The organism is Malonomonas rubra (assembly GCF_003247215.1).
Taxonomy (GTDB): Bacteria; Desulfobacterota; Desulfuromonadia; order Desulfuromonadales; family Geopsychrobacteraceae; genus Malonomonas; species Malonomonas rubra_A.
The window spans coordinates 1-57,671 of sequence record NZ_QKAP01000028.1 but is presented as its reverse complement, the minus strand read 5'-3'; the positions used below and the strand labels follow the sequence as shown (position 1 = coordinate 57,671).

Below are 57,671 nucleotides of genomic sequence, written 5' to 3'. Positions count from 1 at the left end.
CAGTTGTTTATAGGACTTGACTGTATTGCGGACTATATCGGTGACCACTTCTTCGTGGGTCGGCCCCATACAGAAATCGGTTTCCTTGCGATCCTTGAAACGGAGCAGCTCCTTGCCGTACTTTTCCCAACGTCCCGACTCCTGCCACAGCTCGGCGGGGTTGGCCATCGGCATCAAGCATTCGATCGCGCCCGCCTTGTTCATCTCTTCGCGAATGATCTGCTCCATCTTACGGATCGACCGTAGCCCGAACGGCATATAACTATATACGCCGGCGGCGACCTTGCGGATCATACCTGCGCGCATCATCAACTGATGACTGATCACTTCGGCATCGGCCGGGTTCTCTTTGAGAGTCGGCAAAAGGTACTGGGTGTAACGCATGAGAAAAGTCCTGTCCTCGTTTGAAGTTCAGTGGTTCTATATATTGATCATTTACTTTATTGAAAGAAAAGAAGGGAAAATTAACCCGTTTCGCACTGAAAAGCAAGCGACTAGGCAATTGCATCCAGATCAACTATACTTGTTTGAACATGTTGTTTGAACAATCATTTCAGCTACATTGCTCTTTTTTTCACAATGTTCATTCACAAGGAGGTCTCAAATGAAAAGTTATTCAGCAAAATTCTGGCAATTTTTAACCGTCACGCTGACGATTCTATTGCTTACCGCCTGTGGCGGTAGCGGTGGCAGTTCAAGTTCGACAAGCACAGGCACCCTCCAAACATCCCTGACCGACAACTCCACCGAGGACTACAAAGCCATTTATGTCACCATAGACCGCGTCGATGTCCACTCAGAGAGTGGTGGCTGGCAAACAGTGGCCAGCCCGGAGGGGACGTACAACCTGCTCTCACTCGTCAACGGCGTCCGAGAGGAGCTCGGGATCAAGACGCTGGATACTGGGCACTATACCCAGCTACGCTTGATCCTTGGCAAAACAGCGGAGCCCAACGCCGCCAACATCCTGGAGAAATTGCATCCTTACGCCAACTACCTGATCGATAAGAGCCTTATCCCTAACGAAATAGAGCTGACAGTTCCCAGTGGCTTCAATTCCGGGATTAAAGTGGTTTCCGGTTTTGACATCTCGGAGAACCAGACCACCGAACTGATTCTCGATTTCGACGCGATGAAATCGGTCGTCAAGGCCGGTTCCAGCGGGCAATACCTACTCAAACCAACGATCAAGGTGTTAGAAACTGTCGACTCCGCGGTGGTCAGCGGGCTGGTCAGTGACGATGCAAACGATTCAGTGCTGGGAGAAGCTCTGGTCAGCGCCCAAATCTACAATAGTGACACGGATGATGATAGCACCCAAGTCGAGATGGTACGCAGTACCATTACTACGGGAGATGCTCTCGAAGACAGTGGCGGTCTGTACAACTACTTATTAAACCTACCTGAGCAACTGGATAACGTCCATTACAACCTGGTCGCCTATCGTACTGGCTATCAGCCATCATGCACGGCCATCAAACCGAAAGTTGGCACCTTGACAACAGTCGATTTCCCCCTGACTGCCACCACAGAAACCGGAACAATCACTGCCACAGTGAATGGCATAGACACAACCACAAACCCGTATGCCACCATCGATTTTCGCCAGGCAGGACTCTGTGAAGTGTATCCAGAAGAGATAATTAACGTAAAAACACTTGAGATCGCCGCCAATGGGATCTACAACCTGGTTCTTCCGGTTGGTGACTACAAGGTCGTGGCGACAACTTACGATGAAGAGGACGACGGAACTATCAGCAATCAAAGCACCATAAGTACTACTTTCAGCGTCACCCCTGGTGACTCCAATCCACTCGCTATAGATTTCTAGCCGGAATATTGTTTGCCCTGAATTAGAGCAGCCCACACCAGACCAAGCGTGGGCTGCTCTGCCTTCATCGGGCTTGATAAGCAATCTTAAATATGCTCTGCAGTGGATCTTTACCGGCAAGCTAAAACGGTAAAAAGATCGTCGTATTTTTGTGCTTGTACACACCAGTCATATTGGCAGACCAAAGAAGAAAGGTTTTCCTCCCGCACCTCCACCTGCTGACACAGTTGCGATAATCGCTCAACCAAAACGTCGGAATTGTCGTAGAAATGATTGTCACGCAGTTCTTCCGGAATGTGCTCAGGATATGCCATCCGCTTCGGCAGTAGCGGATAGCAGCCGCAGTAGATCGCTTCAACCACACTGATGCCGAAAAAATCGTGTACCGAGGTAACCGGCAGGATATCGGCTCGCAATAGCCAACCGGCGTAGTCGGCGAAGGTCTCGGCGTAACCCCAATGAACGATCTGCATTTCGAGGCGTTTCCTGGCCTCGGCAAAAATTCCCGGCTGTTTCCGGTACGATTTGCCAAGTACTGCCAGTTCAAAATCGATTCCCCGCTCTTGCAAAGTGAATAAGGCGTGAAAGAACTCGTCCGGGTTTTTGTCGTACTCCCAACGATGGTTCCAGAGGATCAATGGCGACCGGCTTTGTTGCTCTTGCACAATTGAGCGATATCGATCGAACTTGTGTAGGTCAAGGCCAAGGTGCAGGGTCCGTGATTTTTCCGCGATCTTATCAACGCTATCGACTTCTTTGTAGTCAGGAAAGGTGTTGAGAAAACCGGGCAGTTCGGCAAGAAAATCTTTGCGATGATAATCAGAATTAAAAAGCACCGCATCCGCCGTCAATGCCGAGATATAATTGATAAAACAGTAGTGGGCATCACGCTGCAGGGCAGGATCGACATCGGTCGGCGACCAGGGGTAGCTGAGTTGGTTCTCGTGCATGTAGAGCGCAACCGGAATATTGGCCGTCACTTCCCGGGTGAGGGCGAGGAAAGATGTCAAGTCGAGCATATCGGTTGCCAGCAGCAGATCGGGGCGATAGCCACCGTCCAGAAACTGGTGCGCCAATGTCACCGCGCCGCCATGCATCCGCCACTTCCAGTGGTTCCCTGGCAAAGAAAGGATTTCCACCTGATGCCGGCTGTGCGCTGCAAAGTCTTTGGCCCAGGTAGCGTGCGACCCGACCATGAAGGGTTCGAGCAGGGCGATCTTCATCAGCGAACTCAGTCCTTCTCTTCAACCATCTTCCAGGCTTCGGACACCAGAGCGTCGGCCAGTTGATCCTGCGGCACCTTGCGCAGCACCTCTCCTTTACAGAACAGGAGACCCTGCCCTTTGCCTCCTGCAATACCGAGATCGGCTTCGCGGGCCTCACCAGGGCCGTTGACCACGCAGCCCATCACAGCGATGGTCAGAGCTTTCGGCAGGTCATGCAGGCGGCGTTCAACCTCCTCGGCGATCTCGATCAGATCGATCTGGCAGCGGCCACAGGTCGGGCAGCTGACAAACACCGGCCCGCGCTCGCGCAATTCCAGACTTTTAAGGATCTCGAAGCCAACCCGAACTTCCTCGACCGGATCACCGGTTAGAGAAACCCGCAGGGTATCACCGATCCCCTCGTAAAGCAGAGCCCCCAAACCAACGGCGCTTTTGATCGTACCGCTCCAAGTGGTGCCTGCCTCGGTGATGCCGATGTGCAGCGGATAGTCAACCTGGGTCGCTAGCCGCCAGTAGGCGCCGACAGTGCGGCGGATATCGGACGCCTTGAGGCTGACCTTGATCTCCTGGTAGTTCAGATCTTCCAGAATGCGGATGTGACTAAGGGCACTCTCGACCATAGCATCGGGAGTCGGGTGGCCGTATTTCTCCAGCAGTTCCTTCTCCAGCGAACCGCCATTGACCCCTATGCGGATCGGCACCTGCCGTTCGCGGCAGGCGGCAACCACCTCTACGACCTTCCAGCGCTCACCGATGTTGCCAGGATTCAGGCGCAGGCCATCCACCCCCTGCTCGACGGCAGTCAGCGCCAACCTGTAATCAAAGTGAATATCGGCGATCAGCGGAATCCTGCAGCCCTGCCTTATCGCCCCAAGGCAATCGGCGGCCTGCTGATCGGGAACCGCACATCGAACAATTTCGCAACCGGCCTGTTCCAACTGCGCGATCTGCGTTAGCGTTGCCTGTACATCGCGGGTATCAGTATTGCACATCGACTGCACACTGATCGGCGCGTCACCACCAATTCCCAGATCGCCCAGTTTGATTTGACGGGATCTACGTCGCATTTGTTTAATCCTGTTTATAGCAAAAGCTTTGAAAAAAAGGGGGTTCCCCCAAATGACATATTTCGTGTGTATCTTTCATGAAACGGCAGAAAGACAGGGAAGGCGGTTCCGCCCACCCGGATCCGACTCGACCTCGATCACACCGGCATGAGCAGAAGCAATATCCTGGCAAACCGCAAGGCCGAGCCCGCTTCCACCTTCGTCACTGCGGGTAGTGAAATACTTCTCAAAGATCTGCTCCCGTATTTCAGCTGACATGGCGATACCGTTATCCTCGACATTCAGACAAAGATGTCGCTGGCTGGGGTCCAGCTCTTCCGGCGGTGAGGACTTCGCTTCGGCAATCGTTAATTTTATACGCCCCTTGCCAGCGGCGGCATTGCTATTTCCCAGTGTCGCATGCTGGGCGTTGATCAGCATATTCAGCAATACCTGCTCGACATGCAATTTGTTGGCAACCACCAGTGCCGGTTGGCATAAAAACTGGATCTTGAATTTGATCCTGCGGCTCAAGGCCCCCGTGCAGACCTTTTTCAGTTCATAAACAACTTCCCGGGCACAATCAGCCTGCAGCTGTTGCAGGGCAATATCAACCGGCTCGATACCGATTGCCGCTTCATCCTCCTGTGGTTTCGCCAATGGGAGGAACTCTGCAGCGACCCGAAATAGTTTCTCCCGACTCACTGGTTTGCGAAGATAACCGTCGAAGCCGTACTGGTTCACTTTCTCCAGATCCTCGCCCATCACCGAGGCGGTAAAAGCGACCACCGGGATCCTCTGCAGCCTCTCATCCTGTTTCATGGCGGTGATCGTCTCGTATCCGTTGAGCACCGGCATACGCAGATCCATAAGTACCATATCTACCGAGATCTGTGACAGCAATTCGAACGCCTCCTTGCCGTTGCCCGCTTCATGGAAACTGACGGCGCTGTCTTTGAAATGCCCCATCACCAATCGTCGGTTACCCTTAACATCATCAGCGATCAACACGTTGGCCGACTGGAACTACCAAATACTAACCGCGTCCCCTCCCCCCGTCCTTCACAAGATCAGCACCAGAAAAGGGGACAGCGTTGAGAATATCGACCCTGCCAGCCAACCGCTGCAAATACTCTACAGCGATGCCTCAGTATAGAAAATGCCGGTGTGCAAATCGGCGACACCACTTTTCACCATATCCAGCGATTCGGCAAAGGTCTCAACCTCTACAAATTTAAGGTTCAGGCCGGTTTCTTCCGCCAGCAGCCGCCAGTACTCGTTCAACAAACCGGAGGCTTTGCCGGACTCCTCGGTAAATTTTATCGGCGCGATTCCCCGGTTGTAGACAACTTTCAGCAAAGCCTGCTCAGGTTCCTCCGCCCAGATATTGCCACAAATCAGGCAGCAGCTCAGCAAACCGATAATTGTTTTCTAAAACATAACTCATCCTGCCGAATGGAGTGGCGTCCCTCAAAAACAAAATGGGTTCGAAACGCTGGCACAATTGCAAAGGGTAATGACAACTCGGCTATAATCAAATAAGCCGAAATCCCCCAAGCCTGAAACAAATTATAAAATAGCCTGTTACATCCATGCACTGAGCTGTCGATTGACTTTGTTCACAAACCGGGAGTACCCTGCGAATCCCCAATGTGCAACTCAACCAAAAGAAAGAATTTGTGTGAAGAAGAAACAAGCGAAGAAAATCCAGCCGCGCCCTACCTTAAAACTGACCATCGAGAACCTCGACAATGAGGGAATCGGCCTGGCCCCGCACGAAGGGAAAATAGCTTTGGTGCAAGGAGCGCTGCCGGGTGAAACGGTGATCGCCGAGGTGGAACACGAAGGGCGGACTCACATCTACACTAGGCTGCGGAAAATCTTGCGCAACGCGCCGCAACGCACCACCAATAACCCCTGCAAAAAAGAGTTTACCTGTCTGGGGTGCCCGTTGATCGGTTTGAAGTACCAGGGGCAACTGGACTTTAAACAACAACGGGTGACCAACGCGCTGGCCGATCATGACCTGCTTCGCGAGGGGTTGGTCCACCCAACCCTTCCAGCTGAACAGACGCTCGAATACCGCGCCAGCGCCAAACTGGTTTTCGGTCGCAAACGGGAGCGGGTGCTGATCGGCCTCTACCAACGCGGCAGTCATGAGATCGTCGATACCGGCGATTGCCCGATACATCATCCACTTATCAACCGGATCATCAATGTGGTCAGGGAAGAGGTGCAACGCCAGTCGATTTCGGTCTACAGCAGCCGACATAAAAAAGGGCTGCTACGCTATCTTTTGATTCGGGTCAGCCCGGAGAACAACAAGGCCCTAGTCACCTTTGTCAGCAACTTCCGCGATCTGCAGCAGTTACCGAAGCTGGCCAAATGGCTGATGCGCAAAGTACCTGAAGTGATAGGCGTACACCAGAATATCAACAGCTCAACCGGCAACGTGATCCTCGGCCAGGAGACCATCAAACTGCATGGTCTGCCCGACCTGATCGAGCAGGTCGGCGGGATTCGCCTGCGGATTGCACCTGAAGCTTTTTTTCAGGTCAATACCCGTCAGGCGGTCCGGATTTACCAATTGGTCCGCCAATGGGCGAACCTGAGCAAAAAAGATAACGTCATCGACCTCTACTGCGGGATCGGTGGGATAGGTCTGCATCTGGCCAAAGATGCCAGACAGTTGGTCGGTATCGAATATGTTGAACAGGCGGTGCGAAATGCGGCCGACAACGCCAACCTTAACGAGCTGGACAATTGCCGTTTTGTTGCGGGGGATGCAGCAGAGCAGTTGGAGAAGTTGGCCGCACAGTTACACCCGGTGCGGCTGGTATCCTTGAACCCACCGCGCAAAGGCTGCTCGGAGGAACTGCTGCAGATCCTCTGCGGCATTACCCCTCAGCAGATCATCTATGTTTCGTGTGACCCCGAGAGCCTGACCCGCGACCTGAAGGTACTGGTCGAAAACGGCTACCGGATCGAACAGGTCCAGCCCGTTGATATGTTCCCGCAGACAGCGCATGTGGAAACAGTTGTTGAGCTGAAACGGATGGAATAAAGATGTTGAATAGCGCAAAGCTGGCAGCGATACTGCTGATCGTTGCCGGCATCATCCACAATTACAGCTTCATGTGTCATAAGCTAGGGGGATACAGGTTTTCTATCCGGCAACTCCGATCGGCGAATTATTGTTCGAGCTAGGTTGGATTGTGCTTGCGGCAGCAGGACTCTACCTGACCTTTACATTGTCACTAGTGCTTTGCGCCGTTGCTGCGGCGATATATTTTCTGTTGTTCCCGTTCCTGCTCAGCCGCCGCTGGCCCGACTGCTCAGTTTCAACAGCCTAATGGAATATGTCGACCATATCGACCCGCCCCAGAAGTCCAACCAATGGAAATGAAAATTAAATAGTTCAGCGCTATTTCAAGCATCGGCTAAGTGGTCTAGCCAAATGGTAACGGCATCTTAAATTCCTTGAATACGCAATTTACAAAGCTGCGGAGCAGTTTGTCTTCAATCCGATCTTTATCCAGAATTACGCTTCGGCACCGCTCATGAGGGAAGTCTTTTACCTCGTGCGCTACCATCTGACCGTTTTCAAGGTAACCTTTGACCATTTCTTTCGACATGAATGAAATCCCACCACCATTCAGTACGGTCTGACATGTGAGGTGCAGGTCATCCGAAGTCACGACGCCGTTGAAATCCTCCAGTTGCTTGCCCGCCTTCTCCAGACCAGCGCAAACCAGCCGCTTCGAACTGCACCCATCCTTTCGGGTCAAAATCCGCATCTCCAGCAAAGTCTGAAGCTCAATCTGGGGCGGCGGAAGTTTTAAGGACGGGGAACTGACGAAGACCAACTTATCATTCGGTAGCGGACAGATCATTAGGCCGCTCAAATCAGTCTCACAGCAATGCTCGATGACGGCCAGATCGAATTCATGGTTTCGTACCCCTTCGATAGCATCATCGGGACTGTTGAACAGAAACTTCAAATCAACAGTAGTGCTGTTTTCCAACATAAACGAGTTCAGAACAGAGGCCAGATAGACGGTCCCGAAGGTCGGGGTGCAACAGAGTGAAATTCGCTGTTTATTGTGCAACCGCTGCAGATCGCTAATCAGAGTGTCCTGAATCGCAAGCACCCGCTGCGCACTCTCCATTACCAGTTCACCGGCCGATGTTAATACCAGCTTGGAACCGGAGCGATCAAGCAGCTTGTGGCCGAAGCGCTCTTCAAGAAACTTAATCCGCTGCGAAACTGCTGACTGTGTAAGGTTCAGCTCTTCAGCGGCTTTGGAAAAGCTCCCGGCTTCAACTGCCTTAACAAGCGTTCTCAGATACCTAGTATCCATTCAATTTCCTAAATATTTAAATATGGATCTATTAACATTCCTAATATAGCCATTAAAATGTTTCGCTTCAACTCAATTTTAAAAAAATATAATCTCATCGAGATTTTCCATAGAAACGTACAGGTGTCATTTGATTTACACATATTGGCTACAACTAATGACTTTAACTTTCCCCAGTTTTTTTCTCAAACGTAAACCATCCCAGAACACACCCGTTCGGAAAAGGAGAAAATATTTGCCGTTTGGGTCGGCTGCAGCAGAGACAACTAGCTGCAACTTCATCAGAGATTTGGAATAACTAAAAGGAGGCAATATGTCACAAAAGTTTTCCGGCCCCCTATCCTGCAAACTGGCGAGCTTGTTTGCTTTGCTGCTACTAGCAGCCTGCGCAACAGGAACGATCCGTGAAAAGGTCCTTACCATGCCAGTGATAGAGGGTGCTAGCTATGTCGGACAGGAAACCTGTCTTGGCTGCCACGAAAACAAATCTGCAAGTTTTACCCATAATGTTCATGGCCGATTGGCTGATTTTGAACTGATGGGTGCCCAAAAAGGCTGTGAATCCTGCCATGGACCGGGCAGCTTACACGTCGATGGCGGTGGCGACACTGCGAAGATTCTGCGTCCGCTTGAACTGAAATCGGAAGAAACAGCAGCCATCTGCGCCAAATGTCATACCGACGGAGAGCTGATGGATTGGACCTTCAGCGAGCACGCTTTGGCCGATCTGAGTTGCACCGACTGTCACAGCATGCATGCCGAGAATTCCGGAAAAGCGTACTTGAAGCAGACGGGCACAGAGCTTTGCTACAGCTGTCATCAGGAACAACGCGCCAAGGCGAACCTGCCCTCGCACCATCCGGTTGCAGAGGGAAAAATGTCCTGCAACGACTGCCATAATCCTCATGGCGAACTTGCAACCGACGAACAGGCCCGCGACTTGTGCCTGAACTGCCATAGCCGCTACCAGGGTCCCTTTGTTTTCGAACATGCACCGGTTGAAGAAGATTGCTCGATTTGCCACGATCCTCACGGCACGGTTGCCAACAACCTGCTGCAGCAGAACGAACCGTTTCTCTGTCTGCAGTGCCATGAAAGCCATTTCCATGCCGCGCGTATCGGCGGCACAGTCGATGTTGGTGACACCTTTACCTTCGATGGCAACAAGCTGGATGAGCTTCGCTCAACCAATCTGGCTGCCTACGACTGGATCACCAACGATGCATCTAATGGCAACCCGGTTCCTGGGACAGCGTTGACGCCAGCCGCCTCGAACAGTTTCCTGACTGGTCTTGGCCTTGATCCGGTCACTGTTCCCTTCACCAATACGTTTGGAGCAGACGGCTGGCGCAAAGGGTTCCTGACCAAGTGCACCACCTGTCATTCTGTGGTTCATGGTTCAGATCTACCCTCACAGTCCGCTCCGGTTACAGACAGTAATGGCGATGCCGTAGGCAGTGGCCATGGGCTAACCCGCTAAGCAATCACAGCAAGGAGGATTTACATGCAAGCTATTTGCAAATGGCTCCTGGCGCTGTCCATCGTTGCGCTGTTGATACCTCTGCCACTGTTCGCTGCCGGTGATGACTTTTCCGGTTCAGTTGAGTTGGGTGGGACAGCAGTTGACTTTACCGATAGCAGCTCCAGAGTCAATGAATACATCTCATCAAAAAATGAAGATGGTGCGAATGCAACCGGCAAGTTCGACCTGAGCTTCCACCCGAAAAATGGGGTAGTAGCGGAAGCGACTGGCGACTTAAAAGGCGCACGAAACCAGCAAGTCGAGGGTCTGATCGATTTAAACCGTATTTTTAAAGGCTCTCTTAAATACAACGTCCTTGAACATCGTCTTGACCATGACCGGCTTGATTACATGGATGCCGCACTCGTCCGTGGCGGCATGAACAAAACCACGCATGAACCGGTTCCAATTGCTGCGGTAACTCCTGATCTGGTTCCCGCATTCGTGCTGGTTGACGGCGCAACCAATACTGTCCTCTATGGCTCGGATACAGGAGACTTTTCGACCGTCGCGGATGGGGTCGACGATTATGTTATTCAGACCGGCGGTGCTTCAATGTATGCGGAAGACTTGGTCCCTGAACAGGCATTCTCCATTACCCGCAAGGAATGGAAAGCCGATGCAGAGCTGACCGTTCCAGCCATGCCCAATGTGACCTTTGACGTCGGTTACCGTAACGAGAAACGCGAAGGGACCGATCAATCAATCAGCATGAGTAAATGCTCAAGCTGCCACGTTACTGGTGAGAGCAAAGAAATTAATGAAACCACCGAAGATTTTACCGCCGGGGTTACCGGAAAATTCGGGCTACTGACCGTGCGTTATGAGTTTCTAGACCGTAAGTTCGACACCGGGCCTGCCGACACCCGTATTTATGATTCAAGCATGAAACCGGGTCAACCGTTCGGCAACACGATTTTCGATGACCGCATCACTTACGATTACGATGATGGCTTATTGCCAGCAGACACAGTCCCGGAATCGGAAAAACAGAGCCACTTGGTCAAAGCCCGCGTCGATCTGGAAAAAGACACCACGCTGATCGGCAGCTATGTGACCAGCAAAGTCGAAAGTAACAAGACCGATGAACCGGGAATCTTTACCCTAAACAAGTCAAAAATTACGACTACTTATGATGGCTATGGGCTGAAAGCAACAACCCGTTTCGGTAAAAAACTGAAGGTGAGCGCCCGAATCAAAGCGGAGAAAATAGATACTGATGACATCAGCGCTACCTTCCAGACCATAACAGCCCCGACCAGTCCTTCAGCCGGCATCACCTACGATGCGACCAACACGGGGCTGTTCACCTCCGACTTGGAATCGCTCAGCAGCCGTGATGTTTTGACTGCCAGATTAAATGCGGTCTATCGCCTGGCGGCAAAAACAACCCTGCGCCTAAAGTATGAGTACGAGAACGAGGATCGTGACGACGGCGATTTTTCTGAAACCACTGCTCACACCTATAAAGCCAGCATCAACACCCGCTTAAACCGCAAGCTGTCACTGCGGGCTAGCTACACGTTCGAAGATATTGACAACCCCTTCCACAACCCTGAAGCGGCGCTGGTCCCTGTTGGCGATAATATTCTTCAGGCCAAATTTGGCGTACCCGGTTATATTGTTGGAGGCAACTCGGCTCTCTACGGGACAACCTTTTACGATGCCCGCGAAGCTGATTTAACCAATCAGCCGGAAAAAGTCCATCAACTGAAAGTCACCAGCACCTGGGCGCCAAAGGGGAATTTTGCTGCAACCCTCAATCTGCGGTACAAAGACGAAGAGAATGACCTGAATCACTCTCAATGGGAACAACAAACTTATAACACCGGCCTGACATTCTGGTATGCCCCAACGGCTGACCTGAATTTTACTATGGCTTATAATTACTTTGATCAGCGTGCAAAAACAGCCTTCTGCCAAGGCTTCTATGATGGCTGAGGTGGTGTCATCGTATCGTCCCAGTTCGGGACGACCTGTGAAAACGTCGAGTATCAAACCAAAGCCCACACTCTTTCTCTTAGCGCTGACTACAACGCAACCGAGAAACTTAACCTGTTCACCAACGCCATCTATAACCTTACTGAAGGCGGCATGAACAGCTTCGCCCTGCAGTGGCCGGATGGATTCGATCCGACAGCTACCGATCCGGTTCTGTTGGCACTTTATGACGTGACCACCATGACCGGAGTTGAAACCTACTCCGACCTGGAATACCAGCAGGTTAGTGTCAACATCGGAGGGAGCTACTCTTTCTCTCCTGCCCTGTATCTGACTGCTCAGGCAGGGTATGATCTATTTGTCGATGATCAGCCGTATGTCTATGGTGATCAGGACGGAGAGATGTACAGCGTATCTTTGGGAATTGGATATCGTTTCTAACCGTATCGCGTACAGTTACATCTTGAAAAAAAGCCCGGCTGGCTCCAGCCGGGCTTTTTTTTCAATTTTACCCCAGAGTAGACTTTTCATGAGCGATATCATAACCTCTTGTTTATTACTACTCACAATCGGAGAACCAAAATGATTCAGCTTGATTACAGCCAACTCCAGTGCCCACACCCGGTCGTAGAAACCCGCAAGCAGATTCTTGCCACACCAGATGAAATTCTTTCCGTTCTGGTCGGCGACCAGACAGCCAAAGAAAATGTTATCCGTTTGGCAGAAAAAATGGGCTACCTGACCAGTTGGGAGACTGAGGGACCGAACTACAGACTGACACTGACTCCCGACAGCCCCCAACAACAAAAAGCACCACAAACGATACTAGCAACGGTTAGAGGCAATGTTGTGATCTTCTGCGCCAGCGACCAGATGGGTAGTGGCGACCTAGAGTTCGGCCAAGTTCTGCTGAAAAACTTTTTTGTTACCCTGCTTGAGCTTGATTCCCTACCCGACCTGATTCTTTTCGTCAACAGCGGCGTCAAGTTGGTCTGCGCTGGTTCCGAAGCATTGGAAGCTCTGAATTCTCTGGCCTGCCGCGGGGTTGACATCGCCTCCTGTGGACTTTGTCTTGATTATTACAATTTGAAAGAAAAGCTCAAGGTGGGGCGTGTAACCAACATGCTCGAGATCGCTGAAGCGCAGATGCAGGCGCATCGAATAATCCGACTTTGATCCGGAAGAATGATCAATCCATTTGCTAATACTTGTTTATTTTTCGCCCATAAGCTAACATAAGAGAATATTAAGCTTTTGCTCATTTTAGCCTCAGGATACTATGCAAGGGGGAAGGATACCTTTTTGAAAAAGAAGATTCTTGTCGTTGACGACAGTCAACCAATCCTCGAACTTGCATCCACCATGCTGAAGCTGCTCGGTTACGAGCCACTGAAAGCCAGCACCGGTATTGAGGCACTCAGGGTGCTGTCGCAAGAGGCGCCGGATCTGGCTCTTCTTGATGTCGTCCTCCCTGATATGGATGGTTTTAAGATCTGCCAGCATATCCGCAACAATGCAACTTTGGCTGAAATGCCGGTGTTTATGGTTTCTGCCAAGAAAACCACCGAAGATATGGAACGTGGACAAAAGGTGGGGGCCAATGAGTATGTTACCAAACCGTTCAAGTCGGCCGAAATGGCACAGCTGATAAAATCTTATATAGGCACCTGACAAAAAAATAACCGTGATTTTGCCAAATGCTTTCCATGAATCATGGAAAGCTTTTTTTTTCTGTCTGCAAAGCTACCAACAACTGCTAAACTCCTTAATCACGAAGTAGACAGGAGTGAAAATGTTAACGACGAGGCAAAGCGGTATTCTACTGCATCCGAGTTCTCTTCCGGGCCCCCAGCCGATAGGCACTCTTGGCCAGGAGGCATATGACTTTGTTGATTGGCTGGTTGCCGCAGGACAATCGGTCTGGCAGGTTCTCCCCCTTGGTCCGACCGGCTACGGAAACTGTCCTTACAGCTGCTATTCGGCCTTTGCCGGCAACCCACTATTAATCAACCTGCAAAAACTGGTTGCGGCAGGAGACCTGCAGACCAACAAACTGCCTCCAGCGGCAGCAATTAGCAATAAAGTGGACTTTCCCGCCGCAGATAAACAATTGAGTCTGCTCCGGCTCGGCTGTATCCAGTTCGCTGAAGCGGCAACACCGGAACGGCGGCAAAAATATGAGCAATTCTGTCGCGAACAGTCCTATTGGCTGAACGACTACTGTTTTTTCGAAGCGATGCGCCAAATGCAGCAGAAAAGAGGCTGGCAACAATGGCCACAGGAAATTCGCCAACGACAGCAATCGGCTCTGCACAAATGGGGAATGGAGCTGCAGAATGAGATCGCCTGGCACAAATACCTTCAGTTTGTTTTTTTCGAGCAGTGGTTCGAACTGAAAAAATACGCCAATCAAAAGGGCGTGAAAATTTTCGGCGACCTACCGATCTTCATCGCAGAAAATTCGGCAGATGTTTGGGCCAACCGACACCTCTTCTACTTGGACGAGAACGATTTGCCGACCCTTGTAGCTGGCGTCCCCCCAGACTATTTCAGTGAAATCGGGCAACGATGGGGCAACCCGCTCTACCGCTGGGAACGGATGGCCGAGGACGATTATTCCTGGTGGCGCGCTCGTTTCCGCTGGAATCTTCAGTTGTTTGATCTGATCCGGGTGGACCATTTCCGTGGTTTCTCCGCCTGCTGGACAATCCCTGCGGAGGAAAAAACAGCGATCAATGGCAAATGGACCACTGTGCCTGGCGCAAAACTATTCCAACGCCTGCTCGACGAACTGCCTGAGTTGCCGATTATCGCCGAAGATCTGGGGGTGATCACAGCCGATGTCGAGCAATTGAGGGATCAGTTCAACCTACCCGGAATGAAAATACTGCAGTTCGCTTTCAATTCGGGACCTTCCAATCCGTATTTGCCACATAATCATCTGCAAAACTCGGTGGTCTACACGGGAACCCATGATAACAGCACTAGCTTGGCGTGGTGGCGCTCTCTCGATAGCAAAAGTCAACAGCGAGTAAAGGACTATCTAAAACGCCCTTGTGAAGAGATGCCCTGGACTTTGATCGAAACCGCTTTAGCCAGCGTTGCCCGGTTGACAATCCTGCCACTGCAGGATTTGCTCGGACTGGATGACAAATCGCGCATGAATCAACCGGGAATAAGCCTCGGAAACTGGCAATGGCGTGAATTGCCTCAGCAAAGGAATCGCGAAATAACAAAGCGATTACGGAACGTTTCTCATCTATACGGACGTGTCCTGTGCAATGCCACAGAAAAGCAGTAACAACCATCTAAGCGCTTGTACATATTTTCTCGTCTATGTTATCGTCTCCTGAAAATCGATAAACTAAGCCAAAGAGGCTATCATCTGGAGGATATTGTTGTGAAAAAATCGTTAGCACTGATCACTATTTCCATCGCTGCACTCACTCTTACTGCTTGCAGCCAAGACAAACCAACAAGCACTGTGGCTCAAGCCCCTCAAGAGCAGACCCCCGCAGCAATGACCGCACCGGCAGCAAATAAGTCTGGTGGGACATCGGGAACCGTCGTAGAAACCATGAACGCTGCCGGCTACACCTATGTACAGGTTGATAGCGGCACTGAAAAGATCTGGGCAGCTGCGCCAGCATTTACCGTAGCGGTTGGTGATTCGGTTGTGGTTCCGGACGGCATGCCGATGACTAACTATCACAGTAAGACTCTGGAGCGCGACTTCTCCGTTGTTTACTTTGTCGACTCGATTCTGAATGCAAGCTCGCCTGACTCGGCGATGGCAGAAGGAGGCATGCAGGAAGACCAATCGCAAAAAACAAAGGCGCCCGCTGCAGACGATGTTGACCTGACGAACATTGCCAAGCCTGAGGGAGGTTTAACGGTCGGGGAGATCTTCGGCGACAAAGCCAACCTGTCCGGCCAAGAGGTTACTTTGCGCGGCAAGGTCGTTAAATTCAGCCCGAAAATCATGGGCAAGAACTGGCTCCACATTCAAGACGGCAGTGGCGACTCTGAAGCAGGGACCCATGACCTGACCGTCACGACCGATATCACAGCGGAAGTCGGTGACACAGTATTGGTCAAAGGCCCCCTGACTCTCGACAAAGATTTCGGTTACGGTTACCAATACGATCTGATCATTGAAGATGCAGCGATAACTATCGAATAAATAATAAATTTATTAATAAATCTACAAAAGGCCTCTGAAGAAATTCAGGGGTCTTTTTTGTTTTTAAAACACCGGCAAAAAACTCGCCTCTGGGAATTCATGCTTCGAAATTCAGCCTCGCGACAGTCAGGACGAAATTCGTAGCGTCCTGAATTCACGGGAGGACTACCTTAACAGCACCATGAGCTCCATCCAGTCGGTGGGTCAGCAGATTCCCTCCGGCCGCAACTCAGGCGCTGTTTTCTCACAAGCCCTCTCGAGAGGAAAAACCGACTCCGCAGCTTAACTGGAAGAAAGTTCCAGTTCCTTGGACGAGATGTCCAGCAAAACCAAGCTAAATGCGAACAATGCCAGCCAAGTCAACCAACTCTACGGTGAAGCGAAAAACGCAGCGGAAAACGGTAACCTGCGAATGCGGCAAACGGTTTCCGCGATGGAGGAGATCAGTGAGCTGGTCAGAACATAGATCATCAGGGTGATTGACCAAATCGCCTTCCAGACGAAACTCCTTGCCCTCGATGCAGCCATCGAGGAGGCACAGGCTGGACAACACTGTAAAGGCTTTGCGGTGGGCTGCAGAAGAGGTCAGTTGGTGGCGTGCAGAGCTAAGGAGGGCCAGGAAACAGCTGACCTGATCGCCGACTCGGTGCAAAAAACCGAACGCAGAGGTGAAATAGCCAGCATACGGCAGAAGCTCCCGAATCGATCAATGAACGGATCAAAAGTTTCCGACTTGCCCGAAGATATTGCTTCAGCTTCCCATGAACAGGCTGAAGGCACCGCGCAACTCAACCAAGACTTAGGACTAATTGATCAGGTAATATAGCAAATACAGCGACCGCTGAAGAAAACGCTTCCGCCACCTAGCAACTCGGCGACCAGGCAAGCCGCCTGCTCGCAATGCTCAACCCTTTACGGGTATCCCACCAACCGCCAAACCAGCAGCAGGAATATCCTGCGACTGTGGACAGCAACTGCCATCGGAGCCAAAATTGAAACAGACGATAGCTTTATATGACGATGAGTTCGGCAAACACTAGTCGTGCTCTCGAATTTTCTGCGAAGGCCTTCTTATTCATGATAAACCTCGCCTGAACCTCCATATGAAACGCTATAAAGATCAACGAAGGCTCGCATAAATCTACTAACCAAGTAACCTCATCAATTGCGGGGGGTTTTTATTGTCGTGCATGAAACTTCTGGATAAGGTCTGGTCAACGAATTCTGGATGGGTGAGCTACCGCCACCACTTACCCCAACAGCTGTTGAGCCAAGACAAACTCAGCCACCTGTCAATATCGACTTGCCGACATTAATCTATTTATCTCAAATAGAAAAAGGGCTGCCCCATAAGGAACAGCCCCATTCGTTATCCATCAGCTACGATGTAGTTATTTGCCGCGTGCCCACTTGGCATTTTTCATCGGGTCACCTGAGTAGCCAAGGGTTTTCCAATCCATGCGCCCCTTATCACCGTGGCAATCGAGACAGCTGAGCGCAACGTTTGCTTCAGAAACCATGTGGTTGATCCGCCAGAACATACGAGTCTCAACGAAACCAACTTCACCACTGAACGGCAAGCCTGCCTGCTTCATACCGATCTCCGCTGACTTTTTCCAATCAAAGGTATGCCAGTAGCCATCATCATCTATCTGATGAACAACCAGCAAGTTCTTGTATTTTGGATCGTAAGCCTGCTTACCGCGCATAACCTTGAACGGATAAATCCGAGCCTTTTTGTCCTTAATGGTCGAAGTCGGTCCAGCAATCGTTAGTACCTTGCTCGGATCCTCTATTTTCTGTCCACGCACATAGTTGACAGCTTTGCCTGATTCGAACCAAGCATATTCAGGCGGTACGTTCTTGCCATACTTCATATCGCCCTTCTTTTTTACGTAAAGCGGCTTGCCATACTTGTCCTTGGTGACATTACGGTCATCATCACCGGAGGTCGACCAGTCCCACCAGAGCTTGGTCGGAATTTCTTTTGAGTAATAGGGAATGTGACAAGTCTGACAAGCAACATTTGCCACATGTTCATTCAGACGACTCTCTTCATGCGGGGCCGCGGTATGACAGTCCTCACAACTGAGCTGGCTTTCGGCACCCGGCGAAACACCGAGCGAGTTACCGGGGATAACGTGATTTTTTGTCACGTGACAAGCCTGGCAGGCGAAATCCTTGCCGTCTAGCCCCATGTGCACATCAACCTTTTTCTCCGGATAGGCCATAGAGGAGTCGAGATCACCATGCTTAACCGCATCGCCACCGCCACCATAGAAATGGCAGGCACCGCAGTTGTCGCGTACCGGCTGTCCGACATTCTGGGCAATCCGCAACAGGTTAAGCCCTTCAAAAACCCTTCCACCGCGCGCCTTGAGGTAGGTCCCGGTGGTATCGTGACAGACCAGACAGTCGACCTTAGTCTTGTCGGTGAAATCGAAGTTATCGTCTTCCCAGCCGTAACCGGCGTGACAGCGGTTACAGGAAGGCTCGTTGGACTTAATTTGGGTACAGTAGTTATTGAATGTGTTCTTCTTGCCTGCCTGTACCTTCTTGCCGTTGATTACCTGCTCTAGTGACCAGGTCCAGTGGCTGGTTTTCATAAACGCTTCAGCCTGTTCTTCATGGCACTCCAAGCAAACCTTTGTGACATCCGGGCCCGTTTTAAATTCGCCTTGAACATATTCCTTGTGCGGATTGGCAGCCATTACCGGAGCCACTAGCAAAGCGACTGCGAAGCAGGTCAAAATCAGCTTTTTAGTCTGTTGCATCGTCTTCCCTCCATTAGCAACATAGTTTACAAAGTTGTTTACTGGTCGCTGTTTCCAACCTCCCCCCAGGATATTACATTTTTGCGGGCAACAACGATTTAGAACTCTACCATTAATCGCGACAAATGATACCATAGCGCACAACAAAAAACATTAGTTTTCTACAATATTAAAAAGCCGTCTTCTGAAAGTCTCAGACTGTTGACAAATCCTCGCCCTTTTAGCGGGGATTTTGTGAACTGAATTTCTGTAAAATGTTTGCATGTTACGTGGACATGACAACAAACAAGTTGTGTTGGAATTCGTAAGCATTGAAGAACTCGTTGCCTAGGATCATCTGCTGCACAAAATGGATAGCGTGATTGATTTTGACTTTATCTGCGGAAAGGTCAAGGACCTTTAATGCGCCGACAATGGTCGTCCAGCGATTGATCCGGTAGTGTTGTTCAAGATGCTGTTTCTCGGTTATCGGCTCGGCATCCGTTCCGAGCGCCGACTGTGTTTGTGAGATTCAGGCCAATATTGTCTATTGCAGGGTCATCGGTTTCAGCCTGACCGACAAAGTTCCGGATGCTTCGACCTTCCGCCAGAACCTTCGACGTCGCTTTACCGATAGCACCATCTAGGAGATCATCGATGAGATCGTCCTGCAGGCGATGCGCAAACGACTGCTTAACCGGAAGGTTCTCTACACCGACTCTACCCATTTAAAAGCGAGTGCCAACAAGCATAAGTTCAAGAAGAAGCAGATCGTTCGTGCGACCTGCGAATACATGGATGATCTGGAAAAGGCGATCAGCAAGGATCGAAAAGACCACGGGAAAAACCGTTAAGGCCCAAAGAGCAGCCCCCTGAACCTAAAGAGATCAAGTCAAGCACCACCGACCCTGAGAGTGGTTACCTGATGCGTGAGGGCAAACCGAAGGGTTTCTTTTGTCTCGATTACCGCACCACCTGCGGCAAATACAACCTGATTACCTAAACCCATATCACACCCGCCAACGTTCATAATAGTCTCCCGTACCTAGAGCGGCTCGACCACCAGCGGCAGCGTTTCGGATTAAAAACTGAAGCCGTAGGTCTTGACGCCGGTTACAGGACCGCACCGATCCGATCTGCAAGGGACTTGAAGAGCGCGACATCTACGGGGTGATCGGCTACCGGCGTCCCACCCATATCAAAGGAGACCTCTATAGACGCGACTATTATTTAATGAACCGCAACACTATGGTTGCCACTGCCTGAGGGGCCAGCTACTGACCTATCGCACCACTAACCGACAAGGCTATCGTAAGTATCGTTCTGGTCCCGCTATCTGCCGGACCTGTTCATTTCTTGGACAATGTACCGAGAACGTACAACAGGTCAAAACCGCCACCCGCCATGTCTGGGAGGATTATCAGGAAAAAGTCGATTCACACCGTAAGACCAAAACCTGCAAAGCGATCTACAAACACGGCAAAGAAACCGTTGCGCGCAGTTTTGCCAATGGCAAGCAACTCCACGGTTACCGCTACATCCGGATGCGGGGGCTATTGTGTGCCCCAAGAGCAGTGTTTACTGTCCACCGCCTGTCATGAATATGAAAAAGATAGCTCTACTGCTGAGCAAACCTTAGAAAAAGAAGGGTAATGGCAAAGGTTCAGCTCTTCTAAGGTGGATCAGAGCATATATTAGCGCCACACCCCCGCGCTGCCGCTATCCTAGACATTACCTGCTTGAACAGAAAACTCCCTGGAAAACATACATAAGTAAACCCCGCATCCTAAAATGCGGGGTTTGCCAGTGAACTGAGGCCCTTTTCCGAAGGCTTTTTTATCAGTAATTTACCTAGAGAGAGTTGATTTTATTTTGATCGTGCCCATGCCAGATTGGACATCGGGTCACCCTTGTAACCGAGTGCGATCCAATTCATCCGACCTTTGTCACCGTGGCAATCAAGACAGCCGAGAGCTTTCTCTTTCGGAGCGATCATGTGGTTGAGGCGCCAGTACATATCGGTTTCGGCAAAACCGTACTTGCCGCTGTATGGCAGGCCACTTGCTTCACTACCAAGGCGAGCCGCCTTATCCCAATCGAAGTCTTTCCAGTAACCACCTTCATTGGCAATTTTTGCCGTAATCAAGTTCTTGTACTCTGTGTCGTAGATCTGCTTGCCACGCATCACCTTGAAAGGGTAGATCTTGGCTTCTTCGTCGCTGCGATCACCCAACGGATACGCCAGACTGCTCACCGTACTCGGATCGATCTTGTCGCCGCGATGGTAAGCACCAGCGGTGCCATTATACCAGCGATACTCCGGAGCCAGATTCTTTCCGTACTTCATCTCACCCTTCTTCTTGATGTAGGTATGATGACCATACTCATCCTTTTCGTCAAATTGGCGCTCTTCGCCGGCTTTTGACCAGTCCCACCAAATCTTGGTGGCCAATTCCTTGGCATAGGTCGGGATATGGCAGGTTTGACAGGCGACGGTATCGAGGTGAGCATTAATGCGGCTCTCACTGTGAATTTCCCCAGCATGACATTGATCGCACCCAAAATGGGTCTTACCGCCCGGGGAAACCCCAAGAGAGTTCCCGCTGATCACATGATTCTCAGTCTGATGACACTCAACGCATGCGAAATCGTTTCCTTCCATGTTCATATGAACGTCGATCTCTTCAGTCGGATACGACATGGAAGAGTCAAGGTCACCGTGCTTCACGGCATCACCACCACCACCGAAGAAGTGACAGGAACCACAGTTGTCGCGGCTAGGTTTGCCAACATTTTGGGCTATTTGTATCAGGTCGATATTCACACTCGGCATCCCGGCAGCGTTGCCGGCTTTTCCATAACGCCCTGTGGTGTCGTGACAGACCAGACAGTCGATATTCTCTGGGTTATCGAAATTGAAGGTAGCAATATCGGTCATCCCGTAACCGGCGTGACATTTTGAGCAGAACTGCTCGTTCCCGGCAACCGAGGTACAGTAATTGTTCAGCGCATTCTTCTTCCCCCGATCAACAGTACGCCCATCAACAGTCTGCTTGAGGCTCCAGTTCCAGTGCGAAGTCTTCATAAAATCCTTCGCAGCGCTACCGTGGCACTTAAGACATTGGCGAGTGACATCCTGAGGTTCGCTCACTGTTCCCTTGATCCGATTTTTGTGGCTGCCTGCCATTACCGGTGAGGCGAAGGTTCCGCAGACAAACAGCAACAGTCCCAGACGCACCAGATAAGAAATTGACTTCTGCATTCCGTTTTCTTCCTTTCGTTTAATTCGCACAACCATATATACGGTATTTTTGATATATTGTTTTATTGTTTTTCTCTTCCAGAGTCAACTGGAAATACCACTCACGAATAATTTTTAATTGAAATGGGAATTTTCTGCTCCCGGCTGAGCAGCCCACAAAACAATAAAAGGGTGGAATTAGCCCTGCTGGAAATGCTGATAGATTCGTTCGGCAAGGGTAGCAGGGAGACCAGGCATTTTACCCAATTCATCCAACGTAGCGGCACGGACCTGTTTCAGGCTGCCGAAATGCTTTAACAAGGCTTTGCGTCTGGCTGGCCCGACCCCAGGGATATCTTCCAGACCAGAACGCAAGTTCGCTTTACTGCGCAGCTGCCGATGAAAGGTGATAGCAAAGCGATGCGCTTCATCGCGCAACCGCTCCAGCAGAAAAAGAGTCGCCGAGCCACTACGGAAGCTGAGTGGATTTTTCCGCCCCGGCAGAAAGAACCGCTCTTCACTGCGCTCCACCGCCTTACCGCGGACATTGGCAACCACCCTGCTCTTGGCGATTCCAACCGCTCCGATTCTGCCCTTCAGGTCAAACTCCGCCAACACCTCGGAGAGGACACCGAGCTGTCCTTTTCCCCCGTCGATCAAGATCATCTGCGGTAGATTCTGCTCATCAATCCCCCGCTGTAACCGACGTCGCAGCACTTCCGCCAGCGAGGCGTAATCGTCGGCACCATCGACGGTTTTAATTTTGAAGCGACGATATTCCGCATTGGCGGGCTCTCCGTCAATCAGCACCACCATACTGCCCACCGAATGGGTTCCCTGCACATTTGAGATGTCGAAACATTCGATCCGCCAGGGGAACTGGGGCAGATGAAACTTAGCCTGCAACTCTTCCAGCAACCGTTTACGAGCATCCTTCCGGCTCCCACGTTGCTTGAAAGACTCTTCCGCATTGCGCAGGGCCAACTGACAAAGCCGCTTTTTCTCACCTCGCTGCGGGGCCTGCAAACAGACCTTGCGGCCACGTTTTTCACTCAGCCAGTCCGACAGCAGATCGACATCCTCCAGTGGAAACGGGAGCAAAACCTGATCTGGCAGAATCACCTCGCGCGCGTAATACTCCTGCAAAAAACCGGACACCAGTTCAGGCAGATCGAGAATCCACTGCAAAGGGTAACAACGCCGGCCGATCAGCTTCCCCTGGCGGATGAACAGCAGAGCGAGTTCCACCTCCCCACCTTCCCGGTGCAAGCCGATCACATCCTGATTGCCACCGCCATACTCGGCAACCTTCTGCTTTTCAATGCTTTTTTCGATCGCAGTTATTTGGTCCCGCAAGCGGGCCGCATCCTCGAAACGCATTTCGGCCGCAGCCTGCAGCATCTGCTGCTGAAGCCGGGCGACAACTTTCGATTCTCGCCCGTCCAGCAGATCGATAACCCCGTCGACCAAGGCGCGGTATGCGACGCGGCCGATTTTCCCGTGGCATGGAGCACTGCACTGGCCGATTTGGTGAAAAAGGCAGGGCCTCCCCCGCTTGCTGCAGCGCTCGATACTCGAATGCCGCAACGGAAAGATACGGTAAATCTCTTTCAATGTCTGCCGGATCGCCCCAGCTGAAGAGTACGGACCGAAGTAGCTGGCGCCATCATCCTTCACCTGCCGCACCACCTGCAGAGCGGGAAACTTCTCACGCAGATCAATCCGAACCGAGACATAGGTCTTGTCATCACGTAAATCGATATTGTAGCGCGGCCGACATTTTTTGATCAGCGTATTTTCCAGCAGCAACGCTTCTTTTTCCGTATCAGTGACAATCACCTCGACGCCCCGCACCTTCTCCATCAATAAAGGGATATGCGTGCGGCCATCACCACGAGAGGAAAAGTAGCTGCGCAGCCGATTGCGCAACTGTTTGGCTTTACCGACGTATAGCACCTCACCATCAGCGGAAAGCATTTGATAGACCCCCGGCGAGGTCGGATATTTACTCAAATCGATTTCTATCATGGCTCACAGCATAAACTAAACTCGGTAACGGGATAAAGAGGCAGCCAGAACAAAATCTTTTATCTGGTGCATAAATAACTTACTGGTATAATAAAGACTTTCCGCCTCTGAGGAAGAGGCGAATAGCCATTTCGATGAGATACAAAGAGGGTGCGCAGTGAATCCATTCTGGAGCAATATCTTTCGCAGTTCCGGCTACCAGGAAACCCTGGCCTATTTTCTAAGCACCGTTCCGATTTTCAGCAAATTGAAAAAACGGGAACTCAGCTTTCTGGAAAATATCGTGCATGTCCGTGATTATAAAGCGGACGAAATCATTTTCGAAGAGGGCGACATCGGCTCCGGCATGTATGCCATCCGTTCCGGCCAGGTACGCATTTACACGCGCGATGAAAACGGTCGGGAAATCGAGCAGGCATTACTGGAACCGGGCGACTTCTTCGGCGAAGTTGCCTTGACCGCCTCACGACCGCGGATTGCGTCCGCCCGCACCACCGAAGCGTCGGTACTGGTTGGGTTGTTCCGTTCCGACATGCAAGATGCGGTTCGCAAGTATCCCGCCATTTCAGCCAAGATCCTACTCGGCCTGACACGGGTGATCAGCGACCGGCTCCACCAGAGCCACCTATTGATCAACGAGTTGAAACGGGAGCGCGGACAGTCATGACTGATCAGAGCGGCTTCACCCGTGCCCAGGTAATCCTACTCTACGTTGTCCTGACTGCGGCCATTGCCTCAGGGATTGCCATCTTCTCTTCGGCCTCGACCATCACCAACATGCTGAAAACAGCGACAGAAGGGCTGTTTCTGCCGATCCTGATCTCGCTGATTGCCGCCTTTCTGCTCGACCCGGTGGTACAATTTTTCGAGCGAGAGAGGATCGGCCGAACCGGTAGCATTTTCATTGTCTATTTTCTGGTTTCGATCCTGATCCTCACACTGTTGATGCTGATCGGCCCACCCAACTGGAAGGGGATGCTACAGGCATTAAAAGCCGATTTTCCGCGCTACTTCGGGCGCGCGGTTGAATACATCAACGGCCTGCTGAGCACCTTGCAGAGGCACTTACCGTTCATAAAGAGTTACGATCTGGTCGACAAGCTCCGCGCATCGACTGAAGAGCTGTTCGGACTGGTTCTATCGCAAACACCGAAGTCGGCTATGCGGATCGGCAGCCTGTTTTTACTTGTGCCGCTGTTCTCGTTCTTTTTTTTGCGCGACAGTCGCCGCATCATGCGCGGTCTGATCTCGCTCACGCCGAATCGCTATTTTGAGATGATCCTCGATATTTACGATCACGTCAGCTGGCAACTTGCCCACTTTATCCGTGGACGGATTCTGGAAGCACTGATCATCGGCATCGTTGTCTGGATGGGTCTGTCGCTGACTGACATTCGCTACGCGCCAATTCTAGGTATTATTGCCGGGGTCACCAACTTGGTCCCCTACATCGGACCGATTGTCGGCATGATCCCCGGGCTGATTATCGCTCTGGTCGATCTGGGCATGGGCGGACAGTTCTGGTGGATTTTCTGTGTCTACCTGCTGATCGCGCAGATCATCCTCGACAATTTCATCTTGATCCCGATTCTGATTTCTCGGGTATCCAATCTACACCCATTGCTGGTGATCCTGGCGATTGTCATGGGTGGCAAGTTGTACGGCGTGTTGGGCATGATTATCGGGGTCCCGATTGCCAGCATCATCAATATCGCCATTTTGGAAATTCGTCAATACCAACGCACCTTCAGTCCCTACAGTCGCATCATCAGCACTCGGGATGAATACAATTGACATGATCGACCAGCAGCTGCTCGAAAATGTCATTAACCTTGCCCGGCAGACCGGCCGCTACCAGATGAGTCGGTTTCGTTCCCTGCCACCCGGTGGCGGCGAGGAAAAGGTAGCACGTGAGTTCGTTTCTGAAATCGACATAAACTCGGAACAGCTGTTAATAGAGGGGCTGAGTAAGCTGTTACCGGAAGCTGGCTTTTACGGTGAGGAAACAGGTACCACCGGCAATGAACTTTTACGCTGGGTGATCGATCCTCTTGACGGCACCACAAATTTCCTCAGCGGCCTGGACCAATTCAGTATCTCCGTTGCGCTGGAAATTGACGGCCTCTGCGAACTTGGCGTAGTGTTGCGACCAGCGTCGGAGGAACTTTTCAGCGCCCGACGAGGGCAAGGTCTGTGCCGTAACGGTCAGGCTTGTCCAACCGTCAGCAACGTTCCGCTCTCGCAAGCGCTGATCGGTACCGGCTTCCCCTACCGCTCCAAAGACTTGGCAACCTCCTTCTTCCCCTGTGCGGAGCAGGTTCTATACAGTAGCCGCGGAATCCGTCGTTTCGGCTCCGCAGCCCTCGACCTCAGCTATGTCGCGGCAGGTTTTTTACAGGGTTTCTGGGAAAGTGACCTGCAACCTTACGATGTCGCCGCCGCGTTACTGTTCATGGAGGAAACAGGTTGTCGGGTCAGTAATCATTTGGGATCCACTTACTCTCCCTACCGCGACCGGCTCTTGGTTTGTGGTCAACCAGATACCCATTTACAGCTGCAGCCGATAGTTGCCAAGCATTATCAAGACGCCAGCTAACCTTGAGTCTAGCAATTTCAATCCGCCCCCGGCTTTTTTCTTTCTATTTCCATCTCCCCCCAAACACCCAAGTGTCCTTTTATTCTTAGCCACTTAGCACAACAAAACCTTCAGCTATCCGCCGATCTTTACGATTTCATCTTATTTTATTTTAAAATTTTCTCATATTAGTTGTTGAAAAAAAATTAACTTTATTTATAATCACTCATTATTGTGCCCTTAGCAAGCTACAACTTTCAATACTTTAGTACGGGCATATTATCGTGCTTTTAAAAGCGTCTCATTGCCCTGAAAAAAAGGAGCGACAAATGGCTAAAATTCTCGTTGCCGAAGACAGTGAAACAGAATTGGCTTTGCTACAGGAAGTGCTGGGCTCGACGCCACACGAAATCACGACAACAACAGATGGTCTTGAAGCGGAAACGGCCGCGCGTGGCGGGGGGTTCAACCTGATTATCCTTGATGTCATTATGCCGGGGAAAAATGGCTTTCAGGTATGCCGTTCCCTAAAGACAGATCCGAATCTTAAAAACACGCCGATCATCCTGCTAACTTCCAAAGCGGAAGCCAGCGACAAGTTTTGGGGCAAAAAGCAAGGCGCTGATGCCTATATCACAAAACCATACGAACCGATGGAACTGTTGCTGGAGATCAAAAAACAACTGGGAGGTGCCTGATGACCCTCAAAGAAGCCTTTAGTGAGCATCTTGGCTCGGGGCAGCAGGGACAGTTGGTCATTAAATTTTCCAGAGATGTACATCTGTGCAAAATACTGGTTGAAAATGGCCAGGCAGTACATATCGCTCACGGTCGTATTTCACCAGAAGAAATTCTCGGTACCATCGCAAGCAAGCCTGTGGAATGGGTCAATTTCATTACCGGTTACCCGGTTCGAAAAAAACTCGACTTCCCTTTGCACGAAAATCTGCTAGCGGCAGTCGCGCAGCAAAATTCTCCAGCTCCCAAACCGGCCACAGATGCTCCCGCAGCAAACGTTGGACCACCGATCGATGCAGACGAGATCGCTGCAGTCATCGACGGGTTCATCGATCTGGTCGGACCATTGGGGACGATTCTTGCCGAGCAGGCTGCATCCACCATCAGCTACACCAGCGGCAACCCGATGCCGCAGGCAAATTATTCCTGTTTTCTTCAAAAACTGGCGGGGGAAGTTCCGGAAGAAGATCGGGATGCGTTTATTAACCAGTACAAGCTTTAGTTTATTTCAATGCACTCTGAACAGGAGCAGGAATAATGTTTAAAAATATGAATATCAGAAAGCGGGTCTTTGTCATTCTCGCGATTGTCTATATCTTCTCGATGATCGGGGTCGTCGGAGCGGGTTACTACCTGCTGACCGAGGACACCCGCCGAGAAGCGGCAGAAAAAACCGAACTTTTTCTGCGCTCGATGAACGCCAACCAAAAGTATATGTCACAATACGTGCGTCCAGAACTGAATGAGCTGATCGGCGACGAGTATTTCCCGGAGGCATCGGTCGGTGCTGTTATGCTGGCAAAGACGGCGAAAATCCTTAACACCGCATACCCGGAATACTTGCTCAAAATCAGCTCGCCAAACCCGCTGAATCCGGACAATCAATCGACACCATTCGAAGAAAAGATCATTGCAGGTTTTGATAAGGGTGAATATGAAGAATATAGCGGCTTTACAGAAATCAACGGTGAAAGCTTCTACGCTTCAGCGATCCCGATAGAGGCTCGCAAGGGCTGTATCTGGTGCCATGACACCCCTGAAGCAGCGCACCCGGACATGGTCGCAGAGTATGGCACGACCTCCGGTTACGGCTACAAAGAGGGTGACATCGTCGGTACCCGGATCGTCTATGTTTCGACCCAAAAAATAGTTGAACTGACTTGGAAGAAGCTGGCCTTTTTGAGCGCGGTTGTTTCAGTCCTATTCCTAGTCGCACTGATCATCATCGACCTGATTATTAACCGCAGTGTGGTCAAACCGATCGAAACCATCGTTGAAGTTGCTGGAGATATCAGTCGCGGCAAGATGGATCGTTCATTCGATGTCGATACAAATGACGAAATCAAGTCGCTTGCAGATGCCTTTAACCGAATGAAGGTCTCCCTGCAAAAAGCAATGGACATCCTGAGAAAGTAATAGTTTACAGCCTTCCAAAGGAGCACTTATGAAACGTATTATTTCCCTATTGTTGGTTCTTGCCATGGTTCTCGCTGTCTCCAGCATCTCCTATGCCGCGAGTGCCCGGCGCGGCAAAAGGGTCTTCGCCAAAGTCTGTGAAGCATGCCATGTCAAAGGCAGTGATGCTGGCAAACTAAAGCCATCCAGCAAAACCATGTCGCAATGGAAGCGTTTTGTTGAAAAAAACAGGCATGACGTTGACAAGAAGGTTTTGGATGAGATGTCTGACAAAGACCGCGACAACCTGCTGAAGTTTCTACAGGATTATTCGCTGGATGCGGCCACCGTAGAAACCTGCGGCTAGCAGAAAAAAACCAGATAAAAGGGGTTGCCTGGATAATGGCAACCCCTTTTTTGTTCCTGTTCCCCGAAGCAACCGCGAATGCTAGTTTGAAAAGAAAACAGGGAGAACAGATGACCGACCGTTGCCGACTTTACAAATTCAACAGTTTTGAAACCAGCCTGCCAGAACTCCTTAACAGGATCGGCGCGGCCGATGTACTAGAGCAACAGCAACGGATTCTGCTGAAACCGAACTTAGTCAACACCTCACCGCCACCGATCACCCTGCCGCTGGCGGCAATGGAAACTTTAATCCGTTATATCCGCAATTGCAGTGATGCAGAGTTGCTCATCGCCGAAGGGTCTGGTGAGCCGGATATCGATACCGCTGACGTTTTCCACGCGCTCGGTTACGACCGCCTCGCTCAGACTTACTGTATAGAACTGCTCGATTTGAACGAAGTGGAAAATATTTGCCTGAGCAACCCTCTATGCCAGGTGTTTCCGCAAATTTATTTGCCGAAAATCGCCTTCGAAAGCTTCATTATTTCATTTCCGGTTCTAAAAGCGCACAGTTTAGCCGATGTGACCCTGGCAATGAAAAACATGATGGGCTTCCCCTCCCACCACCATTATCAGCAAGGGGGCTACTGGCGCAAAGCGGCGTTTCATGCACACATGCACAAATCGATCTTCGAGCTGAACCTGTACCGAAAACCGGATTTGTCGATTATTGATGCCAGTGTCGGGATGGCGGAATATCATCTAGGCGGGCCGACCTGCGACCCGCCGGTCGGCAAACTGGTTGCCGGCTTTGATCCGGTTGCCGTTGACGCCTGTGGGGCGAAACTTCTCGGTTTCGATTGGCGTCAGATCGAATATATCCGGCTGGCAGACGAGGTTCTCGGCAAAGCAGGTCCTGCTCAAAAGAGCTAATACTACGTCAACGCTCGAAAGCCAACTTCAGACCGAAAAACACCATCACACCACCGGTCGCAATATCTTGCCCACGCCGCACCCGCGAACCATTCAACCACCGCCCCGCCCGCTCAACCAATACGGCAAGCAAGGTTTGATACAACATGGCGATAACGAAATGAAGCGCGGCCAGCAACAGCGATTGTCCAAGTACTGAACCAGCAGGATTGATAAACTGGGGCAAAAAAGCCATGTAAAAAAAGATCGCTTTCGGGTTCAGCACGTTCGACAACAAACCTTCAACAAAGGAACAACGCAGTTGGAGGTCAGTTGTCCGTGCGGCAGGCAGGGGTAACACTTGTCGCCCACCGAATGCCGAATTTAGGCTGACCAGTCCTAACCAGACCAGATACCCCGCCCCGGCAAGTTTTAATAGCGAAAATACCAGCGCCGATTGCAGCAGCAACAAGGAAATGCCCAATGCCGATACCAGGGCATGGACGAACAGACCACAACAAATCCCAAAGCTACTGACTACGCCAGCGCGCCAGCCGCAGCGGCTGCTGTTGCGAATAATCAGCACGGTATCGACACCGGGAGTGATGGTAAGCAGTGTTACCGGCAAGAAAAAGGTCAACAATTGTCCCAGCACAACAGTATTATCTCCAAAAACAACAGCTCGACCGGACAACCCCGACAGCGGGGGAAAGAGAAAAAGGATCGAGATGGGGAGCAGCCTACTGACCGCCCAACTCCCGGGAACGGTTGGCAGCGGCCGAAACCGCCTCCATCAGTGTTGTCCGCAAACCTTTTTTCTCTAGGGTGCTGACCCCGGTAATCGCAGTTCCACCCGGCGAACAGACCCGATCGCGGAGGATTGCTGGATGTTCCCCGGTTTCGCGCACCATCAACGCCGCTCCAACAACTGTCTGTACTGCCAAAGCGTGAGCAACATCGCGCCGCAGCCCTTCTCGAACCCCGCCATCGGCTAAAGCTTCGATAACGGTATAGATATAAGCTGGGCCGGAACCGGACAAACCGGTCACCGCATCCATCTGCCGTTCATCGATCACCTGGACCTTGCCGACTGCCTCGAAAAGCTGCTTAACCAGCGCGAGATCTTCTTTGGTCGCGCTATGCCCACGACAGATTGCACTTGCCGCTTCGCCGACCAGCGCCGGGGTGTTCGGCATCACCCGCACAACCCGTGGGTTGCCGGCCAAGTGTTTTTCGATATGGGAGCAAGAGACGCCGGCCAGAATGGATACCAGCAGTTTGTCTTTGCCATAGGTTCCGGCGACTTCTTCGAGCACCTCATCAACAATCTGCGGTTTGATCGACAGTACAACTATTTCACACTTTTTCATCACCGCACAGTTGTCAGTGGTCAACTCAACCTCATATTCTTCCTCCAAATGATCGCGGCGCAGCTCGCTCGGCTCAGACACCATGATCCGGTCGACTGGCACCCCCCCGGCCAGCAACCCTTTGATCAGAGCTTCCGCCATGTTACCACCACCGATAAAACCGATCTTCTGAACATTGGTCATCGCAATTTTTTCCTTTCCCGACAGCTGAGTTACAATACAATTGCATCTGTTTATCACAGCATTGCAAAAAAATATATCCAGAGGTGAAAAAAACACTTGCCTGGGTCCTGAAGCAGGTATAGTAACTGCTGACTCAATTGCGCGGATTTTCAGTCAGAAAAGGATAGATAACATGGACCTGTGGTACACGGAAAAACATAGCGACAACGTCGGCATCACGATGAAATCGACCGGAACCCTGTTCTCCGGGAAAAGTGAATTTCAACAGCTTGACATCATCGACACTCTCGAATACGGCCGGATGATGCTGCTCGACGGCTTAGTGATGGTCACCGAACGGGACGAATTCGTCTATCACGACATGATCGTGCACCCGGCCCTGTTCACTCATCCCGCCCCAAAACAAGTGCTGGTGATTGGCGGCGGCGATGGAGGCAGCATCCGCGAAATCATGAAACACCAGAACATCGAATTGGCGACGCTGTGCGAGATCGACGGCCTGGTGATCGAAAAATCTGTCGAACTTTTGCCGAGCATGGCCGGCGATATCGACGGCAGCAACCCGCGGGTTAAACTGCATGTCGACGACGGGCTCGCCTATATCCGCGAACATCAGAATGAATTCGATGTCATCCTAGTCGATTCGACCGACCCGATCGGCCCGGCGGTAGGCCTGTTCGAGGAGGATTTCTACCGGCTGGTCTTCGGGGCCCTGAAAGATGACGGAATCATGGTCGCACAGAGCGAATCCCCGTTCTATCACGCCGAGATCCAGAAGAGCATGTACAAAAACCTGCGCGCTGTCTACCCGATCGTTGAAATGTACCAGGCGTTCATCCCAACCTACCCGAGCGGTTTCTGGAGTTTCGCCTTCGCCAGCAAGAAGTATCACCCGGTCAGAGATTTTGATCGCGAGCGAGCTGCGAACCGTAGTTTTTACACCAAGTACTATAATGAGGATTTACATCTCGGGGCCTTCATGCTACCGACCTTTGCCAAAGAAAACATCGCGGAATAAATGGAGGAGAGCAGGATGAAGCAGCGCAGCAGTAACGACTGGACGGTCGCCGACTCCGCCGAACTGTACGGCATCGACCGCTGGGGCGCCGGCAATTTCTGTCTCTCCGAAAACGGACAGGTGCTTGTCCAGGTGGAATTTCCAGAGGGGCCGGTCTCCCTACCGTTGAGCGAACTAGTCGCCGGTGCCGAAGCCCGGGGACACAACTGCCCGCTGCTGATTAGAATCGAAAACCTACTTCAGGCCCGGGTCGAATTACTCAACGAAAGCTTTGCCAAGGCAATCGCCGAGAGCGGATACCGCAACCGCTATCAGGGGGTCTTCCCGGTCAAGGTCAACCAGCAGGCCGAGGTGATCAAAGAAATCTGTCGCTTCGGCAAAAGTTACAGCCACGGGCTAGAGGCGGGCAGCAAGGCGGAACTGCTACTAGCCCTTGCTAACCTCAATGAGAACAGTCTCCTGATCTGCAACGGTTATAAGGATCGCGAATTTATCGACCTCGGTCTGCTCAGCCGGAAGTTGGGCATCGACTGCATCTTCGTTATCGAGTCGCCATCGGAGCTATCAATCATCATCGATCGCAGCCGTGAACTGCAGATTACACCTCTGATCGGGCTACGGATAAAGGTCTCGGCCAAAGTCGGCGGGCTGTGGACCGAAACTAGCGGTGACCGCAGCAGTTTCGGCCTGAGCACGGCACAGCTGATCGAAGTGGTCGACCAGTTGCGTCAGGAGCAGATGCTCGATTGTCTGCAGTTGCTGCACTGCCACCTCGGCTCGCAGATTCCGGACATCACCGAGATTCGTGCCGGGGTAAGAGAGGCGGCCCGTTTCTACACCGAGCTTAGTGACGAGGGGGTACCGTTACGCTACCTCGACTTGGGGGGCGGTCTTGCCGTCGACTACATTGGCAACCAGTCACAGCACAGCCATTCGCGAAATTACGATCTGCCAGGCTACTGCAGGGCGATCGTCGAGACGGTCGCCGAAACAGTGGATGCCAAGCGGGTGCCCCACCCGGTGCTGATCACCGAATCGGGACGTGCCACTGTCGCCCATACCACCCTGCTGTTGTTCAATATCCTCGACGTTCTGCAGTTCGAGCCACTCGCCTTGCCAGAGCGGCGCCCGGACAACCTCCATCAGCTGGTTGCCGAACAGTTTGCTTTGAACCTGCAGGCGCACCAGCCCTCGCCTGCTAACTACAAGCGGGCGCTTAGCAACCGTGACCAGATCCGCGACCTGTTTCGGGCCGGAGAAGTTTCATTGCGACAGCGCTCACTGGCCGAGAACTTATTCTTGTCGATCGCACGCAAAACACTTGCCTGGCTCGACCAAAACCCGGACGTCGAAACAGAGTTACCACAGCTACGACACCAACTGGCTGACATCTACTATGGCAATTTCAGTGTCTTCCAGTCGCTGCCTGACACTTGGGCAATCGGTCAGGTATACCCGGTGATGCCGATCGAGCGTCTGAATGAAGCACCTACCCGAGATGCCATCATCTCCGACCTGACCTGCGACTGCGACGGAAAGCTGGCCGGCTTCATCCTCGGTCATAGTGAAAGCCCAACCCTGCCTGTGCATTCGTTGGATGCAGACGAAAACTATATTCTCGGCGTATTCCTGATCGGTGCCTACCAGGAGACCCTCGGCGACCTACACAACCTGTTTGGCGATACCAACGTGTTGAGCGTCAAGCTCAACGCTGACGGCAGTTTCGACGTGGTTCGTGAAACCCCTGCCGATTCAGTTGCCGATGTCTTGCTGCAGACCGAATATAATCCGCAGGAACTATTCGAGCGGATGCGCTCACGGGCCGAAGCGGCGGTGCGCAAAGGGGTCATCAACCTGCAAGAGCGCCAACAACTGCTAAACGAGTTTTCGACCCGACTGCAAGGTTCCACCTATTTCAATCATTGATGCATGAGGAGAGAAATGACAAAGGAAGAACTGGCCAAATTTGATGGCCGCAACGGTCAATCAGCCTATGTTGCAATCAGCGGAACGATCTACGACGTCAGCAACAGCAAGATGTGGGTCGACGGCAATCATATGGACTCCCACCAGGCTGGGCAGGACCTTACTGAAGAGCTGAAAAAAGCCCCGCATGTCCGTGCGGTGGTCGAGCGTTTTCCTACGGTCGGTTCCCTAGAAGCACCGATCGAAAAGAAAAAGAAACGGTTTGGGCTATTCTAGGCGCTCGTGCAAAACGAACAAAGGCCTTTGTCAATTACGCCAATTATATCGAACAGAAACTACAGATAGTCTTCCAGCATGTCAGGAAGCTTAAGGCAAACATCTGTTTTCAGCAATACCGCGACGATATTGGTTTGATCCATACCAGGCTCTTCCATCGACAACATGTGTCCGGAGCAGAGGATAACAGGCGTTTGTGGGGCACATTGATAGAGTTTCTGTGCCAACTCGATGCCACTCATGCCGGGCATCGACTCGTCAGTGACCACCAGATCAAAAACAGGCTCAGCCGATTTGAATTCAGCCAATGCGCCCTCTCCGTCAAAAGCACTGGTCACAACATAACCAAGATCGCCAAGAAACTCTTCCCCCAACAGCGCCAAACCTTCCTCATCATCTACATAAAGAATCTTTTTCCCAGACTCGGTCTGTTCAGCCATCAGTTCTTTCCTCGTCTCAGCAGTGAACTCAAATACCAGCACCAAAAAGCAAACACTGGTTAAGCAGTCTAGCACAATCATTAAGGATTGCTATTATTTCTTCAGTAATTGTCAGGACTTCGTCTTTGCACTACACTCAGCTGAAAAAAATGAAAGGCGATCCTGTGTCTAAAACAACTGAAAAGATTCTCTATCATGGCCGCATCCTCGATCTGGCACGTGAAACCCACCTTATGCCGGACCAGCGGGAAGCGAGCTTTGAAGTTATCCAGCACCCTGGCGGGGCAGCGGCCCTGCCGATTCTTGAAGATGGCCGCATCATCCTGATCCGCCAATTCCGGCCTGCAGCGCAGGGCTACGTGCTGGAAATTCCGGCTGGCAGGTTGGAGAATGGCGAAACCAGTAACGACTGTGTTGCGCGGGAACTTCAGGAAGAAACCGGCTATCAGGCATCCAGCATTAAACCGCTTGGTTTTATCTACAGCAGCATCGGTTTCTGTACCGAGAAAATTTATCTGTTCATTGCCAAGAACCTTACCCGTTGTACCACAAACCTGGAACCGGACGAATTTATCGAACCACTCATCATGCAACTTGGTGAAGCGTTAAAGATGATCGAAACTGGGCAGATCACCGATGCCAAAACACAAATCGCGCTACTTCGTTATGCGCTGACATCAAAAGGATAAACTGATGCCGATCGGTCTACCGGAAAGATACCCCTCAACCTGCGCCCTCCCCTTTAATCGGGAAAGCCTGGAAGATGAATTTCAACTCGCCACTCCAGATCAGGAACCGGCTGAGAAAGGGGTCTGGCTTTTACTCTACAAGCAGAAGGTCTTGACTATTTCCGGGGAAAACGGCCCCGAGTTACCAACAGATCCGAGCATGCCTAAAGATGCTGATTCGCCATATCTCTATATTGGCAGTTGGCAAGGTCGCCCTTGCAGAATGATCTTTTTAAATGAATTCAATGCCGATTCGACCGACCTTACCGCCCACTCCCTGCACGCGCAAAATCCGCAAATCCCACTCTCCATTATTTCCTTGGCCGGGGTGGGTCTTATGATTCAGCACTGGGAAGAGAGCAGCCGGTTTTGTGGTTATTGTGGTAAAGAACTGATCCGTCTTGAAAAGGAATGGGGAAAGCGCTGCCCGAACTGCGAGCAGCATCATTTTCCGCGCATCCATCCCTGCGTTATCGGTCTGATCGTCAGAGGAGATGAAATCCTGCTGGTGCGCAAACCAGAATGGGCATCCGGTCGTTTCGGCCTGGTGGCAGGATTCGTTGAGTTCGGCGAGTCGCTCGAAGAAGCGATGGCGCGGGAAATCGCCGAGGAAACCGGCATCGAAGTTGATAACCTCCGCTATATCGGCAGTCAGTGCTGGCCCTTCCCGAGCCAGATCATGAACGGCTTTGTCGCCGATTATGTCGCAGGCGAGTTCAAATTACAGGAGGAAGAACTGGAAGAGGCCGGCTGGTACAAGCTGACCGAACTTCCGACCCTGCCGCCGCGTCGCAGCATCGCCCGCTACCTGATCGACAAAGCTGAAGAATTCCTGCACCGCTAGCAGATCAAAACGTCCGCACCAGAAATTCTGGCGGAGCGCTTAAAGCCTTTTTCACCGAGCACTGCTCGGTAGCCCGAATGATGGCCCGCTGGTACTTTTCCGGAAACCCTTCCGGTAGGTGAATATCGATCATCACTTTCAACAGCGCCCTGGTTTCCGGGTCGCGCTTGATATCGAGCGTCAAACCGAGTCCCTCGGTCGGCAGCTCCCGTTGTCGGCAGAACTGCAGGGCAAAAAAACCAGCGCAGGTGCCGATCGAGCTGAGGAAGAAATCGTAGGGCGATGGGGCCTGTCCCTGCCCGCCGCTGGTCACCGGCTGATCAGTTAAGATCTCAAAATCACCAACCTGGGCGGCAACCGCGACGCCACCGGGAAAACTGATCTGAATCGACATCGTTCCACTCCTTTTCACAACGAGGTCCAAACCCCGTTAAATATTAGTCTCCCAGCAGGGCGCTGATGCCGCTGAAAAAATTACTGGCACTCTGCGCTTGCTGTTCCGGGCTAGTAACTTGTGGGGTATTCGAATCGCACCGCACCAGAACCTCTTCGGGGATCTCAACCAGAAACCGGCTTGGTTCACGCTGCTCCAATTTTCCGTATTTGCGCCGCTGCTGGGCGCCGAGCAACACCAACTGCCGCTGTGCGCGGGTAATGCCAACATAGCAGAGGCGCCTTTCTTCATCGATATCGAAGGTTTCATAGATCGATTTTTTGTGCGGCAAAAAGCCTTCCTCCATACCGACCAGGAACACTACGGGGAACTCGAGCCCCTTGCTCGAATGCAGACTCATCATGGTTACCGCATTTTGAGCCAGCTTCTGCTCTTTATCATTCTTTTTCGGGCCATCATCATCGAGCAGCGATACTTTTTCGATAAAACCAACCAGCGACGGCTCCGCTTCGCGTTCCAGATAGGCGGCCATCGCGTTGAGCACTTCTTCTTGATTCTCGACCCGCCGCCGGGCTTTCTGCGCATCGTTTTCCTGGCGATAGATCTCTTCCGCCAGTTTCAATTCTTCCAGCAGTTCTCGCAGGGTATCGCTCAAATAGAGCGGCTGCCTGAAACGATACCGGTATCTCTCCAGCAACTGGACAAACGCGCTAATCGCTTCAACAGTTTTCGGATTGAGGTCCGGCACCTGCTCCGGCTCGAGCAACACATTCCAAAGTGGCAGCTCAGTTTCGGCGGAAAAGCGAATCAGCTTGTCGGCACTGGTGGCCCCGATGTTACGCTTCGGGTAGTTCAAAATCCGCAGCAAGTTAACCTCATCAAACGGGTTTACCAGTACCTTCAGATAAGCGATAACATCCTTGACCTCTTTGCGGTCGAAGAACTGCTGTCCGCCGATCAGCACGTAGGGGATGTTCTCGTACCGCAGCTGCTCTTCGAAGGCGCGCGACTGAGTATTGGTGCGATAGAGGATGGCGAAATCGGAGTATTTCAGCTGCGGCTGCCGCCCCAGCTCGGCATGAATCCGCTCGATCACCTGACAGGCTTCGTCCTCATCGTCAGCGCAGATCAGGTAATCGACCAGACGGCCTGCCCCGTCAGCGGTCCACAGCGCTTTTTCCTTGCGCTTGTTGTTGTTCTTGATCACCGCGTTGGCCGCCGTCAGGATATTGCCGCTGGAGCGGTAATTCTGCTCCAGTTTGATCAGGCGTGTGCCTGAAAAATCCTGCTCAAAGTTGAGAATGGTTCCGACATCGGCACCACGAAAACCGTAGATCGACTGGTCATCATCGCCAACCACGCAAAGGTTACCATGTCCATCGGCAAGCAGCTTCAACAGCCGGTACTGCACTGGGTTGGTATCCTGGTACTCGTCGACCATCTGATAGCGAAAATGCTGCTGATAGTGTTCCAGCAGATCGTTATTTTTCTCCAGCAACCGGACTGCTAGGACCAGTAGATCATCAAAGTCGACCGCATTGTACGCTTTGAGTTCTTTCTGATAGCGAGGGTAGACCAAGGCAGTCAGGCAGGAAATCGGATCCCTGCTACTAGACACAAACTGCTCCGGATCGATCAGGCGACTCTTCGCATCAGAGATCTGCCAGAGAATCTGCTCGGCATCCTTTCCGGTGGCGTCGGCAATTTCATCCTTCAACAACCGCTTGACCAACTGCTGCTGATCGGCCGCTGAATAGATGGAAAAATTTTTCTTATACCCGAGCCGTTCGATGTGGACCTTGAGAATCCGAACACAGAGGGAATGAAAGGTTGCGATCACCATCCCCTTGCAGGCTTTGCGGCCAACCATTTCCTCGACTCGCTCGCGCATCTCGCGCGCGGCCTTGTTGGTAAAGGTCACCGCCAGAATCTGCTCGGCCGGTACACTTCGTTGCTGCAGCAGGTAAACAATCCGGCAGGTAATGACGCGGGTTTTGCCGGAACCGGCGCCCGCAAGCAGCAACAACGGCCCCTCGGTATGGGAAACAGCGTCCCGCTGCTGGGGGTTAAGACTATCGAGATCGAACATAAAACCTTGGACTCACAAGGGTCGTGCTTTGGATGTATCTAACATTTCCGCACGATATTTTAACTGGATAAGCGGCGAAAAGAGTGGAGACAATAGCATGCCTTGAAAGCTGCCGACAAGCACCCAAAGCGAGAACTTTTCCCGCAGTAAATTCTTCTATTGCCTACTCCAATTCAGTCTGCTAGATTACGCGCCATGTTTAGAATCGCAATCCTTTTTATAAGTATCGCGTGGGCGTCTTTGCTGCTTATTTCATGGGGCGAAGCCCCCTCGACAACAGAAGTCCTGCAGCCGACCATAATCACCACGGCGCGTCCCTGATTCCAGTCCAAAACTGGATTTCAACCCCGCTCGCGGGGCATGCGCTCCCCGAATATCTGCTACCCGCGGAATTTATCCCCCTGCCGGGTGCCCCGTTTTTCCAGCTCATCGTCGATTGCGTTAAGCACTTCCCATTTGTTCATCGACCAAAGCGGCGCCAGCAGAATATGCCGTGGGCCATCGCCGGTTAATCGCTGTATCAGCGTATCGGGGGGCAGACGTTCAATCACGTCGACCACCAACTCAACATAGTCCTCCATTTCAAACATAGACACCTGCCCCTGCTTGTACAGGTCGCCCAAAGGGGTACCCTCCAAGACATGCAGCAGGTGCAATTTCACACCATCGACCTGCAAGCGCGCCATCTCCTCGGCGGTGGCCAGGATATCCTCCCGCGTTTCTCCCGGGAGGCCGAGAATCAGGTGAACACAGACTTTGATCCCCCGCTCCTTCGCCTGCTGATGAGCATCGAGAAAGCACTGGTAGTCGTGCCCTCGCTGCAGAAAATTGAGCGTTTTATCGTGAACCGTCTGCAGACCAATTTCCAGCCAGAAATAGGTTTGCTGATGATATTCCGCCAACAGGTCAAGGACCTCAGTCGGCAGACAGTCGGGCCGGGTGCCAACCGCCAGTCCAACTACATCATCAACCGCCAGCGCCTGATCATAACAGTCGCGCAGCACCTCAACCGGTGCGAAGGTATTGGAAAAAGGTTGGAAGTAAGCGATGAAATACTTGGCCCTGTATTTTCGCCGCATCAGCTCCTTGGCCCGCTCTATCTGCACCGGAATCGGCTCGTTCCGTTCGATGCCGACCGCTCCCGATCCGCCGGGATCACAGAACAGGCAACCATGCGCATCACGGCCACCATCACGGTTGGGGCAACCGAAACCGGCATCAATGGAAATCTTGTGCACACGACCGCCGAAGCACTGTTTCAGGTAGGTTGAATAGAGTCGAAAAGCTTTCTTACGCATGCCGCAGATGATGCCACCTTGCCTGACTCAGAGCAAGTTTTTCCTGACTTTGCCAAACAACCTATTGCTGTTATAATTCCAAACAATTACATTTTATGTCCGTTTCATAAGGAGGAGTTCCCGATGGCAAAAATTTTGGTTGTGGATGACGAACCAGGCCTGCGACTGCTGTATTCAGCAGAGTTGGAGGATGAGGGTTACAAAGTCGTGACCGCCGCCGACTGCAAAGCAGCGACCGACGCTTTGGAAAACGAAGCGATCGACTTGGTGGTGCTCGATATCCAGATCAAACAGGAAAGCGGCTTGGAAATGCTGCAAAAAATCGTTAAAGAACGCAGCGGGCTACCGGTCATTCTCTGCAGTGCCTACAACTGCTACAAAGACGACTTTGCCTCTTGGCTGGCAGATGCCTATATCGTCAAAAGCTCCAACCTTGATGAACTGAAAAAGGAAGTGGCCCGGCTATTGAAAAAATAAAAGCCGGAATTTTGGCGCGATATTCACATTCCCTGATAAAGTCCAAACAAAACAACACTAGCGGTTTGCGATCAAAACCATCTTCGCAAACAGTGAACTCTCCATACGAGGAGGCGCAATGAAAGCAGTCATCATGGCGGGCGGTTTTGGTACCCGCCTGCATCCCCTTTCCATCAACCTGCCCAAACCGATGGTCCCCCTGTGTAACCGCCCGATCATGTTGCACATTGTCGATCTTTTGAAGAAGCACGGCATTACCGAACTGTTGATGCTGCTATATTTCCAACCGGAAACGATCAAAAATTTCTTTGGGGACGGTAGCGAATACGGTGTCGATATCACCTATGTTGTTCCGTTGGAAGACTTGGGAACCGCAGGTGCCGTTAAAGCCGCTGCCCGGCACCTCGACGAGCGCTTCATGATCATCAGCGGTGATCTGTTGACCGATTTCGACCTAACCACTGCGATGAAGTTCCACGCAGAAAAGAACGCCAAGGCAACCCTGACCCTGACTCCGGTTCCCGATCCGCTGCAGTTCGGTGTCGTCATCACCAACCCCGAAGGGGAAATCACCAAATTCCTGGAAAAACCAGATTGGGGTGAAGTCTTTTCCGACACCATCAACACCGGCATCTATATTCTCGAACCGGAAGTTCTCGACATGATTCCCGACGGCGAAAACCGTGACTGGTCAAAAGATATCTTTCCACAGATGCTCAAGCAAAAAGATCGACTCTACGGCTGCACTCTCAAAGGATACTGGCAGGACATCGGCAATACCGACGCCTACTTGGACACCTGTAAAGACATCCTCTTCGACAAGGTCGAGATCAATATCGAAGAAGCAAAGTCACCGAACCTCAGCGGCCTGTATCTGGGGGCTGAAACAAGCGTCACGCCCGACAACCTTCCGTATCTCCAAGGCAAAGTGATCCTTGGTGACAACACCCGCTTGATCGGCGTGCCGAAGTTGAAAAACTGCATCGTCGGCCGGAACTGCATTATCGAAGACGGCGCCGAGTTAGAAGAGACCATTCTTTGGGATAATACCTATGTCAAAGCAAATGCGCATATTAAGGGCGCGGTGATCGGGCAGAACGTACGGATCGGACTGGATTCCGAAGTCAAACCGGGTGTAGTTGTCGGCGACGATTGCAAGGTCGGCAAGAATGCTACCATCAACACCGATGTCAAAATCTGGCCGAGCAAAATCATCGAATCGAGTGCCATCGTCACCAACAACCTGATCTGGGGTGAAACCTGGCGTAAGAGTCTGTTTGAAGGCGCACTAGTGAAAGGGCTGACCAACATCGAACTGACCCCTGAATTTGCCGCCAAACTCGGCGCGGCCTACGGCTCGACTTTGCCAAAAGATTCCTTTGTGTTAACCGGACGCGACTCGATCCGCTCTTCGCGAATGCTGAAACGGGCCTTCGTCGGTGGCCTGCTGTCAGCCGGCGTCAATGTTCGCGATATCAAGCGCCTGTCCCTGCCGGTGTTACGCTACAAACTGACCACATTCGGCGAGGTCGGCGGCGTTCATTTCCGCCAGTCACCACGCGATTCGTCAACAACCGAAATCGTCTTTCTAGACGAACAGGGGATGGAACTCTCTTCAGCCGCGACCAAATCGATCGAGCGAGTTTTCTATAAGGAAAACTTCCGCCGCGTTCACTTCAGCGAGCCGGGCAGCATCTCCGAACTGCCAAACATCAACAACTACTATCGGGACGGCTTTCTGCGCGCTCTCGACCGGGATATTATCGCCAAGATTAAACCGAGGGTGGTGATCGATCTGAACCATTCCCCGGCAGCCGAAGTTCTACCGGCGTTGCTCAACGAAATCGGTTGCGAGGTCATTGAACTGAATTCCCATATTGATGAAGCGTATATGCCATCCGCCCTGGAAGATCAGACAGAGGCTTTTGAACGGATGGGACAAATCGTCACCGCGTTGAAAGCCACCGCTGGGTTCTGGCTCGGGGCATCTGGCGAACGTGCAGTTTATATCGACGGCACCGGGAAGGTTCTCTCCCCAACAGAAACTCTGACACTGCTGTCGGCCCTAGTGGCCAAAACCCGTCAGGAAGGGGCGATTGCTCTGCCGATCGCTGCGCCACATACCATCGATGAAATAGCCAGAGAACACCGTATTCAGGTGATTCGTACAAAGGGTGACGGCCGCTCGCTCGGTGTCGCAGCAACCGACAGCAACGTTCATCTGGCCGGCGATTTGGAGGGGCGGTTTGCCTTCACAGCATTCCAGCCACATTTCGATGCGCTGTTCAGTATAGCCAAGATCCTTGAACTGCTGGCTCGGTCAGGCGAAACCCTGGAAGGTTTGCTTGCCCAAATTCCGCAGCGCCCATATCGGCGAATCCAATTACCTTGCAGTTGGGAATGCAAAGGCGGCATTATGCGGCTGATGAACGAGGCAACTACCGAACTTCAAACCACCTTTATCGACGGGGTCAAGGTCCATTTCGGTGACGATTGGGTGCTGGTGGTACCAGACCCCTACCGGCCTCTTGTCCATATTCTGGCCGAGGCCACCAAGGAGGAGAAAGCGGACGCGCTATTGGAAGAGTATCGTGAAAAAGTAGATCAGTGGTTGACCCTGCTGCAGAATCCTGCATGAGCAAATCACTGAAAGTCTGCATTCTTTGGCACATGCATCAACCCGACTATCGGGATCCGGTCAGCGGCCAGACTCTGCTCCCCTGGACTTGGCTACACGGCGTCAAGGATTACGGTGAGATGTTGGAAACCATCCGCGAAGCCGAAGCCCATGTCACCGTTAACTTGGTACCGACTCTGCTTGAGCAGTTGGAGAGATATGCCAACGGCAGCGATCGGGACCGCTGGCTAGAGTTGGCAACGCAAGACCCAGCTCAATTAAGCGAAGGGGAGCGCAAATTTATCGTCGAGCAGTTTTTCTCAGTTAACGAAGAGACACAAGTTCTGCCGAACCGCCGTTATCACCAACTCTACCTGCTGCGTGGTGGCGGTGCGCACCCATCAGCGGAGAACTTCAGTGAACAGGACCTGCGCGACCTACAGGTCTGGTTTTTACTCGCCTGGACCGGCTCTCATCTGCGCCGCAAAGCAGAAATCATCGGTGAGCTGTTTCAACAGGGGGAAAACTTTTCCGAAGAGCAGAAGCAAAAGCTGCTCGCCTGTTGTCACTCCGAAGTCGCCCGGATCATTCAGCTGCATCGTGAACTGGAAGAGCAGGAGTTGATCGAAATTTCGGTCACCCCTTATGCCCACCCAATCCTGCCGCTACTGTGCGATCTACGTATGGCCCAAAACCCGACCCCTGGGCTACCGCTGCCGGGAGTCGATTTCCGCCACCCGGAAGATGCCCGACTGCAGGTCCGCGAAGGGCTGCAGACCGCCAACCGGATCCTTGGATCGCGCCTCCGTGGCATGTGGCCGGCGGAGGGGTCACTCAGTGAGGAAGCTGCCAACTTGCTACGCGAAGAAGGAGCGCTCTGGGCGGCGACCGACGAGGATATCCTCGCCCGTAGTCTAGAGGGCGGCCTCCAGGATCGCACGAAACTCTATCAGGTCTACCATTACAACCATCTGCCGATTCTGTTCCGCGACCGGGAGCTCTCCGACCGAATCGGTTTTCTTTACGCCGGCTGGAATGCCCAAGAAGCGATCAAGGATTTGCTCGACAGGTTGCATAATATAGCGCGCAGCAAACCGGGCGGTACGGTCGCCATTATCCTCGATGGAGAAAACTGCTGGGAGCGTTACGAAGATAACGGCTACCCCTTCCTACGCGATTTTTACCAGGCCCTGCAACAGGACAAACGGCTGGAGATGTGCACTATCAAAAAAGCCATCGCAACCAGCAGACCTCATCCTTTGCCCTGCCTTGCCGCCGGTTCCTGGATCCGCTCTGACTTCACCACCTGGATCGGACACCCAGAAGAAAACCGCGCTTGGGAACTGCTGCAGAAGACCCGTGCGGAAATCATCGGCGATGAAATCGAGCAGGCCCTGCAACACCCGGAGGAACAGTTGCCGGAGTTGGTGCGGGAGTTGCTGCGCGCCGAAGGCAGCGACTGGTTCTGGTGGTTCGGCGACGAACATGTCACCGCCCAGGCCGATATCTTCGACCGACTGTTCCGTCTGCATCTGGAAGCGCTCTATCATCTGCAAGGGTTAGCGGTCCCCGCCCGGCTTCATCAGTGGATCAAGACACCGACCACCATCATAGAAGGGTTGGAGCCGAGCGCCTGCTTTACACCACAGATAGATGGCCGTATCGGCGATTACTTTGAGTGGCTGGCGGCCGGACGGATCAACTTGGCCGCCGGTGGCGCCATGTATGCCAGTCGGGAAAGCCTACAGGAGATCATCTACGGCTACGATCAGGAACACCTCTATTTCCGCCTCGACCAAACCGAGCTACTACACCACCTTTGCGGTGATGACGGCTATTTCGAATTGCGGATTTCCGGGCAACAAATGCGTCATATCTGCTACCACTTTAAAGAGCAGGCTCTCACCATCACCGAAGCAGACCGAATACTCGGCACTGGCAAAGCAGCGTGTCTACAAATTCTCGAACTGGCGGTCCCGTTGCGGCTGCTGAAGCTGCAATCAGGCGAAACCCTCAGTCTGAGTTGTCACGCCGTGCAGGGGGAGCGGGAAAACGGCCGCTGGCCAACTGAAGGGAGCGCCAGTTTCTGTTACTACGGCAGCCTCCTCGATGAGGAAAACTGGTCCGTCTGAACAAAGAAAGGATTCCACAGTGTCAGAACTACGCTGGGACCCACTGAAAAATAATTGGGCGATTATCACCAAAGGGCGGGGGCGCCGCCCGCAGGATTTCCTGCAGCAGCGGCAGCAGATCAAAATGGCCGCCTGCCCGTTCTGTAAAGGCAACGAAGACAAAACCCCGCCGGAAATCTACGCCCACCGTCCGAACGGCAGCAAACCGAATCAGGACGGCTGGCAAGTGCGGGTGATTCCGAACAAATTTCCCGCCTTGCGGATCGAAGGAGAGCTGGAAAATCGCGCGGAAGGTCTTTATGACCGGATGAACGGCATCGGCGCCCACGAGGTGATCATCGAACACCCTGAGCATAACCGCACCATGGCAGACCTGAGCACCGAAGAACTCGCGGAAGTGCTGAAAGCTTACCGGGTACGGATGCTCGATCTGCGCCGAGACAGCCGCTTCCGTTATATCTTCATCTTCAAAAATTTCGGCGTCGAAGCTGCGGCCAACGTTCCCCACTCCCACTCGCAGCTGATCGCCGTGCCGCTGATTCCACCGCTGATCGCTACCGAGTTGGCCACCTCGCGCGAACATTTCGAACGCAAAGAACGCTGCCTGCTCTGCGATCTAGTCCGCCAAGAACGGGCCAGTAAAGAGCGGGTGGTGCGCGATGACGGAAACTTCATCGTTTACGCCCCTTACGCGTCAAACTTCCCTTTCGAATTGTTGGTCGCACCTCTGGAACACAGTCACGACTTCACCCTGCTGACCGACCAGCAAATCCTCTTGCTCGCCGACACCTTGGGTGATACCTTACGCCGGCTGCGCTCAATTCTGAGGGATCCGCCCTACTCCTTCATCCTGCACAGCGCTCCGCCGATGCATCTGCGCTGGGGGCGGCCAGATTACTGGGCCTCGTTGCCTTCCGACTATCACTGGCATATCGAAATAGCTCCCAAACTGATTAATGTAGCCGGTTTCGAATGGGGCTCAGGATTTCAGATGAACCCAACTCCGCCCGAGGAGGCAGCAGACTTTTTACGTCACGCTGACCCTTCGATAACCTATTGAAATTTTCAAGAGATGATTGATACTATTCGCGAAACACTCTACCCGCTCGGTTTCCAATGCGGCCACAGTTTCTGGCATCGTATACATCTGACCAGCCAGTTTCAGAAGCAACCAACACCGGCAAAAACCTTTTTCCGCCAGTTGATTGCTGAAGAGCTGCGCAAATCAGAGGGCGATGCGATAACCGCCGCAGAGCTTGAGCTGTTGTCAACCATCAACCTGGTTCTAATCCAGATCGGTCGTCACTTCCTGCGACACAGAAACTGCCGCATCGAGCGAAACCGAATATCGGCCGACGGTGTAGATACGCCTTTGCCGCAACTGGAAAAATCGTTATTACATTTCCTGCAGCTTTTTCCCTCTGTTTCGGTGGAAGTGGATAAAAAGCACCCCGACCAACTACTCAGCAGCGCAGAAGAAGATAACCAACTAGGTGAGCTGGTACTGGAACTGTACCTGTTGCATGTCCAAAGTCAGAACCGGGCCATCAAAGGGGCCCGGACCCTGTTTCTAGCTGAAGAAAAGCAACTGCGACAAAGCAGCGGCTATCATGAGCAGCTGCACCTGATCGATCGCCTGCTGCCGAAGCTGGAGGACGGATTCAGTCAGCGCCCAAGTTCATTACTGGAACGACTGCTTGAGCCGTTGCGTCATGGCGACGATCTGCAGTCTCAGCTGCTGTTCCTGCAACAACAGTGGAGCGAGATTCTCCCGGAAGATCTGCGGGTCAGAATCAGCGGCGCAATAGCCCTTTACCAGCGCGAAGGCTTCCGGCCGGGCGTTCCCGGTGACCCGGAAATGATACCACTGAATCCGGTATTAGACGGCGACCACGAATACGCCAACTTCACCGCCGATCTCGACTGGATGCCGCGAACCGTGCTGCTGGCCAAATCGACCTATGTCTGGCTACAGCAGCTTTCCTATAAGTACCACCGCCAGATCCACCGGCTCGACCAGATCCCGGATGAGGAACTCGACGCCTTGGTCCATTCCGGTTTCACTGGTTTGTGGCTGATCGGTATCTGGCAACGTTCCCGAGCCTCGCTCAGGATCAAGAACCTCTGTGGCCAGCTGGACGTCACCGCTTCGGCCTACGCTATCGCCGACTACCGGATTGCCGATGAACTCGGCAGCGAAGAGGCATTGGAGAACCTACGCAGCCGCTGCCAGCAACGTGGCATCGACCTGGCCTGCGACGTGGTCACCAACCATACCGGCATCGAATCGACCTGGATGGAAGAGCATCCCGACTGGTTCATTCAGGTTCCTCACCCGCCCTATCCCGGCTACCGTTTCAGTGGTCCGGACTTGAGTGAAAATCCTCACTACTTCGTGCAGATCGAGGATGGCTACTATGACCACAGTGAAGCTGCGGTGGTCTGTCGCTACCAGCATCGCCACAGTGGCGAAGTCCGCTACATCTATCATGGCAACGACGGCACCCACCTTCCATGGAACGATACGGCGCAGCTCAACTATCTGCTGCCGCAAGTCCGAGAAGCGATGATTCAGTTGATCATCCGCGTCGCAAAGGTCTTCCGGGTGATCCGCTTCGACGCAGCCATGACCTTGGCGAAGCGGCATTACCAGCGCCTCTGGTTCCCACTGCCTGGTGGTGGCGAGGGGGTTCCTTCACGCAGCGATCACGCGCTCTCCAAAGAAGAGTTCAACCGCCTGTTTCCGGTCGAATTCTGGCGCGAACTAGTTGACCGAATTAACGCCGAGGCGCCTGATACCCTGTTGATCGCTGAGGCCTTCTGGCTAATGGAGGGCTACTTTGTCCGCACCCTCGGCATGCACCGAGTCTACAACAGCGCCTTCATGAACATGCTGAAGCGGGAAGAGAACGCCAAGTATCGGCAAACGATCAAAAACATCCTCGCTTTCGATCCTGCGATCCTGCAGCGCTTTGTAAACTTCATGAGCAACCCGGATGAAAAACCGGCCATCGAACAGTTCGGCCGGGACGACAAATATTTTTGCGTTGCCACCATGCTGGCCACCATGCCGGGCTTGCCGATGTTCGGCCATGGACAGATCGAGGGGTATCGCGAAAAATACGGAATGGAATACTATGCTCCGCGCTGGCAGGAGGAGATCGATTACCAGTTGGTCGAACGCCACCAGCGGCAGATTTTCCCCTTGTTACGTCATCGGGCACTCTTTAGCGGCTCAGAACATTTTCAATTCTACGATTTCGTTTCCGGTTACGGCGTCGAAGAGAACGTCTTTGTCTACAGCAATCGGCTCGGCGCACAGAATGTCCTGGTGATCTGTAACAATTCACCCCATCAGATCGATGGCCACATCGGTGCCACGGTTGCCAGGGCAGATGGCCAAAATACCCACATCACCCAAGCGTGCGCCATTAACCTGCAAGGCGACTTTCTGATATACCGCGACCTCAGCCACCATTGCCAGCAGCTGCTGCCGCTCAACGAGATGGCGCACGGCGGTCGCTTCAACCTGTCGCCCTACGCTTATAAAGTTCTTTCTAATTTCCATAGCGTTCATGATCACGATGGTCGCTGGCAGCAACTCTGGGAACGCCACGGTAGCTTGGGACGCCAAGACCTCTACCTGGACCATGAGGCGCTGCTGGTTGAGCCGATTATCGAACTCGGCGAGAAATTAGCGCTTTTGTCGACCCCAGAGAGCCGGGAAAAAGAATTCTCCCAGTTGTACGTTCAGTTGCTTGCTCTCTTCAACTCGTCAAGTTTACAGCACCTTTCCCGGCAGGAGATGTTGCGGCTGCTGCTTCGTAGCGGTTTCCAAACCAGCTCTTCGCTCAGTGAAGAACTCATCAACCAGGTATCCGGCTTTGCTGATTATCATTTCCTAGCAGCTGAAAATTCTCATTATAATTGGCTCGATCGGCTATATAACCACCCGGAATGGAGAAATATCCTAAAATGTAATTATTATAATGAAGAAGACTACTTCAACAAAGAGGCCTTCGAGCAGCTTCTAAACATCTTTTTCCTGATATTAATTTTCAATTCTCATATGGACGGGCAACGTGATTTTGATACGTTGACTCAAAAACACAAGGAGAGCTTAATTAACCTTTTCGCCATTCGCGAGCTAGCAACAATTACCGGCTATCAAGTGGACATTTTCTTGCATAACCTCGACTCCGGTGCAGAACCAGACCCGGTTCTGCCTGCAGCAACAGGAGAAGAGCACGCAATGAAGATTCTTTTTGTTACCCCTGAAGCAACGCCGTTCGCCAAAACAGGAGGGCTTGCCGACGTTGCCGGTTCCCTGCCAAAAGCGCTTCGGCAACTGGGACACGACGTCCGAGTCATTATGCCCTGTCACCGTTCAGCTGAACGGAGCGGGTTGGGTCTGCGTAAGGGGCGCAAGAGTGTTGAGATCAACCTTGAAGGGAAAAACTATCGCGGCAGCTTAAAACAGACCACCCATGAAGGGGTGCCGTTCTGGTTCATCGATTGCCCGCAGTTCTTTGACCGAAATCCACTCTACGGAACAGCCGATGGCGACTATCCAGATAACAGCCTACGGTTCGGTTTCTTCTGCCGTGCCGTACTGGAGCTGATCAGGCGGCTAGACTTCCGGCCGGATGTCATCCATCTGCACGACTGGCAAACCAGCTTTATCCCGATTCTGTTACGGACCGAGTACCGCCACAACCCCTTCTATGGAAACATCTCTACGTTACTGACCATCCACAACCTTGGCTACCAAGGGATATTCTCAAAAGAGCTGATCCCGCAATTGGGGCTGCAGGAGTCGGTCGACTCCGCCAAAGGGATGGAATTTTTTGGTAATTTGTCGGTACTCAAAGGGGGGATCAATTATTCAGACGTCATCAACACCGTCTCCCCAACCTATTGTGAAGAGATACAGAGCCCGGATCTGGGACACGGTTTCGACGGCATTCTGCGTGAGCGCTCGGACGACCTGCACGGCATAATTAACGGCCTCGATGGGCGCTTGTGGGATCCGGCCCTCGATCCGGCGCTGCCAACGCCGTTCAATGTCGAGAATCTCAATGGCAAACGCGCCTGTAAAAGACTGGTGCAAAAAGAGCTCGGTCTGGAAATGCGCCACGATGTTCCGATCGTCGCGGTTATAAGCCGCCTCGACAAACAGAAGGGGATCGACCTGATTGAACAGGCGTGGGACCAGCTGATGGTGCGCGACATCCAATTCGTCCTGCTCGGTTCCGGGGATCGAGAGACAACCGCCTTCTGGAATGCACAACAGAAGCAGAATCCAGACAAGGTTTCCATCACCCTGACCTTCGATGAAGGGCTGTCGCGCAGGATCTTTGCCGCCAGCGACATGCTACTGGTTCCGAGCCGTTACGAACCGTGCGGGCTGACCCAGATGATCGCTCTTCAGTATGGCGCGCTGCCGATCGTGCGCAAGACCGGAGGTCTTGCCGACACGGTCATTGATGCGGATCAGAGCCCCCGTAGCGGCTACGGCTTCACCTTTGCCAATTTGGATAAGGACGAGCTACTGGCGGCGCTCGATCGCGCCTTGGAGATTTATCCACAGCGAAGTCGCTGGTTGACCCTAGTCAAACGGGGCATGAGCCAGGATTTCAGCTGGACAAACTCTGCCGCACAGTATCACAAACTTTACATCAAAGCTCGTGACTACCGCCAGATGCCGGCGGCATAATAAAAAAATACGACAACCTCCCTGATGCCCCATCGTAAAGGTGTTGGTAAAAATTGCGGCATAATAAATTGGGCGTCACTGAAAATGTGGCGCTCAATTTACTTTCGCCAGCTTCGTGGTCTGGGTTACCTTTCCAAAAACCATATTTAAAGGTCTCCCAACCAGGGAATAATCTCTCTATAAAGACTGCAAAGCTTTTCGAAAAGAACCAGAGAAATGATTCGTTATATTTGCTTCGAATGTCAGACAGAGTTACGTCCCCCAGATCAACTGGAGAATCCAGAGGAATTGATCAGTCATGGATTGTGTCGTAAATGCTTAGAAATATCCATGAGCAGATTTGGGCGCTCTCTCACAAACTATCTGCAGAGTTTTAGCGAACCAGTTCTCGTTGTTGATCAAGATGGCAGGATAATCACCGTCAACGATTCAGGGCAAGAAGTGCTCTCCAAAAACATCACAAAGATAGAAGGATACTTAGGCGGACAAGTGTTCGGCTGTTTGCATTCAAAAGAGCCAGGTGGTTGTGGGGAGACTCTACATTGCCTGAGTTGTGTCGTCAGGAACACCGTTGAGGAGACGTATAAAACGGGTATTGCCCATCATAGAATACCCGCTTGCCAAGATCTGGATACCGTTTCCGGACCGCGAACTACTCGGTTTATTATCTCCACGGAAAAGATTGAAAAAGCTGTCCTGCTAATACTTGAAGAAATAGGCCCTGAATGATTTAAGGAATCTCCCAAGCAATGACCATCTTTCCAGACAGCAGAACTCGCCATAAAACCTCTGCCGTAACCTCTATTCGTTTCTCAACTTTTGTAGATACTCATCCCATTCCAGCGGAAGCAGATTCTTCTTTTGGTTGTTACAGTCCTTGCACGACGGAACACAGTTGCCTTTGCTGCTCTTCCCCCCCCGCGCCAACGGCACCAGATGATCAAGGGTCAACTCCTTCGGCGGCACCGTTTTCCTACAATAGTGACAAACTCCTTTAGCAATGCGGTTCTGCCACCAATTCTGCTTCCGCAGGGCACGAGCTTTTTCTCTTTCCCGACGGATGGTCGCGTCATCAATCTGAATGAAAAAATCGTCCATATCCCAAGATCTCTTTCCTAATGGCAATGGGCGGATTATTGCACAATTTTTCGATTTATGCGATTTTATCAAGTTGCGTTTTCAGAAAATCAGTCAACAAGAGATCAATTTATGAAAATCCTTATCATCGGCGCCGGTCAAGTCGGTTACTTCCTATGTGACCGGCTCTCGCGCGAAGGGCACGCCGTCACCCTGGTTGACCAGAACGACGAAATGATTGAGCGCGCCCAAGATCGCCTGAACGTTCTCGGCGTCTGCGGCAACGGCGCCAGCGCCGAAATCCTGGAGCAGGCGGGCATTAAAGATACCGACATCTTCATAGCCGTTACCAACATGGACGAGGTCAACATCCTAGCTTGTTTACTGGCCCGCGAATACGAAGTCCCAACCCGCGTAGCACGAACCAAAAGCATCGAATACACCGGTACCAAGGCAATCCTCTCTAAAGAGAAGCTTGGCATCGACCTGCTGATCAACCCAGAAGATGCAGTGGCCGAAGAACTTTTCAAACTGGCCTGCACCTCAAGTGCTTTCGATGTTGCCGAATTCGCCGAAGGACAGATCCATTTTCAAGGGTACCGTATCACCGAAGACAGTCCGATCTGCAACCTCACTCTTGCCGAGTTAGGCGAACTGCGCGGCATGTACAAGTTTGTCGTCGTCGCCATCAATCGAGGCAAAAAGACGATTATCCCATATGGAGAAGATTCTATTCAGGCGGGCGACCGGATTTATATCTTTGCCCACCAGAACGAACTTCCGGCAATCAATTATCTCCTGCAGTCAGAAAAAACAGCTGGCAAAGCAACCCATCGTGCATTCATTCTCGGCGGCAACAGAATCGGTTTCCAAATCGCCCAGAACATGGAGCGCCAGAGATTCAATACCAAGCTGATCGAAAAAAACGAAGAACGCTGCTACAAACTGGCCGAAGAACTGCACAAAGCGGTAGTCATTAATGCTGAGGGGCTTGACCTGCAAACCATGCTGGATGAGGGGATGGAAGATGCTGACGTTTTTGTCGCGGTCACCGACAACGACCAGACCAACATCCTCACCTGCCTGTTGGCCAAGCAGCACTCGGTCAAAAGGACCTTGGCGCTGGTCAGTCAACCGGAATTAATCGACCTGGCCTCTGAATTAGGGATAGATGCCTGCGTTTCACCGCGCATGGCTGCAGCCAGCACCATCCTCAAATTCGTCCGTCGTGGGGAGATCATCTCCCTGACCGCCGTCGAAGACAGCGATTCAGAGGTACTCGAATTTGAGATCAAAAAAGACAGTGGCCTTTTGCACATCCCCTTAAGCGAACTGCATTTCCCGCGCGGCGCAATTATCGGTGCCATTGTCCGAGGCGTTGATTACGAAATTCCAACCGGCAAAAGCCAACTAGAGGAAGGCGATCGGGTGGTTATCTTTGCCCTCCCAGATGCGCTACAGAAGGTTGAAAGGTTTTTTTCCTGAATGAATCTCGTACTGACCCTGCGGATTCTCGGTGCCCTGCTGCTCTATCTGGGCGGCACCCTTCTGGTGCCGATTCCTTTTTCACTTTTTTATCGTGACGGTGCTTGGCTGCCATTCCTTTATTCAGCGCTCACCTGCTTCAGCGTTGGCGGTGTTCTGTTTTATGGTTGCCAGAGTTCAAAAGAGCTATCGGTCAGGGAAGGGTTCGCTGTAGTCACTTTCGGCTGGGCCTTTTTCGCCCTATTCGGCGCCTTGCCCTACATTTTTTCAGGGGCGATTCCTGCCCCCGTCGATGCCATTTTCGAAACCATGAGCGGCTTCACCACCACCGGCTCGACGATCTTGACCGAAATCGAATCTCTACCGAAAAGTCTGCTGTTCTGGCGCTCACTGACTCACTGGCTCGGTGGTATGGGCATTATCGTGCTGTCGCTGGCGATCCTGCCGATGCTCGGCGTCGGTGGCATGCAGCTGTTCAAAGCAGAAGTCCCCGGACCAACCGCCGACCGATTGCGCCCGCGAATCCAGGACACGGCAACCCTGCTCTGGGGGGTTTACCTGTTGCTGACGGTGGCAGAAACCTTGCTGCTGATGCTCGGCGACATGAGCTTTTTCGATGCGATCTGCCATTCGTTCGCGACCCTGGCAACCGGCGGCTTCTCGACCAGAAATGCTTCGGTAGCCGCCTACGACAGTAGCTATATCGATGGCGTCATCACCCTCTTCATGATTCTGGCCGGAGTCAACTTTACCCTGCACTTTCATCTGCTGCGCGGAAAACTGCGCGATTTTCACAGCAACGAAGAACTCCGGTTTTATTTTGGAATTATCGTCACGGCGACCGCCATCATCATCGGCTTCAACTGGTACCATGGCACCTACCTGCAATTGGGAGAAAATTTCCGCTACTCGATCTTCCAGGTGGCGTCGATCATCACGACAACCGGATTCGGTACTGCCGACTATGAAACCTGGCCGATTCTGACCCAATACATTCTGGTTCTGCTGATGTTTATCGGCGGCTGCGCCGGTTCGACCGGAGGCGGAATAAAGGTCGTGCGCATCCTGCTGCTGTTCAAACATGCCCAGGTTCAAGTCTTTCGGTTGATTCACCCGCGTGCGATCCGCTTGGTCAAGCTGGGCAATCGCCCCGTCGACCGCGAAGTGCTGCAATCGATTCTCGGTTTCTTCGCCCTGTTTATCGGCAGTTTTGTTTTCGCTTCGCTGCTGCTGGCAGCCTGTGGCATGGACCTGGTTTCGGGTGGGGCCGCGGTTATCGCCTGCCTCTCTAACATCGGTCCCGGTCTCGGCTCGGTCGGACCGGTTGACAACTTCGCCCACGTGCCTGTTTTCGGAAAATCAGTCCTGATTATCTGCATGCTGATGGGGCGGTTGGAACTCTTTACCGTTCTGGTGCTGTTTTTCCCCTCTTTCTGGCGCAAATAATCTCTTCCACAGCAGTCCTGATTTCGCATAAAAAAGGGCCGCCCACTGTAAGGCAGCCCTTTTCCTACGCAATGTTTCTGTTATTGACTTATTTGTTGCGTGCCCACTTGGGGTTGCTCATCGGATCGCCTTTGTAGCCGAGTTCAGCCCAGTTCATTCGGCCGTTGTCGCCATGGCAATCGAGGCACTGCAGGGCTTGTTCCTTCGGCGAAACCATGTGGTCGATCCGCCAGTACATCTCGGTTGGAGCAAAACCGTATTCGCCGCTGTAATTCATGCCGCTCTCGGCCATCCCCAACTTGATCGAGCGTTGCCAGTCGAAGGTGGTCCAGAAGCCGTCTTCACCGTAAGTGTGTGTAGTCACGAAGTACTTGTTGTTGGCATCGTAGGCCTGCTTGCCGCTGTGGATCTTGAACGGGTGGATCTTGGCGGTCTGATCGTTACGATCGCCGAGCGGAGCAGTCAGTTTGGTCGGCACATTCGGGTCGATTTTCTCCCCAGCCAGGTAGACGTCAGATTTGCCGTTGAACCAGGCATAGGTCGGAGCAACCTTTTTCTGCCAGGTCAAGGTGCCCATGGTCTTGCGGTATTTGACGGTCTTACGGTCAACACCCTGCGGATCACTTTCGCGGCCAGCGGTCGACCAGTCCCAATCCATCTGGGTCTGTTGCTCTTTGGCATAGAACGGAATGTGGCAAGCCTGGCAGGAGATCGCTTCGGTGTGCTTGTTGAGACGTGACTCAACATGAGGCTCAGAACCATGACACTTGCTGCATCCGAAAACATTCTTGCCATCTGGAGAGGTCGCCATGTTGGCACCCATCACCAGGTGGTTTTCAGAGGTGTGGCACTTCTGACACGGGAAGTCGTTTCCTTCAGCATCCATATGTACGTCGGTGGTCCGCTCCGGGTATTCCAGGGTCGAATCGAGATCACCATGCTTAACCGCGTCGCCACCGCCACCGGTGAAGTGACAGCTACCGCAGGTCACCCGACTTGGCAAACCGACATTCTGCGCAACCCGCAGGATATCAACATGCTCGGTCGGCCAACCGGAGTTATTACCATCCTTGTGATAGGTACCGGTAGTATCGTGACAGGACAGGCAGTCCACCTTGGTCTTGTCGCTGAAATCAAAATTCTCATCTGCCCAGCCGAAACCAATATGGCACTCGCTGCAATGCACTCGGTTACTGACTGTCGTCATGCAGAAGTTATTGACCGCATTGATCTTGCCGAGCATCACGGTTTTCCCGTGTACGGCCTGTTCCCGCTGCCACGTCCAGTGAGGGGTCTTCATGATGTCGTCAGCAGCCTCTTCGTGGCAACCGATACACTGAGCAATAATCTCACTGGCATCCGTTACTGGGCCCTTCACATACTTGCTATGCGGATTGGCAAGTGCGGGCAACGCCAACACAAACACCGACATAACGGCAACCATACTACTTAAAACTCTCTTCTTCATCGTCATAATTACTCCTGGAAATTCACAACCAGCTAAAAACCGGCAGCTACGATAGCTTTTGCAGATCGCATAAATAAATCCGTATAAACATATTATACAAGTCATCAAAGAGCAATGTTTTTAATATAACAATTTAAGGGCAGGCAAAATCGCGTCCAGCCCTCATCGCCAAACCAGCTGGACACGGCACGCAAACAACCTCCGTAAAAACGAAAAGCCCTGATAAGCAAATTGCTGATCAGGGCTTCCCCCCTCCGGAATAATATATAAACTGTTTACGTCAAATTTTTCCTTTAAGTATAGCTGCTACTTCTGACAAAAACCTGACTTTCAAACAAAAAAACATAAAGATACTATTTAGCGATTATCGCCAACAAAAAAAGGGACCGCATTACGCGATCCCTTTTTCAACTCAAGCCATTCACTTGGACAATTTGATAAATCCTATCTGCCGACCGGTCTTGCCGTTGTCCCTGCGATAAGAGAACAGTAACTCTGGATGACAGCAGGTGCACTCCTTTGCCTGAGCAATCGAGTTAACTTTCAGGCCAACCTGTTCAAGCTGCAACCGGCAACTCAAGCCAATA

Annotated in this window: 49 protein-coding genes and 1 pseudogene (1 of these 50 running past the window's edge); 32 read left to right on the top strand and 18 right to left on the bottom strand. The window is 52.1% G+C overall.

From position 1 onward, the window contains the following. Positions 1–384, bottom strand: partial view of a proline--tRNA ligase gene (locus tag Q7J88_RS02975; RefSeq protein ID WP_303720669.1) — the beginning only. Its footprint begins 1,335 nt before the window's first position; only the first 384 of its 1,719 coding nucleotides appear in the window; the start codon lies at positions 382–384; its stop codon lies off the left edge, out of view. 220 nt (positions 385–604) lie between these two features. Here Q7J88_RS02975 and Q7J88_RS02970 point away from each other — a divergent pair, with 220 nt between their 5' ends. Then, positions 605–1,831 carry a DUF4382 domain-containing protein gene (locus Q7J88_RS02970; RefSeq protein WP_303720668.1) on the top strand — a complete coding sequence of 409 codons (1,227 nt, stop codon included), beginning with the start codon at positions 605–607 and terminating at the stop codon, positions 1,829–1,831. Positions 1,832–1,941: 110 nt separating this feature from the next. On the opposite strand, the gene Q7J88_RS02965 is transcribed toward Q7J88_RS02970, so the two are convergent. The 4 genes from Q7J88_RS02965 to Q7J88_RS02950 all read right to left on the bottom strand — a co-directional run bounded on the left by Q7J88_RS02965 (position 1,942) and on the right by Q7J88_RS02950 (position 5,519). Beyond that, positions 1,942–3,054: a DUF3524 domain-containing protein gene (locus Q7J88_RS02965; protein ID WP_303720667.1), complete on the bottom strand. Its 1,113-nt coding sequence runs from the start codon at positions 3,052–3,054 to the stop codon at positions 1,942–1,944. 8 nt (positions 3,055–3,062) lie between these two features. Beyond that, the gene (gene ispG / locus Q7J88_RS02960) at positions 3,063–4,124 is read right to left on the bottom strand and encodes a flavodoxin-dependent (E)-4-hydroxy-3-methylbut-2-enyl-diphosphate synthase (RefSeq protein WP_303720666.1); all 1,062 of its coding nucleotides are present in this window, start codon (positions 4,122–4,124) and stop codon (positions 3,063–3,065) included. A 75-nt stretch (positions 4,125–4,199) separates the two neighbouring features. Then, positions 4,200–5,114: a response regulator gene (locus tag Q7J88_RS02955; protein WP_303720665.1), complete on the bottom strand. Its 915-nt coding sequence runs from the start codon at positions 5,112–5,114 to the stop codon at positions 4,200–4,202. A 123-nt stretch (positions 5,115–5,237) separates the two neighbouring features. Next, positions 5,238–5,519 carry a transporter substrate-binding domain-containing protein gene (locus Q7J88_RS02950; RefSeq protein ID WP_303720664.1) on the bottom strand — a complete coding sequence of 94 codons (282 nt, stop codon included), beginning with the start codon at positions 5,517–5,519 and terminating at the stop codon, positions 5,238–5,240. 265 nt (positions 5,520–5,784) lie between these two features. Here Q7J88_RS02950 and rlmD point away from each other — a divergent pair, with 265 nt between their 5' ends. Beyond that, positions 5,785–7,167, top strand: a complete 1,383-nt coding sequence (gene rlmD, locus Q7J88_RS02945; protein WP_303720663.1) for a 23S rRNA (uracil(1939)-C(5))-methyltransferase RlmD — start codon at positions 5,785–5,787, stop codon at positions 7,165–7,167. Positions 7,168–7,552: 385 nt separating this feature from the next. Here rlmD and Q7J88_RS02940 read toward each other — a convergent pair whose 3' ends face one another. Beyond that, the gene (locus Q7J88_RS02940) at positions 7,553–8,464 is read right to left on the bottom strand and encodes a LysR family transcriptional regulator (protein ID WP_303720662.1); all 912 of its coding nucleotides are present in this window, start codon (positions 8,462–8,464) and stop codon (positions 7,553–7,555) included. Positions 8,465–8,777: 313 nt separating this feature from the next. On the opposite strand from Q7J88_RS02940, the gene Q7J88_RS02935 reads away from it, so the two are divergent. The 8 genes from Q7J88_RS02935 to Q7J88_RS02900 all read left to right on the top strand — a co-directional run bounded on the left by Q7J88_RS02935 (position 8,778) and on the right by Q7J88_RS02900 (position 16,936). Then, on the top strand, positions 8,778–9,944 hold the full coding sequence (locus Q7J88_RS02935) for a GSU2203 family decaheme c-type cytochrome (protein ID WP_303720661.1): 1,167 nt from the start codon (positions 8,778–8,780) through the stop codon (positions 9,942–9,944). 24 nt (positions 9,945–9,968) lie between these two features. Further along, positions 9,969–12,368, top strand: a complete 2,400-nt coding sequence (locus Q7J88_RS02930; RefSeq protein ID WP_303720660.1) for a GSU2204 family CXXCH-containing (seleno)protein — start codon at positions 9,969–9,971, stop codon at positions 12,366–12,368. Positions 12,369–12,509: 141 nt separating this feature from the next. Further along, positions 12,510–13,103, top strand: a complete 594-nt coding sequence (gene yedF, locus Q7J88_RS02925) for a sulfurtransferase-like selenium metabolism protein YedF (RefSeq protein ID WP_303720659.1) — start codon at positions 12,510–12,512, stop codon at positions 13,101–13,103. Between the two features lie 126 nt (positions 13,104–13,229). Further along, positions 13,230–13,598, top strand: a complete 369-nt coding sequence (locus tag Q7J88_RS02920; RefSeq protein ID WP_303720658.1) for a PleD family two-component system response regulator — start codon at positions 13,230–13,232, stop codon at positions 13,596–13,598. Positions 13,599–13,719: 121 nt separating this feature from the next. After that, positions 13,720–15,228: a 4-alpha-glucanotransferase gene (gene malQ, locus Q7J88_RS02915; protein ID WP_303720657.1), complete on the top strand. Its 1,509-nt coding sequence runs from the start codon at positions 13,720–13,722 to the stop codon at positions 15,226–15,228. A gap of 99 nt (positions 15,229–15,327) precedes the next feature. Beyond that, a complete protein-coding gene (locus Q7J88_RS02910; RefSeq protein WP_303720656.1) occupies positions 15,328–16,110 on the top strand; it encodes a hypothetical protein in 783 nt (260 codons plus the stop codon). A 316-nt stretch (positions 16,111–16,426) separates the two neighbouring features. Continuing rightward, entirely contained in the window at positions 16,427–16,576 is a 150-nt protein-coding gene (locus Q7J88_RS02905; protein WP_303720655.1) for a hypothetical protein, read from the top strand. A gap of 9 nt (positions 16,577–16,585) precedes the next feature. Further along, positions 16,586–16,936, top strand: coding sequence for a methyl-accepting chemotaxis protein (locus tag Q7J88_RS02900; protein ID WP_303720654.1), 351 nt, complete (start codon positions 16,586–16,588; stop codon positions 16,934–16,936). Positions 16,937–17,501: 565 nt separating this feature from the next. On the opposite strand, the gene Q7J88_RS02895 is transcribed toward Q7J88_RS02900, so the two are convergent. Further along, entirely contained in the window at positions 17,502–18,884 is a 1,383-nt protein-coding gene (locus tag Q7J88_RS02895; protein ID WP_303720653.1) for a tetrathionate reductase family octaheme c-type cytochrome, read from the bottom strand. Positions 18,885–19,146: 262 nt separating this feature from the next. On the opposite strand from Q7J88_RS02895, the pseudogene Q7J88_RS02890 reads away from it, so the two are divergent. Continuing rightward, positions 19,147–20,502, top strand: a pseudogene (locus tag Q7J88_RS02890) (IS1182 family transposase). 228 nt (positions 20,503–20,730) lie between these two features. Here Q7J88_RS02890 and Q7J88_RS02885 read toward each other — a convergent pair. Then, complete coding sequence (locus tag Q7J88_RS02885; protein ID WP_303720652.1) at positions 20,731–22,125, bottom strand: tetrathionate reductase family octaheme c-type cytochrome; 1,395 nt, start codon at positions 22,123–22,125, stop codon at positions 20,731–20,733. 177 nt (positions 22,126–22,302) lie between these two features. After that, complete coding sequence (gene uvrC / locus Q7J88_RS02880; RefSeq protein ID WP_303720651.1) at positions 22,303–24,132, bottom strand: excinuclease ABC subunit UvrC; 1,830 nt, start codon at positions 24,130–24,132, stop codon at positions 22,303–22,305. 157 nt (positions 24,133–24,289) lie between these two features. On the opposite strand from uvrC, the gene Q7J88_RS02875 reads away from it, so the two are divergent. The 8 genes from Q7J88_RS02875 (at position 24,290) to Q7J88_RS02840 (ending at position 30,121) form a co-directional block, all read left to right on the top strand. After that, complete coding sequence (locus Q7J88_RS02875; RefSeq protein ID WP_303720650.1) at positions 24,290–24,799, top strand: Crp/Fnr family transcriptional regulator; 510 nt, start codon at positions 24,290–24,292, stop codon at positions 24,797–24,799. Continuing rightward, a complete protein-coding gene (locus Q7J88_RS02870; protein WP_303720649.1) occupies positions 24,796–25,926 on the top strand; it encodes an AI-2E family transporter in 1,131 nt (376 codons plus the stop codon). The genes Q7J88_RS02875 and Q7J88_RS02870 overlap by 4 nt, the downstream gene beginning before the upstream one ends. Continuing rightward, positions 25,913–26,728, top strand: a complete 816-nt coding sequence (locus tag Q7J88_RS02865; protein ID WP_303720648.1) for an inositol monophosphatase family protein — start codon at positions 25,913–25,915, stop codon at positions 26,726–26,728. The genes Q7J88_RS02870 and Q7J88_RS02865 overlap by 14 nt, the downstream gene beginning before the upstream one ends. 308 nt (positions 26,729–27,036) lie before the next feature. Further along, on the top strand, positions 27,037–27,405 hold the full coding sequence (locus tag Q7J88_RS02860; protein ID WP_303720647.1) for a response regulator transcription factor: 369 nt from the start codon (positions 27,037–27,039) through the stop codon (positions 27,403–27,405). Next, positions 27,405–27,947, top strand: a complete 543-nt coding sequence (locus Q7J88_RS02855; protein ID WP_303720646.1) for a hypothetical protein — start codon at positions 27,405–27,407, stop codon at positions 27,945–27,947. Before Q7J88_RS02860 ends, Q7J88_RS02855 begins: the two co-directional genes overlap by 1 nt. A gap of 35 nt (positions 27,948–27,982) precedes the next feature. Then, the gene (locus tag Q7J88_RS02850; RefSeq protein ID WP_303720645.1) at positions 27,983–28,861 is read left to right on the top strand and encodes a DUF3365 domain-containing protein; all 879 of its coding nucleotides are present in this window, start codon (positions 27,983–27,985) and stop codon (positions 28,859–28,861) included. 28 nt (positions 28,862–28,889) lie between these two features. Next, on the top strand, positions 28,890–29,207 hold the full coding sequence (locus Q7J88_RS02845; protein WP_303720644.1) for a cytochrome c: 318 nt from the start codon (positions 28,890–28,892) through the stop codon (positions 29,205–29,207). A 110-nt stretch (positions 29,208–29,317) separates the two neighbouring features. Beyond that, positions 29,318–30,121, top strand: a complete 804-nt coding sequence (locus Q7J88_RS02840) for a DUF362 domain-containing protein (protein WP_303720643.1) — start codon at positions 29,318–29,320, stop codon at positions 30,119–30,121. A gap of 7 nt (positions 30,122–30,128) precedes the next feature. Here Q7J88_RS02840 and Q7J88_RS02835 read toward each other — a convergent pair whose 3' ends face one another. Together Q7J88_RS02835 and proC are read right to left on the bottom strand one after the other, a co-directional pair. Continuing rightward, a complete protein-coding gene (locus tag Q7J88_RS02835) occupies positions 30,129–30,755 on the bottom strand; it encodes a LysE family translocator (RefSeq protein ID WP_303720642.1) in 627 nt (208 codons plus the stop codon). An 85-nt stretch (positions 30,756–30,840) separates the two neighbouring features. Further along, positions 30,841–31,653, bottom strand: a complete 813-nt coding sequence (proC, locus tag Q7J88_RS02830) for a pyrroline-5-carboxylate reductase (protein WP_303720641.1) — start codon at positions 31,651–31,653, stop codon at positions 30,841–30,843. Positions 31,654–31,825: 172 nt separating this feature from the next. On the opposite strand from proC, the gene speE reads away from it, so the two are divergent. The 3 genes from speE to Q7J88_RS02815 are packed head-to-tail and all read left to right on the top strand — an operon-like array spanning position 31,826 to position 34,873. Then, positions 31,826–32,671, top strand: a complete 846-nt coding sequence (speE, locus tag Q7J88_RS02825) for a polyamine aminopropyltransferase (protein ID WP_303720640.1) — start codon at positions 31,826–31,828, stop codon at positions 32,669–32,671. A gap of 15 nt (positions 32,672–32,686) precedes the next feature. After that, a complete protein-coding gene (gene speA, locus Q7J88_RS02820) occupies positions 32,687–34,597 on the top strand; it encodes a biosynthetic arginine decarboxylase (protein WP_303720639.1) in 1,911 nt (636 codons plus the stop codon). A gap of 15 nt (positions 34,598–34,612) precedes the next feature. Next, positions 34,613–34,873, top strand: a complete 261-nt coding sequence (locus Q7J88_RS02815; protein ID WP_303720638.1) for a cytochrome b5 domain-containing protein — start codon at positions 34,613–34,615, stop codon at positions 34,871–34,873. 59 nt (positions 34,874–34,932) lie between these two features. Here the strand turns inward: Q7J88_RS02815 and Q7J88_RS02810 are convergent, their stop codons facing one another. Then, a complete protein-coding gene (locus tag Q7J88_RS02810) occupies positions 34,933–35,313 on the bottom strand; it encodes a response regulator (protein ID WP_303720637.1) in 381 nt (126 codons plus the stop codon). A 164-nt stretch (positions 35,314–35,477) separates the two neighbouring features. Between Q7J88_RS02810 and Q7J88_RS02805 the strand changes: the two genes are divergently transcribed. Together Q7J88_RS02805 and nudC are read left to right on the top strand one after the other, a co-directional pair. Continuing rightward, on the top strand, positions 35,478–36,002 hold the full coding sequence (locus Q7J88_RS02805; protein ID WP_303720636.1) for an NUDIX hydrolase: 525 nt from the start codon (positions 35,478–35,480) through the stop codon (positions 36,000–36,002). A 4-nt stretch (positions 36,003–36,006) separates the two neighbouring features. Continuing rightward, a complete protein-coding gene (gene nudC, locus Q7J88_RS02800; protein ID WP_303720635.1) occupies positions 36,007–36,885 on the top strand; it encodes an NAD(+) diphosphatase in 879 nt (292 codons plus the stop codon). A 4-nt stretch (positions 36,886–36,889) separates the two neighbouring features. Here the strand turns inward: nudC and Q7J88_RS02795 are convergent, their stop codons facing one another. From Q7J88_RS02795 to Q7J88_RS02785, 3 genes are all read right to left on the bottom strand, one after another. Continuing rightward, the gene (locus Q7J88_RS02795; RefSeq protein WP_303720634.1) at positions 36,890–37,279 is read right to left on the bottom strand and encodes an OsmC family protein; all 390 of its coding nucleotides are present in this window, start codon (positions 37,277–37,279) and stop codon (positions 36,890–36,892) included. A gap of 43 nt (positions 37,280–37,322) precedes the next feature. Continuing rightward, the gene (locus tag Q7J88_RS02790) at positions 37,323–39,368 is read right to left on the bottom strand and encodes an ATP-dependent helicase (RefSeq protein ID WP_303720633.1); all 2,046 of its coding nucleotides are present in this window, start codon (positions 39,366–39,368) and stop codon (positions 37,323–37,325) included. A 380-nt stretch (positions 39,369–39,748) separates the two neighbouring features. Continuing rightward, positions 39,749–40,666 (bottom strand): TIGR01212 family radical SAM protein, encoded by a 918-nt coding sequence (locus tag Q7J88_RS02785; RefSeq protein WP_303720632.1) that lies wholly within the window; start codon positions 40,664–40,666, stop codon positions 39,749–39,751. A gap of 123 nt (positions 40,667–40,789) precedes the next feature. On the opposite strand from Q7J88_RS02785, the gene Q7J88_RS02780 reads away from it, so the two are divergent. The 6 genes from Q7J88_RS02780 to Q7J88_RS02755 all read left to right on the top strand — a co-directional run bounded on the left by Q7J88_RS02780 (position 40,790) and on the right by Q7J88_RS02755 (position 52,337). Continuing rightward, complete coding sequence (locus Q7J88_RS02780) at positions 40,790–41,143, top strand: response regulator (RefSeq protein WP_303720631.1); 354 nt, start codon at positions 40,790–40,792, stop codon at positions 41,141–41,143. Between the two features lie 118 nt (positions 41,144–41,261). Next, the gene (locus Q7J88_RS02775; RefSeq protein ID WP_303720630.1) at positions 41,262–43,781 is read left to right on the top strand and encodes a mannose-1-phosphate guanyltransferase; all 2,520 of its coding nucleotides are present in this window, start codon (positions 41,262–41,264) and stop codon (positions 43,779–43,781) included. Continuing rightward, complete coding sequence (locus Q7J88_RS02770; RefSeq protein WP_303720629.1) at positions 43,778–45,892, top strand: glycoside hydrolase family 57 protein; 2,115 nt, start codon at positions 43,778–43,780, stop codon at positions 45,890–45,892. The genes Q7J88_RS02775 and Q7J88_RS02770 overlap by 4 nt, the downstream gene beginning before the upstream one ends. Positions 45,893–45,911: 19 nt before the next feature. Beyond that, entirely contained in the window at positions 45,912–46,952 is a 1,041-nt protein-coding gene (galT, locus tag Q7J88_RS02765; protein WP_303720628.1) for a galactose-1-phosphate uridylyltransferase, read from the top strand. Positions 46,953–46,964: 12 nt separating this feature from the next. Further along, positions 46,965–51,608 carry a glycogen synthase GlgA gene (glgA, locus tag Q7J88_RS02760; protein WP_303720627.1) on the top strand — a complete coding sequence of 1,548 codons (4,644 nt, stop codon included), beginning with the start codon at positions 46,965–46,967 and terminating at the stop codon, positions 51,606–51,608. A 216-nt stretch (positions 51,609–51,824) separates the two neighbouring features. Continuing rightward, complete coding sequence (locus Q7J88_RS02755; RefSeq protein WP_303720626.1) at positions 51,825–52,337, top strand: hypothetical protein; 513 nt, start codon at positions 51,825–51,827, stop codon at positions 52,335–52,337. A gap of 72 nt (positions 52,338–52,409) precedes the next feature. Here the strand turns inward: Q7J88_RS02755 and Q7J88_RS02750 are convergent, their stop codons facing one another. Then, the gene (locus tag Q7J88_RS02750) at positions 52,410–52,706 is read right to left on the bottom strand and encodes an HNH endonuclease (RefSeq protein ID WP_303720625.1); all 297 of its coding nucleotides are present in this window, start codon (positions 52,704–52,706) and stop codon (positions 52,410–52,412) included. 111 nt (positions 52,707–52,817) lie between these two features. Here Q7J88_RS02750 and trkA point away from each other — a divergent pair, with 111 nt between their 5' ends. Continuing rightward, the gene (trkA, locus tag Q7J88_RS02745) at positions 52,818–54,170 is read left to right on the top strand and encodes a Trk system potassium transporter TrkA (RefSeq protein ID WP_303720624.1); all 1,353 of its coding nucleotides are present in this window, start codon (positions 52,818–52,820) and stop codon (positions 54,168–54,170) included. Beyond that, the gene (locus Q7J88_RS02740; protein WP_303720623.1) at positions 54,171–55,616 is read left to right on the top strand and encodes a TrkH family potassium uptake protein; all 1,446 of its coding nucleotides are present in this window, start codon (positions 54,171–54,173) and stop codon (positions 55,614–55,616) included. Positions 55,617–55,704: 88 nt separating this feature from the next. Here Q7J88_RS02740 and Q7J88_RS02735 read toward each other — a convergent pair whose 3' ends face one another. Together Q7J88_RS02735 and Q7J88_RS02730 are read right to left on the bottom strand one after the other, a co-directional pair. Next, positions 55,705–57,084, bottom strand: coding sequence for a tetrathionate reductase family octaheme c-type cytochrome (locus tag Q7J88_RS02735; protein WP_303720622.1), 1,380 nt, complete (start codon positions 57,082–57,084; stop codon positions 55,705–55,707). Between the two features lie 421 nt (positions 57,085–57,505). Next, positions 57,506–57,652: a laccase domain-containing protein gene (locus Q7J88_RS02730; protein WP_303720675.1), complete on the bottom strand. Its 147-nt coding sequence runs from the start codon at positions 57,650–57,652 to the stop codon at positions 57,506–57,508. Positions 57,653–57,671 lie beyond the last annotated feature (19 nt).

What these genes read in the sequence shown, in the direction of transcription:
- Q7J88_RS02970 (WP_303720668.1), top strand. Translation starts at nt 605, where the DNA reads ATGAAAAGTTATTCAGCAAAATTCTGGCAATTTTTAACCGTCACGCTG.
- Q7J88_RS02965 (WP_303720667.1), bottom strand. Translation starts at nt 3,054, where the DNA reads ATGAAGATCGCCCTGCTCGAACCCTTCATGGTCGGGTCGCACGCTACC.
- ispG (WP_303720666.1), bottom strand. Translation starts at nt 4,124, where the DNA reads ATGCGACGTAGATCCCGTCAAATCAAACTGGGCGATCTGGGAATTGGT.
- Q7J88_RS02940 (WP_303720662.1), bottom strand. Translation starts at nt 8,464, where the DNA reads ATGGATACTAGGTATCTGAGAACGCTTGTTAAGGCAGTTGAAGCCGGG.
- Q7J88_RS02935 (WP_303720661.1), top strand. Translation starts at nt 8,778, where the DNA reads ATGTCACAAAAGTTTTCCGGCCCCCTATCCTGCAAACTGGCGAGCTTG.
- yedF (WP_303720659.1), top strand. Translation starts at nt 12,510, where the DNA reads ATGATTCAGCTTGATTACAGCCAACTCCAGTGCCCACACCCGGTCGTA.
- malQ (WP_303720657.1), top strand. Translation starts at nt 13,720, where the DNA reads ATGTTAACGACGAGGCAAAGCGGTATTCTACTGCATCCGAGTTCTCTT.
- Q7J88_RS02905 (WP_303720655.1), top strand. Translation starts at nt 16,427, where the DNA reads ATGTCCAGCAAAACCAAGCTAAATGCGAACAATGCCAGCCAAGTCAAC.
- Q7J88_RS02895 (WP_303720653.1), bottom strand. Translation starts at nt 18,884, where the DNA reads ATGCAACAGACTAAAAAGCTGATTTTGACCTGCTTCGCAGTCGCTTTG.
- Q7J88_RS02885 (WP_303720652.1), bottom strand. Translation starts at nt 22,125, where the DNA reads ATGCAGAAGTCAATTTCTTATCTGGTGCGTCTGGGACTGTTGCTGTTT.
- uvrC (WP_303720651.1), bottom strand. Translation starts at nt 24,132, where the DNA reads ATGATAGAAATCGATTTGAGTAAATATCCGACCTCGCCGGGGGTCTAT.
- Q7J88_RS02870 (WP_303720649.1), top strand. Translation starts at nt 24,796, where the DNA reads ATGACTGATCAGAGCGGCTTCACCCGTGCCCAGGTAATCCTACTCTAC.
- Q7J88_RS02865 (WP_303720648.1), top strand. Translation starts at nt 25,913, where the DNA reads ATGAATACAATTGACATGATCGACCAGCAGCTGCTCGAAAATGTCATT.
- Q7J88_RS02860 (WP_303720647.1), top strand. Translation starts at nt 27,037, where the DNA reads ATGGCTAAAATTCTCGTTGCCGAAGACAGTGAAACAGAATTGGCTTTG.
- Q7J88_RS02855 (WP_303720646.1), top strand. Translation starts at nt 27,405, where the DNA reads ATGACCCTCAAAGAAGCCTTTAGTGAGCATCTTGGCTCGGGGCAGCAG.
- Q7J88_RS02850 (WP_303720645.1), top strand. Translation starts at nt 27,983, where the DNA reads ATGTTTAAAAATATGAATATCAGAAAGCGGGTCTTTGTCATTCTCGCG.
- Q7J88_RS02845 (WP_303720644.1), top strand. Translation starts at nt 28,890, where the DNA reads ATGAAACGTATTATTTCCCTATTGTTGGTTCTTGCCATGGTTCTCGCT.
- Q7J88_RS02840 (WP_303720643.1), top strand. Translation starts at nt 29,318, where the DNA reads ATGACCGACCGTTGCCGACTTTACAAATTCAACAGTTTTGAAACCAGC.
- proC (WP_303720641.1), bottom strand. Translation starts at nt 31,653, where the DNA reads ATGACCAATGTTCAGAAGATCGGTTTTATCGGTGGTGGTAACATGGCG.
- speE (WP_303720640.1), top strand. Translation starts at nt 31,826, where the DNA reads ATGGACCTGTGGTACACGGAAAAACATAGCGACAACGTCGGCATCACG.
- speA (WP_303720639.1), top strand. Translation starts at nt 32,687, where the DNA reads ATGAAGCAGCGCAGCAGTAACGACTGGACGGTCGCCGACTCCGCCGAA.
- Q7J88_RS02815 (WP_303720638.1), top strand. Translation starts at nt 34,613, where the DNA reads ATGACAAAGGAAGAACTGGCCAAATTTGATGGCCGCAACGGTCAATCA.
- Q7J88_RS02810 (WP_303720637.1), bottom strand. Translation starts at nt 35,313, where the DNA reads ATGGCTGAACAGACCGAGTCTGGGAAAAAGATTCTTTATGTAGATGAT.
- nudC (WP_303720635.1), top strand. Translation starts at nt 36,007, where the DNA reads ATGCCGATCGGTCTACCGGAAAGATACCCCTCAACCTGCGCCCTCCCC.
- Q7J88_RS02795 (WP_303720634.1), bottom strand. Translation starts at nt 37,279, where the DNA reads ATGTCGATTCAGATCAGTTTTCCCGGTGGCGTCGCGGTTGCCGCCCAG.
- Q7J88_RS02790 (WP_303720633.1), bottom strand. Translation starts at nt 39,368, where the DNA reads ATGTTCGATCTCGATAGTCTTAACCCCCAGCAGCGGGACGCTGTTTCC.
- Q7J88_RS02785 (WP_303720632.1), bottom strand. Translation starts at nt 40,666, where the DNA reads ATGCGTAAGAAAGCTTTTCGACTCTATTCAACCTACCTGAAACAGTGC.
- Q7J88_RS02780 (WP_303720631.1), top strand. Translation starts at nt 40,790, where the DNA reads ATGGCAAAAATTTTGGTTGTGGATGACGAACCAGGCCTGCGACTGCTG.
- Q7J88_RS02775 (WP_303720630.1), top strand. Translation starts at nt 41,262, where the DNA reads ATGAAAGCAGTCATCATGGCGGGCGGTTTTGGTACCCGCCTGCATCCC.
- Q7J88_RS02770 (WP_303720629.1), top strand. Translation starts at nt 43,778, where the DNA reads ATGAGCAAATCACTGAAAGTCTGCATTCTTTGGCACATGCATCAACCC.
- glgA (WP_303720627.1), top strand. Translation starts at nt 46,965, where the DNA reads ATGATTGATACTATTCGCGAAACACTCTACCCGCTCGGTTTCCAATGC.
- Q7J88_RS02755 (WP_303720626.1), top strand. Translation starts at nt 51,825, where the DNA reads ATGATTCGTTATATTTGCTTCGAATGTCAGACAGAGTTACGTCCCCCA.
- Q7J88_RS02750 (WP_303720625.1), bottom strand. Translation starts at nt 52,706, where the DNA reads ATGGACGATTTTTTCATTCAGATTGATGACGCGACCATCCGTCGGGAA.
- trkA (WP_303720624.1), top strand. Translation starts at nt 52,818, where the DNA reads ATGAAAATCCTTATCATCGGCGCCGGTCAAGTCGGTTACTTCCTATGT.
- Q7J88_RS02740 (WP_303720623.1), top strand. Translation starts at nt 54,171, where the DNA reads ATGAATCTCGTACTGACCCTGCGGATTCTCGGTGCCCTGCTGCTCTAT.
- Q7J88_RS02735 (WP_303720622.1), bottom strand. Translation starts at nt 57,084, where the DNA reads ATGAAGAAGAGAGTTTTAAGTAGTATGGTTGCCGTTATGTCGGTGTTT.